Source organism: Pseudomonas sp. JE3303 (genome assembly GCF_056312565.1).
Window position 1 is genome coordinate 619,552 of record NZ_JBWGIF010000001.1, and the last position, 55,870, is coordinate 675,421.

The following is a 55,870-nucleotide window of genomic DNA, read 5'->3' on the forward strand; positions in this document are numbered from 1 at the left end:
ACAGCCGCGATGAGATCGGCGACATGGCTGCTGCGGTCAACCGCTTTGTCGACAAGCTGCAGCCTATCGTCCGGGAAGCGGGCGAGGTGGCACAGCGCACCGGAGTCGAGATCGACAGCATGGCCAGGCGCAGTGCCGGTGCCGACGCTGCTGCCGCGCTGCAGCGTGATGAAGTGGCGGCGAGCCTGCGAGATTTGTCGACGATGGCCGATGAAGCCCAGGCTGAAAGCCACGCCATGCAGGCTGCCCTGCAGCAAGTCGTCGACATCCGCCTGGCCACCGACGAGAACAGCCGTACCTCCACGCAGCTGACTGGACTGATAGAGAACCTCGCCGGGCAAGTGCAGTCCGGTTCGCAGGTGATCGAGCGCCTGGCAGTGCAGAGCGAGCAGATCGAGGTGGTGTTGACGGTAATTCACGGGATTGCCGAGCAGACCAACCTGCTGGCGCTCAATGCTGCCATCGAGGCTGCACGGGCGGGCGAGACCGGGCGCGGGTTTGCCGTTGTAGCCGATGAGGTTCGGGCGCTGGCCAGCAAGACCCAGAGCTCGACTGGCGATATCAAGGCGCATATCGGTGCGCTGCAGCAAGGTGCCAGGGAGGCGGTCGCCGCGATCAGCGAGGCGGGGCGCAAGGCCAGCGAAGGGTTGCTGGTACTGCGCGACAATGCCCGGGTTCAGCAATCGGTGCAGGCGTCGGTGGAACAAGTACATGCCGCGATCGGCGAAGCCACGCGCGCGGCCGGACAGCAGGCCAGCGGCGCGCAGGCGGTGCGGGGGAGGGTAGAGAATATCCATGCCCAGGCCGAGCGAGCGGCCGAGGTGGTGATGCAGACCACGGCCAGCAGCAAGGTGCTGGATGAGCTGGCTGGGCAGTTGAAGGCGAGCCTGGGGCAGTTCAGGGCGTGATGGGTGTTAAAGAGGGCCTCTTTTGCTGGCAGGTCGGAGCGCCGAACCGCAGCGAAGAGGCCCGTGCAAACTAGGCCCTGTTCAAGTACATCCGCGTCGTCAGCAGATACACCGGCAATCCCGAAACCACGATCAACAGCGCTGCATAAGGCGCTGCCGCCGCGAATTCCACGTTGGCGGTATGCGCCCACACCTCCGTCGCCAGCGTCGTCATCCCCGTAGGGCTGAGCAGCAAGGTGGCCGTCAGCTCCTTCATGGCATCCAGGAACACCAGCGCGAACGCCGCTGCCAGGGCCGGGAAGATGATCGGCAGGGTTACCCGGCAGAACGCCCTGAACGAGCTGGCGCCGAGGGTACGCGCTGCTTCTTCCAGCGTCGGCGACGCCTTGTTCAGCGCGGTGCGCACTGGCGCCTGGGCCAGCGGCAGGAACAGCAGGGCATACGCCAGCAGCAGCAACCCTGTGGTCTGGTAGAGCGCCGGCACGTAGTGCAAGGCGAAGTACACCAGCGTCAGCGCGATCACCAGGCCTGGCAGTGCATGCAGCAGATACGGCAGGCGTTCGGCCCAGATCGCCAGGCGGCCTTTGTAGCGCACCACCAGGAAGCTGATCGGCAGTGCCAGCAGCAGGGCAAATGCTGCCCCGCCGAGCGACATCGACAGCGACGACAGCAATGCCCTGCTGATGTCGGCCACCGGGAACGCGGCCGAAGAGCCCACGCTCAGCCAGTAGCCAAGCATGGCCAGTGGAATACCGCTGCCGAGGAAGGCAAGTCCCAGGCAGAACAGTTGCGCGAAAGGCATCCAGCCGCGCAGGCGCACCGGTGCGGCCCGTCGGGCGACGCCCTGGCCTATACGCACATGGCGAGCCTTGCCGCGCACGCGCAGCTCCAGCCACAACAGCACCAGGCACATCGCCAGGAGTACGGCCGAGAGCATCGCCGCGTTGGCGTTGCTGAACTCAAGCTCGAACTGCTGGTAGATCGCCGTGGTGAATGTCTGCAGGCCGAGGATCGACAGCGCGCCGAACTCCACCAGCATGTGCAGGGCAATCAGCAGGGCGCCCCCCAGCATCGCTGGCCACAGTAGCGGCAGAGTGATCTTGATGAAGACACCCCAGCGGCTGCAGCCAAGGGTGCGAGCCGATTCTTCGAGCGAGGTGTCAAGGTTGCGCAGGGTCGCCGCCACTGGCAGGAACACCAGCGGGTATTTCGACAGCGCCATCACCAGAATAGCCCCGCCAAGGCCCTCGAACTTGGGGCTCAGCGATACCCATGTAAAGCTGCTGACAAATGACGGTACCGCAAACGGCAGGCACAGGATCACCCCCCAGTAGCGTCGACCGCGCAAATCGCTGCGCTCAAGCAGCCATGCCAGCGCCAGGCCCACGACCAGGCACGCGACCGTGACCCCGGCCATCAGCATCAGGGTGTTGCGCATCAGCCCCCAGACGAAGGGGCGCCAGAGCAGGTGCAAGGCTTCGTGCCAGCCGGCCTCCCAGGTCTTGAGGCCGACATACAGCAGCGGCAGCAAGCTCATGGCTACCAGGAACAGCACCGGCAGCACCACCCAGATCGAGGGGCGCTTGCGACGGGGCGCGAAGCGTAGCAGTGCAGGCTCAGGCAGGGCGGCACTCATCAGAGCAGGCCGACTTCGCGTTCAAGCTCCAGGGCTTCTTCGGCATTGCCAAGGTCGGACGGGGTGATCTGCGGCGGACGCAGTTCCTCGAACGGCTTGAGGCCCTGGTCAGAGACCATGCCTTTATGCAGAGGATATTCGGCGGTGGTCTGGGTGATCACGCGCTGGCCTTCTTCGCTGGCCATCCAATTGAGCAGTGCCTGGGCTTCCTTCGGGTGCTTGCTGGCCTTGACGGCGGCGGCGCCCGAGATGGTCACCAGGCCACCGGCGTCGCCGTCGGCCAGGTAGTACAGCTTGGAATCCAGCTGGCCGCGCTCACGCTTGAGGGCATACCAGTAGTAGTTGTTCACCAGGACTGCGGCAACTTCACCGTTTTCCACGGCCTTCAGCGCGACCATGTTGTTGGTGTAGGTCTTGCCGAAGGCTTTCAGGCCGGTCAGCCATTCTTCCGCGGCGTCTCGCCCGTGCATCTTCAGAATGGCCACGGCCTGTTCCTGGAACGCACCGCTGGTCGGAACGAAGCCGACGCGCCCGTCCCACTCAGGATTGGCGAAGTCCATTACCGATTGCGGCAAGTCCTTCTCGTCGATCTGCTTGGGGTTGAACACCACCACGCGAGTCCGCGCGGTCACGCCCATCCAGCTGCCGTTGGCGGCAACGTATTCCTTGGGCAGCATCTGCAGCGTAGCGTCGTCGATCTTCGCCAGCAGGCCCAGTTCGCCCAGGTTGTTCAGTGGCGGGGATTCTTCGGTGTAGATGACGTCCGCCGGCGAGCGATCGCCTTCCTCGATGATCTGGCTGGCCAGCTGGTTGCTGCTGCCCTTGCGAATGTTGATATGAATGCCGGTCTTGGCCTCGTATGCCTTGGCGATCGCCTCGCCAATTTCCTTGTGCTGGCCGTTGTACAGCGTCAGGGATACAGCGTCGGCAGCCATGGCGGCTGGCGCGCCAAGCACCAGGCCGAGTACGGCAGCGGCCAGGGTGCGCATCAGCGGTTTCGGGCGGATCGTCATGCGGGTACTTCCTCGCTTACGGCTACATATTTGGAAACAATGATAAACGATATTGTTTCTCAAGTGCGCGTATGGCGAAAGATTCATGACTTGCAGGGCGGCTGGGCGAGGTCTGAAGGGGAGGGGTAAATCGCTGGCAAGAAAAAACCCGCTAGCGAGCTAGCGGGTTTTCTTGAATATGGTGCCCAGAAGAAGACTCGAACTTCCACGACCGTAAGGTCACCAGCACCTGAAGCTGGCGTGTCTACCAATTTCACCATCTGGGCAAGTTGAAGCAGTAAAGCAGTAAAGCATGAAGCGTTGTAGCGTGTCTCGTAAATTCCAGATAGGCTCTATCTGAAACTTGAAATTGGTGCCCAGGAGAAGACTCGAACTTCCACGACCGTAAGGTCACCAGCACCTGAAGCTGGCGTGTCTACCAATTTCACCACCTGGGCTTTCGCTGAATGCTAACTCGATGGTTCACATCGGTACGCTTTTCAACTATAACGACGGTGTCCGTCGTCGTGGTGCGCACTATACGGATGGCTCTGGAGGCTGTAAAGCCCCGGGCAAAAAAAAATATCCAAAATCTCAAGTTGTTGATTGCGCAGGCGTTCAAGCGTGCTGCAGACCCTTTGGCGGGGCTGTCCAACTCTGACATTTCCGGTTTCAATACGCCTATGCCAAACTATCCCTTATATAGACCAAGGTGAACCCCTACTGATGGCCGATTGGCAATCCCTCGATCCCGAGGCCGCACGTGAAGCGGAAAAATACGATAACCCTATCCCCAGCCGTGAGCTGATCCTGCAACAACTCGCCGACCGCGGTGAGCCGGCTGCGAGAGAGCAGTTGGTGGCGGAGTTCGGCCTGACCACCGAAGACCAGATCGAAGCCTTGCGCCGCCGTCTGCGCGCCATGGAGCGTGATGGCCAGCTGATCTATACCCGGCGTGGCACTTATGCCCCGGTAGACAAGCTGGACCTGATCCTCGGCCGCGTCTCCGGTCACCGCGACGGTTTCGGCTTCCTGATCCCCGATGACCGCAGCGACGACCTGTTCCTGAGCCCGGCGCAGATGCGCCTGGTGTTCGATGGCGACCGTGCGCTGGCCCGCGTGGGCGGCGTCGACCGTCGTGGCCGACGTGAGGGTGTGATCGTCGAGGTCATTTCCCGCGGGCACGAAAGCGTGGTCGGCCGCTACTACGAAGAGGGCGGTATCGGCTTCGTGACCCCTGACAACCCGAAGATCCAGCAGGAAGTGCTGGTGACCGCCGGACGTAACGGCGGGGCCAAGGTCGGTCAGTTCGTCGAGGTGAAGATCACCCACTGGCCCACCCCGCGCTTCCAGCCCCAGGGCGACGTGGTCGAAGTGATCGGCAACTACATGGCGCCGGGCATGGAAATCGACGTTGCGCTGCGCAGCTACGATATCCCGCATGTCTGGCCCGAGGCGGTGATCAAGGAGGCGCGCAAGTTCCGCTCCGAAGTCGAAGACAAGGACAAGGAAAAGCGCGTCGACCTGCGTCACCTGCCATTCGTCACCATCGATGGTGAAGACGCCCGTGACTTCGATGACGCGGTCTACTGCGAACCGCTCGGCAAGCTGCGCATGTTCTCTGGCGGCTGGCGCCTGTACGTGGCGATTGCCGACGTCTCCAGCTACGTGCGCCTGGGCTCGGCCCTTGACGTCGAGGCGCAGGTGCGTGGCAACTCGGTCTACTTCCCCGAGCGGGTCATACCGATGCTGCCCGAGGAGCTGTCCAACGGGCTGTGCTCGTTGAATCCGCACGTCGATCGCCTGGCCATGGTCTGCGAGATGACCATGAACAAGTCCGGCCAGATGGTCGACTACCAGTTCTACGAAGCGGTGATCCACTCCCATGCGCGCCTGACCTACAACAAGGTCAGCAGCATGCTCGAGCATTCGCGCACGCGTGAAGGCCGGGCACTGCGCATCCAGTACGAAGAAGTACTGCCACATCTCAAGAGCCTGTACTCGATCTACAAGGTCCTGCTGGCTGCCCGTCACAGCCGTGGCGCGATCGACTTCGAGACCCAGGAAACCCGGATCATCTTCGGTTCCGAGCGCAAGATCGCGGAAATCCGTCCGACCGTGCGCAACGATGCCCACAAGCTGATCGAGGAATGCATGCTGGCGGCCAACGTCGCTACTGCCGAGTTCCTGAAGAAGCACGAGATCCCGGCCCTCTACCGGGTGCACGATGGCCCGCCGCCGGAGCGTCTGGAAAAACTGCGCGCCTTCCTGGGCGAGCTAGGCCTGTCGCTGCACAAGGGCAAGGAGCCTTCGCCGAAGGACTACCAGGCCCTGCTGTCGCAGATCTCCGACCGTCCGGACTTCCACCTGATCCAGACCGTCATGCTGCGCTCGCTGAGCCAGGCGGTGTACAGCGTCGAGAACAACGGCCACTTTGGCCTGAACTACGAGGCCTACACCCACTTCACCTCGCCGATCCGCCGCTACCCGGACCTGCTGGTCCATCGCGCCATCCGCAGCGTGATCCGTTCTCGCCAGGAAACCCCGCACGTCAAGCGTGCCGGTGCGATGACCATCCCCAAGGCACGCATCTACCCGTACGACGAGAACACGCTCGAGCAGATGGGCGAGCAGTGCTCCATGAGCGAGCGGCGCGCCGACGAGGCCACCCGCGACGTGGTCAACTGGCTCAAGTGCGAGTACATGAAGGACCGCGTGGGCGAGACCTTCCCAGGTGTGATCACTGCGGTGACCGGTTTCGGCCTGTTCGTCGAACTGACCGACATCTACGTCGAAGGCCTGGTGCACGTCAGTGCGTTGCCGGGCGACTACTACCACTTCGACCCGATCCACCACCGCCTGGCTGGCGAGCGCAGCGGCCGCAGTTTCCGCCTCGGCGACACGGTCGAGGTCAAGGTGATGCGCGTCAACCTCGACGAGCGCAAGATCGACTTCGAGGTGGCCGAAAGCACCCTCAATGCCCCGATCGGCCGCAAGCGCCGCGCCGCAGGTGATGCTCCTTTGCCCAAGCAAGACTCGGACACTTCCCGGTCCGCCAGCCCATCCAAGTCTCCGTCCAGAAGTGATTCCAGGACCGAGTCGAAGGCAGAGCTCTCGGCACCGGCGCCGGCCGCCAAGGCTGAGCCGTCCCGCCGCAGCAAGAAGGGCGAGGCTTCCGAGGCCTACTTCCCTTCTCAGGCGGTGGAGCGTAACGCCGAGGTTCGCAAGAGCCGTGAGATGAAGAAAGCGTTGATGAGCGATGCGCGCACTGGCGCTGCCAGCGGCAAGTCGGAAAAATCCGGCGCCAAATCGTCCGCAGGCAAGCCGACCAAGCACCGCAAGGGGCCGCCTAAATCGGGGGCCAGTACCGCACGTAAAGGCAAGAGCAAGTCATGAGTCAGCTGGAAAAGATCTACGGTGTGCACGCGGTGCAGGCGCTGCTGCACCACCATCCCAAGCGGGTCAAGCAGATCTGGCTATCCGAAGGGCGTAGCGAACCGCGCGTCCAGGCGCTGGTCGAGCTGGCAACGCAGCATCGCATCCCGGTCGGCCAGGCCGAGCGCCGCGAACTCGATGCCTGGGTCGAAGGCGTTCACCAGGGCGTGGTCGCCGAGGTCAGCCCCAGCCAGGTCTGGAACGAAGCGATGCTCGACGAACTGATCGAGCGCAGCGAGCGTCCGCCCCTGATCCTGGTGCTCGACGGTGTCACCGACCCGCACAACCTCGGTGCCTGCCTGCGCACCGCCGATGCGGCCGGTGCCACCGCAATGGTGATTCCCAAGGACAAATCCGCAAGCCTCACGCCTGTGGTGCGCAAGGTTGCCTGCGGCGCGGCCGAGGTCATGCCCCTGGTGGCCGTGACCAACCTGGCGCGTACGCTGGAGAAACTGCAGCAGAAAGGGCTGTGGGTGGTGGGAACCGCTGGTGAAGCCGAGCAGCAGATCTACCAGCAGGACATGACCGGGCCGACCGTGCTGGTCATGGGCGCCGAGGGCAAGGGCATGCGTCGCCTGACCCGCGAGCACTGCGACTTCCTGGTCAAGTTGCCGATGGGCGGCAGCGTGAGCAGCCTGAACGTCTCGGTGGCCACCGGGGTATGCCTGTTCGAGGTCGTGCGCCAGCGCCAGGGCAAGACCAAGGCCTGAGTTTCCTGCCGAAAAGGGGAGGGCGGGCTGGCGATTCTATATTGTTCAAATATTCGCCAATCGCCTTGCTTGTCCGTCCCGCCTTCTCTACAATTGCGCCCCTTGCCGTACCGGGCAGGCGCGCATGTGCCTCTTCCCGCGGCAAGACATACAGTGTCATTCACTCCTTGTCTGACCAGATTCTGGCAGGCTACTAACCCGTAAGGAGCATTCATGCGTCATTACGAAATCATCTTTCTGGTCCACCCGGACCAGAGCGAGCAAGTCGGCGGCATGGTTGAGCGTTACACCAAGCTGATCGAAGAAGACGGCGGCAAAATCCACCGTCTGGAAGATTGGGGCCGTCGTCAACTGGCCTATGCAATCAACAATGTTCACAAGGCTCACTACGTGATGCTGAACGTTGAATGCACCGGCAAGGCTCTGTCCGAGCTGGAAGACAACTTCCGCTACAACGATGCCGTGATCCGTAACCTGGTCATCCGTCGCGACGAAGCCGTTACCGGCCAGTCCGAGATGCTCAAGGCTGAAGAAAACCGCAGTGAGCGCCGTGAGCGTCGCGACCGTCCTGAGCATTCTGAAAGCGCCGATGGCGACGACAGCAATGACAGCGACAACAGCGATAACGCTGACGAGTAATCCACGGACCTTTTAAGGAGCCTATTACATGGCACGTTTCTTCCGTCGTCGTAAATTCTGCCGCTTCACTGCTGAAGACGTGAAAGAGATCGACTACAAAGATCTCAACACCCTGAAAGCTTACGTATCCGAAACCGGCAAGATCGTTCCAAGCCGTATCACCGGTACCAAAGCTCGTTATCAGCGTCAGCTGGCTACCGCTATCAAGCGCGCCCGCTTCCTGGCCCTGCTGCCCTACACCGACAGCCACGGCCGCTGAGACCGGGTCGTCGACAAGCAGCAAGGGATAAAGCATGCGAGCGTTAGCTGATTTCATCATGCGCGGTCGCGTGCAGGCCACTGTGGTAGTGGTCGGTTGTGCGGCATTGCCGCTGTTGTTCTGGTTGAGTGCCGCCGCTGGGTGCCTTGTGTTCCTGCGGCGCGGATTCAAGGATGCTTCATCGGTCCTCGGCTGGGCGTTATTGCCCGCTTTGGCCTGGTGGTTCTTCGGCGAGCCGCGCACCCTCATGGTGCTGCTGGGTACGCTGGGGCTGGCTGCGCTGTTGCGCGCCGGGCATTCCTGGAACCGGGTGCTGTTGTTCAGCATCGCCTTGGGCCTGGTCTATGGCGTTGTCCTGGGTTCGGTGTTCCGCGAGCCGATCGAATATCTGGCGCGAGAGCTTGAAAAAGCCCTGCCGCGGATACTCGACGGTCTCTACCAGCAGTTGTCGGTAGAGGAGCGGGCTCGACTCGGAGGCCTGATCGTACCGGTGCTCAACGGCCTGATAGCGGCCCTGCTGCAAGCTGTCAGTGTGCTGGCCCTGATGTTGGGCCGCTACTGGCAGGCCGCGTTGTACAACCCCGGAGGTTTCGGCCGCGAGTTTCAGGCGGTGCGGATTCCAAAGGTGCCGGCGCTGGTGCTGCTGGCGTGCATGCTGGTCGGGCCGAACTTCGGTCCTGGCATGGCGATGCTTACGCCGTTGTGCAGTGTGCCGCTCTTGTTCGCAGGTATCGCCCTGCTGCACGGGCTGGTAGCGCAGAAACGACTGGGCCGGTTCTGGCTGGTCGGGTTGTATGTGACGCTGGTGCTGTTCATGCAGCTGACTTATCCGTTGCTGGTGGTCCTGGCCATTGTCGACAGCCTGATTGATTTTCGCGGTCGCAAGTCCCCTGAGAAGGGTGACGACAGCGGTTCTGCGAACGGTGAAGGTTAAAAGTTAAGAGGTTTATACCAAATGGAACTGATCCTGCTGGAAAAAGTCGCCAACCTGGGCAACCTGGGCGACAAAGTGAATGTTAAGGCCGGTTACGGCCGTAACTTCCTGCTGCCATTCGGCAAAGCCACCGCTGCTACCGCTGCCAACCTGGCTGCGTTCGAAGAGCGTCGTGCTGAGCTGGAAAAACTGGCTGCAGACAAGAAAACTTCGGCTGAAAGCCGTGCTGCCCAACTGGCTGAGCTGGAAGTGACCATCACTGCCACCGCCGGTGACGAAGGCAAGCTGTTCGGTTCGATCGGCACCCACGACATCGCTGACGCCCTGACCGCCTCCGGCGTTGAAGTGGCCAAAGCTGAAGTTCGTCTGCCGAACGGCACCATCCGTAACGTTGGCGAATACGACGTTGCCGTGCACCTGCACAGCGACGTAGAAGCCACCGTTCGCGTGGTCGTCGTAGCAGCCTAAGCTGTACCAATCGACTGGCCCCTTTGGCGCCAGTTGGTTAACATCGGGCACGGTCCTGCTTTGCAGGTCGTGCCCTTTGTCTTTTTCATCACCCAGAATTTCGCGTGGCCATGAACGAGATATCCACCCCCGAGCAGTTTGACCTGCAAACCGCAGCCCTGAAGGTGCCGCCCCATTCCATCGAAGCCGAACAGGCTGTTCTCGGTGGTCTGATGCTGGACAACAATTCGTGGGAGCGCGTGCTGGACCAGGTCTCGGACGGTGATTTCTATCGGCATGACCACCGCCTGATCTTCCGCGCCATCCACAAGCTGGTGGACCTGAACACGCCGTTCGACGTGGTCACGCTGCACGAGCAGCTGGAAAAGGAAGGTGTTTCGTCGCAGATCGGGGGGCTCGGCTACCTTGGGGAGCTGGCCAAGAACACCCCGTCGGTGGCTAACATCAAGGCCTACGCGCAGATCGTCCGCGAACGCGCGACCTTGCGGCAGCTGATCAGCATCAGCAGCGACATCGCCGACAGTGCCTTCAACCCGCAGGGCCGCAACGCCGAGGACCTTCTCGACGAAGCCGAACGGCAGATCTTCCAGATCGCCGAGGCGCGGCCGAAGACCGGCGGCCCGGTGGGGGTCAACGACCTGCTGGCCAAGGCCATTGACCGTATCGACACGCTGTTCAACTCCGACAGTGACATCACCGGTATCTCCACCGGCTATACCGACCTGGACGAGAAGACCAGCGGCCTGCAGCCGTCGGACCTGATCATCGTCGCTGGCCGACCGTCGATGGGCAAGACCACGTTCGCCATGAACCTGGTGGAAAACGCCGTGCTGCGCAGTGACAAGGCCGTGCTGGTGTACTCGCTCGAGATGCCAGGCGAATCGCTGATCATGCGTATGCTGTCCTCGCTTGGCCGCATCGACCAGACCAAGGTCCGTTCCGGCCAGCTCGACGATGACGACTGGCCGCGGCTGACCTCTGCGGTCAACCTGCTCAACGACCGCAAGCTGTTCATCGACGACACCGCCGGTATCAGCCCGTCCGAGATGCGCGCGCGGACTCGCCGCCTGGTGCGCGAGCACGGCGAACTGGCCATGATCATGATCGACTACCTGCAGTTGATGCAGATCCCGGGTTCCAGCGGCGAAAACCGGACCAACGAGATTTCCGAGATCTCCCGGTCCCTCAAGGCCCTGGCCAAGGAATTCAACTGCCCGGTCATTGCCCTGTCCCAGCTCAACCGCTCCCTGGAGCAGCGTCCCAACAAGCGCCCCGTCAACTCCGACCTGCGGGAATCCGGAGCGATCGAGCAGGACGCCGACGTGATCATGTTCGTCTACCGCGACGAGGTGTATCACCCGGAGACCGAGCACAAGGGCGTGGCCGAGATCATCATCGGCAAGCAGCGTAACGGCCCCATCGGCTTCGTGCGGTTGGCGTTCATCGGCAAGTACACCCGCTTCGAGAACCTCGCGCCGGGTAGTTACAACTTCGATGACGACGAATAACCGCCGCGCCGTATCGTCTCTATAAGCGGCCACATGAATCCGACCGGCATGGTCGGATTTGATCAAAATTTGTGCTATATTCCGCGCCCGCGATTTCCCTGCACACCAAGAACCGGTCACTGACATGCAAGCAGCCAAACCACTTTTCGACTATCCCAAGTACTGGGCCGAATGCTTCGGACCAGCGCCGTTCCTGCCGATGAGCAGGGCCGAGATGGATCAGCTGGGCTGGGATTCCTGCGACATCATCATCGTGACCGGTGACGCCTACGTCGACCATCCGTCGTTCGGCATGGCGATCATCGGCCGTCTGCTGGAAGCCCAGGGCTTCCGCGTGGGTATCATTGCCCAGCCGGACTGGCAGTCGAAGGACGACTTCATGAAGCTCGGCGAGCCGAACCTGTTCTTCGGGGTCGCGGCGGGCAACATGGACTCGATGATCAACCGCTATACCGCAGACAAGAAGGTCCGTTCGGACGATGCCTATACCCCAGGCGGGCTGGCGGGCAGCCGGCCGGACCGGGCGAGCCTGGTCTACAGCCAGCGCTGCAAGGAAGCCTACAAGCATGTGCCGATCGTCCTCGGTGGCATCGAGGCTTCGCTGCGCCGCATCGCCCACTACGACTACTGGCAGGACAAGGTCCGTCATTCGATCCTGATCGATGCCTGCGCCGACATCCTGCTCTACGGCAACGCCGAGCGCGCGATCGTCGAGGTGGCCCAGCGCCTATCCTTCGGCGAGTCGATCGAAAGCATTACCGACGTGCGCGGTACCGCGTTCGTTCGCCGTGATACGCCGCAGGGCTGGTACGAGATCGATTCGACGCGTATTGATCGTCCGGGCAAGGTCGACAAGATCATCAACCCGTACGTCAACACCCAGGACACTCAGGCGTGTGCCATCGAACAGGCCAAGGGCGACGTCGAGGACCCGAACGAAGCCAAGGTCGTGCAGATCCTCGAAAGCCCGCGCATGACCCGCGACAAGTCGGTCATCCGCCTGCCATCGTTCGAGAAAGTGCGTAACGATCCAGTGCTCTACGCCCACGCGAACCGTGTGCTGCACCTGGAGACCAACCCAGGCAATGCCCGCGCAATGGTGCAGAAGCATGGCGAGGCGGACGTGTGGTTCAACCCGCCGCCCATTCCCATGACCACCGAGGAAATGGACTACGTGTTCGGCATGCCGTACGCACGCGTCCCGCACCCGGCCTACGGCAAGGAACGTATCCCGGCGTACGAGATGATCCGTTTCTCGGTGAACATCATGCGTGGCTGCTTTGGCGGCTGCACCTTCTGCTCGATCACCGAGCACGAAGGCCGGATCATCCAGAACCGCTCCGAGGAGTCGATCATCCGCGAGATCGAGGAGATCCGTGACAAGGTGCCGGGCTTTACCGGGGTGATTTCCGACCTGGGTGGTCCGACCGCCAACATGTACCGGATCGCCTGCAAGACCACCGAGATCGAAACCCATTGCCGCAAGCCGTCCTGCGTGTTCCCGGGCATCTGCCCGAACCTGAACACCGACCATTCGGCGCTGATTCAGCTGTATCGCAGCGCGCGTGCCTTGCCGGGCGTGAAAAAGATCCTGATTGCCTCGGGCCTGCGTTATGACCTGGCGATCGAGTCGCCGGAGTACGTGAAGGAACTGGTCACCCACCACGTGGGGGGCTATTTGAAGATCGCCCCGGAGCACACCGAGGAAGGCCCGCTGAATCAGATGATGAAGCCGGGCATCGGTAGCTATGACCGCTTCAAGCGCATGTTCGAGAAGTACTCGAAGGAGGCGGGCAAGGAGCAGTACCTGATCCCGTACTTCATCGCCGCGCACCCGGGCACCACCGACGAAGACATGATGAACCTCGCGCTGTGGCTCAAGGGCAACGGTTTCCGTGCCGACCAGGTGCAGGCGTTCTACCCGTCGCCGATGGCCTCGGCCACCGCCATGTACCACTCGGGCAAGAACCCGCTGCGCAAGGTCACCTACAAGAGCGACTCGGTGACCATCGTCAAGAGCGACGAGCAGCGCCGCCTGCACAAGGCCTTCTTGCGGTATCACGATCCGAAGGGCTGGCCGATGTTGCGCGAGGCCCTGGAGCGCATGGGCCGTGCCGACCTGATCGGTCCTGGCAAGAACCAGCTGATCCCGCTGCACCAGCCTGAAGGCGACACCTACCACAGTGCCCGCCGCAAGAACTCGACGCCGGCTGGCAGTCACAAGGTGGCCAAGGAACAGAAGATCCTGACCCAGCATACCGGCCTGCCGCCACGCGCCAGCGATGGCAGCAAGCCGTGGGACAAGCGCGAGCAGGCCAAGGCCGCCGCGTTTGCGCGCAACAAGCAGGCGGAGAAGGACCGTAAGGAAGCGGCGAAGGGTGGTAACGGCAAAGGCAAGGGCAAGACCCGCCAGCCGGTTCTTCCGCGCTAACGCTGCGCCCCCTCGTGCCCGGCTGCCGGAAAGATGCTCCCACTAGGCTGCAAGGGTCGCTGAAGGTTCAGCGATCGGGTGTGGAAACCCGGGTTTTGTGGAAGTAGGCAAACTGCTGATATGGCAGCTGTGCGCGGGCGGCTTAACTGCCTGCCGGGTTCCTACTTCCGCCTGGTTTTCCACCCTGCGTACAGCTGCCACCCTTTGTGTGGAAACGAACCGGGTTTCAGGTTTCGCGGCCCGGTTGCGGCCGTGGAACCTGTCTACGGATTCACTCCGGCCGGGCAAACTGGCAGGTAGCCCCCGCGGCGCCACACGCATACGCAGCCAGCAAACTGTTCATGAAATTTCCCAGGTACATGGCATTTGCTCCTAAATGATCGGTTGTCCCATCGTCTATTAATGAAGCATGATGTGCACTTGCGTTTTATGTATACAATCCATAGAACAATTTAACTGCCGAGTCCTGGTCGCCGCGTTGATGCATGTCAGGACGGGAGCAAGGGACTCAGGCAGCATGCGAACTGATAAAACCCTGCCAAGGAGAATCACGATGTTTGCCAAAGTTGTAGCGGTATCCCTGCTGACCCTCGCCAGCGCCTCTGTCTTTGCTGCCGAGTGCTCGGTTACGGTCGATTCAACCGACCAGATGTCCTACACCAGCAAGGAATTCACGGTCGACAAGAGCTGCAAGGAATTCACCGTCAAGCTGACTCACTCCGGCAACCTGCCGAAGAACGTGATGGGTCATAACCTGGTCATCAGCAAGACCGCCGACATGCAGGCCATCGCCACCGAAGGCATGACCCAGGGACTGGACAAGGACTACCTGAAGGCCGATGACGCACGCATCATCGCCCACACCAAGATGATTGGTGCGCCGGAGAAAGAAGATACGGTGACCCTGGACCTGTCCAAGCTGGAAGCAGGCGGTGACTACAGCTTCTTCTGCACCTTCCCCGGCCATGTCTCGATGATGAAGGGCAAGGTCGCCGTCAAGTAACGACCGGCTGTTGCACCACGCTGTGGGAGCGGATCAAACCGCTCCCACAGCTCGTTTCATGGCGCGAACGGCAACTCTCGCTTGTGCTGCGTCTTGCGGTAGGTGGCGACGATGATGTCGAACACTTCCTGGCTCACCGGTTCGCCATGCAGGAATGCGTCGATCTCCTGGTACGTCACGCCATGTGACGCTTCGTCCGGCTTGCCCGGCTCGAGGTCTTCCAGGTCGGCCGTCGGCACTTTCTCCACCAATGACTCTGGCGCGCCAAAGCTGCGGGCGATGTCGCGTACCTGGCGTTTGACCAGGCCGCTCAAGGGTGCCAGGTCGCATGCACCGTCACCGAACTTGGTGAAGAAACCCATGACGGCCTCTGCGGCGTGGTCGGTGCCGATCACCAGCCCCTGGCGAGCGCCGGCGATGGTGTACTGGGCGATCATGCGCATGCGCGCCTTGACGTTGCCGACCACGAAGTCGACCATCGCTGGCGCGCCGTTGCGCAGGTCTTCGACGTTTTCCTTCAGGCCAAGCACTGCGGGCGCGATGTCGACCGTCTGCACTTCGTCAGCCTTGATGACCTCGAGGCAGGCCTGGGCATCGTGCTCGTCGTGCTGCACCTTGTAGGGCAGGCGCACGGCAATGAAGCGGTAGTCCTGGTCGCCGGTCTCGGCACGCAGCTCGGTCACCGCGCGCTGGGCGAGCAGGGCGCCGGTCAATGAATCCACCCCTCCGCTGATCCCCAGCACCAAGGTCTTGAGCCGGGCATTGGCCAGGCAATCCTTGATGAAAGCGACGCGCCGGGCCACTTCGGCCTCGAGCGCGGCGGCATCGGCAAACGGCGGCTGCACCTTGAGCTGCTGAGCAATCTCTCGCTGGACGGCTTGCATCGGTTACTCCTTGCTGGGGACTTTGAATACATGTCGCAGATAGGCGACAAAGTTGGGATCGCGGCACTGGGTCTTGGCGGCTTCGTCGGAGATCTTGGCAACCGGTGAGCCGTTGCAGTCGGTCATCTTGAGTACGATGTTCATCGGCGCCACGCCCGGTATGTCACACGTGAGGTTGGTGCCTATCCCGAAGCTGACGTTGATGCGACCGCGAAGGGCGCGGAAAATTTCCAGCGAGCGGGTCAGGTTGAGGCCGTCTGAAAACACCAGGGTCTTGGTCATCGGGTCGATGCCCAGCCTGCGGTAATGGGCGATGGCCTTTTCGGCCCAGGCTACCGGCTCGCCCGAGTCGTGGCGCAGGCCGTCGAAGAGCTTGGCGAAATACAGGTCAAAATCGCCCAGGAAGGCATCCATGGTGATGCAATCGGTGAGGGCGATGCCCAGCAGGCCGCGGTATTCACGCACCCAGCAGTCGAGTGCGGCGCTCTGGCTGTCGATCAGGCGCGGCCCGAGTTGCTGATGGGCCATGATCCACTCGTGGGCCATGGTGCCCAGCGGCTTGAGATCGAACTTGCGGGCCAGGTTGACGTTGCTGGTGCCTACGAAGCGCGCCGGGAAATCATCACGCAACACGCGCACTACCTCTTCCTGAACCCCGCTTGAAAAGCGTCGACGAGTACCAAAGTCGGCCACTTGAAGCTCGGCCAGTTCCTCATCGCTGGCATGCGCGCGCAGCCAGTCGAACTTGCGGTAGAGCTGGTCACGCGCATCGGCCAGGCGAGCCTGTGGATAACGCTGGCGGTTGCGTACCTCGCTGATGATGGCCAGCAACGGTACCTCGAACAGAATCACATGTAGCCAGGGGCCACGCAGGCGCAGGCACAGCTGGTCGTACTCGATGCTCAGGTGCAGGTAGCGCAGGTTGAAGCGGAACAAGCCCAGAAAGCGCAGGAAATCAGGCTTGATGAAACTGATCCGTTGAAGAAAGCCCAGTTGCTGATCGTCCAGGCTCAATTCGCACAGCTGCTCTATCTGGGTGCGGATTTCCGGCAGATAAGGGCGCAAGTCCTCGCCATTGCGGCATTTGAACTCCCATTCCACATCCACGTTGGGGTAGTTGTGCAGTACCGCCTGCATCATCGTCAGCTTGTAGAAGTCGGTGTCGAGCAGGTTGTGCACGATGCGCTCGGCGAATGCGCTCTCGCTCATTGAAGGGCTCCAGTCCGGCGGCGTGCTCCGAAGCGGATGGCGCACGCGCAATGCCGGCCATTGTGCCAGCCTTTTCCCGGGGATGAGAAAAATCGGTAGGGGACTACATGGAGCGGCGGTTTTCCGTGCGCCAGCTAGCCTTGGAAAGGTGCCCCCTGTAGCAGTTGCGCACCAGCGATGTGCACTTCGGTGACGTCGGCTGTTACAAGTTGGTTGCACGTTACCGCTAGCCAGGGTTGCAATGATGGCACCTTTCGGTTGCTCCTTTGTTGGACATGCAGTAGCGCCTGCCTTGTGGCAGAGGGTTGCACGCTCCGGAAAGATGCGACCGCCGGTCAGCCATCGGCGGCGACCTGATGTGATTTCCCGGAAGACAAAACTGATGGCACGGCCCTTGCTCTGGGCAGTTGCTGAAAGTTGTAGTGCCAACCAAAAAAAACACTAGGAGCACCACCTCATGTCGCAGACGTTTTACAAGAAGGGTTTCCTGGCTCTCGCCGTGGCTTCGGCGCTGGGTGTTTCTTCGTTTGTTCAGGCCGACATCAAGATCGGTGTAGCGGGCCCGATGACCGGTGCCAACGCGGCGTTTGGCGAGCAGTACATGAAAGGTGCGCAGGCAGCGGCCGACGAGATCAATGCCAAGGGCGGCGTCAATGGCGAGAAGATCATGCTGGTCAAGGCCGACGATGCGTGCGAGCCCAAGCAGGCCGTGGCGGTCGCCAACCGCCTGGTGGACCAGGACAAGGTGGCTGGTGTCGTAGGGCACTTCTGCTCCTCCTCGACCATTCCAGCCTCCGAGGTGTATGCCGACGCAGGCGTGATCGCCATCACCCCCGGCTCGACCAACCCGCAGGTCACCGAACGCGGGCTCGATGCCATGTTCCGCATGTGCGGCCGTGATGACCAGCAGGGCATCGTTGCCGGCGACTACATCGTCGACGTGCTCAAGGGCAAGAAGGTTGTCGTGCTGCACGACAAGGACACCTATGGCCAGGGCCTGGCCGATGCGACCAAGGCGCAGCTGACCAAGCGCGGTGTCACACCCGTGCTGTACGAGGGTCTGACCCGTGGCGAAAAAGACTTCAGCGCCGTGGTCACCAAGATCCGCGCCGCAGGCGCCGATATCGTCTACTTCGGTGGCCTGCACCCCGAAGCAGGTCCGCTGGTACGTCAGCTGCGCGAGCAGGGTCTCAAAGACGTAGCCTTCATGTCCGACGACGGTATCGTCACCGACGAACTGGTGACCACCGCAGGCGGCGCGCAGTACACCAACGGTGTGTACATGACCTTCGGCGCCGACCCTCGCCTGTTGCCCGACAGCAAGGCTGTGGTGGATGCGTTCCGCAAGGGCGGCACCGAGCCCGAGGGCTACACCCTGTACGCCTATGCCTCTGTCCAGGCGCTGGCGGCGGCCTTCAACGGCGCCAAGAGCAACAAGGGCGAAGATGCGGCCAAGTGGCTCAAGGCCAACCCGGTGAAGACGGTGATGGGCGAGAAGAAGTGGGACGCCAAGGGTGACCTGACTGTCTCCGACTACGTGGTCTACCAGTGGGATGCCAACGGCAAGTACCACCAACTGGAAAAACAAAAATAACAACGGTGGACGGCCCGGGTAGCCACCTGGGCCGCTGCCCCTGCGGTACCTGTCTTATTCCGTAGATCTGCACGGTTCCGCGCTGCGAGGGCCGCTTCGTCCAGGGCTTTGCGAAGTCGGCGCACGTGCAATCTCAATCAGGTGAGATTGCGTTATGGATGGTATTTTCCTGCAGCAACTGATCAATGGGCTGACCCTCGGGTCTGTCTATGGTCTGATCGCCATCGGCTACACAATGGTCTATGGCATCATCGGCATGATCAACTTCGCGCACGGCGAGGTGTACATGATCTCCGCGTACCTCGCGGCGATCAGCCTGGCATTGCTGGCCTACTTCGGCGTCGAGTCCTTCCCGCTGCTGATGCTCGGCACGCTGTTGTTCACCATCGTCGTCACCGGCGTCTATGGTTTCACCATCGAACGCATCGCCTACAAGCCACTGCGCAACTCTACCCGGCTGGCACCGCTGATCAGTGCCATCGGTATTTCCCTGATCCTGCAGAACTACGCGCAGATCAGCCAGGGCGCCCGCCAGCAAGGCGTGCCGACCCTGCTCGAAGGCGCCTGGCGCATGGAGGTCGGCACCGGCTTCGTGCAACTGACCTATACCAAGATCTTCATCCTCATCGCCGCGTTCGTCGGCATGGGCCTGCTCACCTACGTGATCAAGTTCACCAAGCTCGGCCGCATGTGCCGCGCCACCCAGCAAGACCGCAAGATGGCGTCGATCCTGGGCATCAACACCGACCGGGTGATTTCCTACGTGTTCGTGATCGGTGCGGTAATGGCCGCGCTGGCGGGCGTATTGATCACCATGAACTACGGCACCTTCGACTTCTACGCCGGCTTCATCATCGGCATCAAGGCTTTCACGGCCGCAGTGCTAGGCGGCATCGGCTCGCTGCCGGGGGCCATGCTCGGTGGGATCATCCTGGGCATTTCCGAGTCGCTGTTCTCCGGGATGATCAACTCTGACTACAAGGACGTGTTCAGCTTCTCGCTGCTGGTACTGATCCTGATCTTCCGGCCCCAAGGCTTGCTGGGCCGTCCTCTCGTGGCGAAGGTGTGAACATGTCAGCTGCCAAAACTTCTGGTTTCGATATCAAACGCAGCCTGGTGGAAACCATTGTCGCGGGCTTCCTGGCATTGATCGTCTTTGGCCCGGTGGTGGGCGTGGTGCTCGACGGCTACAGCTTCATCGCCGAGCCGCGGCGAGTGGTCATGCTGGTTGGCGGGGTGATGATCGGGCGTTTCGTGCTCAGCCTGTTCCTGCAGACCGGCACCGGCCAGCGCATGCTCCAGGGCTTCGACAGTGGCGGCTCGGGCGTGCATGTGCTGGCGCCGGACTACAAGTCGCGTCTGCGCTGGATCATCCCGGCGCTGATCGTGATCGCCATCGTCTTCCCGATCTTCGCCAACAAGTACCTGCTCACCGTGGTCATCCTCGGCCTGATCTATGTGCTGCTGGGCCTGGGCCTGAACATCGTGGTCGGCCTGGCAGGCTTGCTCGACCTGGGCTACGTGGCGTTCTACGCCATCGGTGCCTACGGCCTGGCATTGGGATACCAGTATCTCGGCCTGGGCTTCTGGAGCGTGCTGCCCCTGGCCGCGATTGCCGCAGCGCTGGCCGGCTGCATCCTGGGCTTTCCGGTGTTGCGCATGCATGGCGACTACCTGGCGATCGTCACCCTGGGCTTTGGCGAGATCATCCGGCTGATACTCAACAACTGGTTGTCGTTCACCGGTGGCCCGAACGGCATGCCAGCGCCGTCGCCGACCTTCCTTGGGCTGGAATTCGGCCGCCGGGCCAAGGATGGCGGGGTGCCATTTCATGAGTTCTTCGGCATCGATTACAACCCCAACCTGAAATTCCTGTTCATCTACATCGTGCTGTTCCTGGTGGTGCTGGCCGTGCTGTACATCAAGCACCGGCTGACCCGCATGCCCGTGGGCAGGGCATGGGAAGCCCTGCGCGAGGACGAGATCGCATGCCGTTCGATGGGCCTGAACCATGTGCTGGTCAAGCTCTCGGCGTTTACCCTCGGTGCTTCCACCGCAGGGCTCGCCGGGGTGTTTTTCGCCACCTACCAAGGCTTCGTGAACCCGTCGTCGTTCACCTTCTTCGAATCGGCGCTGATTTTGGCCATCGTGGTACTTGGCGGCATGGGCTCGACCGTGGGCGTGGTGATCGCTGCCTTCGTGCTGACCGTGGCCCCGGAGCTGCTGCGCAGCTTCTCCGAATACCGGGTGCTGCTGTTTGGCGTGCTGATGGTGCTGATGATGATCTGGCGGCCGCGCGGGCTGATCCGTATCAGCCGCAGCGGTGTAGTCCCGCGTAAAGGAGTGGCGCCATGAGCGACGATATCATTCTGTCGGTCGACAACCTGATGATGCATTTTGGTGGTATCAAGGCGCTCAGTGATGTCAGCCTCAAGGTCAGGCGCAACGACATCTTCGCCCTGATCGGCCCCAACGGTGCCGGCAAGACCACGGTATTCAACTGCCTGACCGGCTTCTACAAGGCCAGCGGCGGGCGCATCGAGCTGAACATGCGTGGGCAGAAGACCGACGTCATCCAGCTGCTGGGCGAGCGCTTCCAGGCGACGGATTTCGTGTCTCCCAAGACCCTCGGCAGCCGCTTGTACTACAAGATGTTCGGCGGCACTCACCTGGTGAACCGGGCCGGGCTGGCGCGTACTTTCCAGAACATCCGCCTGTTCCGGGAAATGTCGGTGGTCGAGAACCTGCTGGTGGCGCAGCACATGTGGGTCAACCGCAACCTGCTTGCCGGCGTGCTCAACACCAAGGCCTATCGCAAGGCCGAGAGCGATGCGCTGGACCACGCGTTCTACTGGCTCGAGGTAGTCGACCTGGTCGACTGTGCCAACCGCCTGGCGGGCGAGATGTCCTACGGCCAGCAACGGCGTCTGGAGATAGCCCGGGCCATGTGCACGCGTCCGCAGATCATTTGCCTCGACGAGCCGGCGGCCGGCCTCAACCCGCACGAGACCGAAGCCCTGAGCCGGATGATCCGAGTGTTGCGAGACGAGCACGATATGACGGTGGTGCTGATCGAGCACGACATGGGCATGGTCATGAGCATCTCCGACCACATTGTGGTGCTCGACCACGGCAACGTGATCGCCGAAGGCGCGCCGCAGGATATCCGCAACAACCCGACGGTGATCGCCGCCTACCTGGGTGCCGACGAAGAGGAACTGGTATGAGCGCACCCATTCTCGAGCTCCGCGAGCTGGACGTTTTCTACGGGCCGATCCAGGCCCTGAAAAAGGTATCGATGCACATCAACGAGGGCGAGACGGTCAGCCTTATCGGCTCCAACGGGGCTGGCAAGTCGACCCTGCTGATGTCGATCTTCGGCCAGCCGCGCGCGGCTGGCGGGCAGATTGTCTACCGGGGCACTGACATCACCCGCAAGTCATCGCACTACATCGCCTCGAACGGCATCGCCCAGTCCCCGGAAGGACGCAGGGTATTTCCTGACATGACGGTGGAAGAGAACCTGATGATGGGCACCATCCCCATCGGCGACAAGTTTGCCAGCGAGGACATGCAGCGCATGTACGAGCTGTTTCCCCGGCTCAAGGAGCGCCGTAACCAGCGCGCCATGACCATGTCGGGAGGCGAGCAGCAGATGCTGGCCATCGCCCGCGCCTTGATGAGCCGCCCCAAGTTGCTGCTGTTGGACGAACCCTCGCTGGGGTTGGCGCCGATCGTGGTCAAGCAGATCTTCGCCACGTTGCGGGAGCTGGCGCAGACGGGCATGACCATCTTCCTGGTGGAGCAGAATGCCAACCATGCGCTCAAGCTGTCGGACCGGGCGTATGTAATGGTCAACGGGCAGATCCGCATGACCGGGACGGGACAGGAGCTGCTGGTGAACGAAGAGGTACGCAACGCGTATCTGGGCGGGCATTGAGGCTCTACTCGATGGAAGGGAGGGTGGATTCCAGAATGTGGACAACTTGTCGCACCCTTCTGCGGTACTGCTGCAAAAGGCCTGAATAAGTCCTTGTTTCCACAACTGTGAAGTTGTCCACGGATCGTGTGTGGCTGGCTGTGGAAAACGTGGTGGCATGTGTCTGCAGGCCACGGTAAGCAAGGCTTGTAGCGGATTGGTTTTTTTTTGATCAACAGCACTCGGGAGATGGGTTCTTTCCTCATATCAGGCTGTCGCCGGGCCTCGCAGAGTGCCACGTAACGCTTGTGGATAAATCTGTGGGAAAGCCTTGGACAGACGGCTGCACGCGGCATGAATGAAAGCCTTGCGCCATCACCTGGGCGCTCTTGGCTGTCCACCCCCCCGACTTGCCCCCAATCCGTGGGGAAAGCCCTGTGGATAACATGCGCATACCCTGCGGCAGGCCCTCTGGCACGGGCCTCTTGCTGCCTTGTACGTTTTTTGATCAGCGGTTGCGAGTGCTTGCTGGCGCCGCCGTCGGCGGGCATGCTGCAAGGCCTGCCGACGGCAACACCACTGCGAAGGAGATAAGCATGACTTCCACTGTATTCATCACGGGCGCGACTTCCGGTTTTGGCGAGGCATGCGCGCGGCGCTTTGCCGAAGCAGGCTGGTCGCTGGTGCTTACCGGTCGCCGCCAGGAACGCCTGGATGCCCTGTGCGCCGAGCTTTCTGCAATTACCAAGGTGCACGGCCTGGTGGTGGACGTGCGGGACCGCAAGGCCATGGAACAGGCCATCGCCTCGTTGCCGCCCGAATTCGCGAAGCTGCGCGGCCTGATCAACAACGCGGGCCTGGCACTGGGCGCCGACCCTGCGCAGAAATGCGACCTGGACGACTGGGAAACCATGGTCGACACCAACATCAAGGGCCTGATGTTCAGCACCCGTCTGTTGCTGCCACGGCTGATTGCCCATGGGCGCGGGGCGACCATCCTCAATGTGGGTTCGGTGGCAGGCAACTACCCGTATCCGGGCAGCCATGTGTACGGCGGAACCAAGGCGTTTGTCGGGCAATTCTCGCTAAGCCTGCGTTGCGACCTGCAGGGCACTGGCGTACGGGTCAGCAACATCGAGCCGGGCCTGTGCGAAAGCGAGTTCTCGCTGGTGCGCTTCGGCGGTGACCAGTCGCGCTACGACGCCACCTACGCGGGCGCCGAAGCGATCCAGCCGCAGGACATTGCCGAGACGGTCTTCTGGATTCTCAACCAACCGGCGCACATCAACATCAACAGCCTGGAGCTGATGCCGGTGAGCCAGTCGTGGGCTGGGTTCGCCATCGACCGCTCCGTCAAGGAGTGATCCTCAGGCCAGGCGCTGCAAGCCTTCGAGGCAGGTTGCCAGGTGATAGGGCGTGGTCGACGGCATGTCATGCCGGCTGACCGCGCCGCTGGCGTCCCGGCACTCGTGCCAACCGCCGGGATGTAGAAAGCGATCTTCAAGCGCGGCCAGTTGCACCAGCAGGCTGGCCTCGCTACCCGGGCGCAATGCCAGGGCGCGCAGGTACTCGGCCTGTGCCCAGATACGCTGGGTGGCGTCGAGAACCTGACCCTCCAGCGCAAGCATCGCCAGCACCGCCGTGTCCTTCACACCGAGCGTTTCGGCGTGGGTGAAGGCGCGGCTGATCGAAGCGTGCAGCGGACTACCGCGCAACAGTTGCGAGGTCTCCAGCAGGTAGAACCACTCGAATTGATGGCCGGGCTCGAACCAGTTATCCACAGCCCCGAGAGGCTTTTCCAGCATCACGCCGAGCTGCGGGTCGATGAAATGTGCCTGCAGGGCGCCGCACAGTTGCTCCACGCTCGCCTGCACCGCAGCGTCGTCGCGCACCGCCAGCACCTGCAGGAAGGCCTCGGCAAGGTGCATCTGCGGGTTTTGCAGCGGACCGCTGCCCAGGTCCGACCAGTCCTCGCCCAGGCTCGCCTCGAACAGGCCATCGTCGCGTCCGAAGCGCTCGGTCACGACGCTGAGCGCCGCATCGAGGGTGGACTCGACCAGCGGCTCGTGGACCTTGCCCCAGTAATGGGCGCAGGCAAAGACGATGAAGGCGTGGGTGTACAGGTCCTTGCGCCGGTCCAGCGGCTGGCCCTGGGCGTCGATGCTGTAGAACCAGCCGCCGTGCTCGGCGTCGTGAAAATGCCGGCGCAGGGAGCGGAACAGCGCTGCAGCCCATTCTGCAGCGCCAGGCTGCTCGATGCGGCTGCTGAACAGGTAGAGCTGGCGCGCACAGGCCATGGCCCGGTAGCGCTGCACCGGCAATGGCTGCTGCTGGTCGTCGAGCGCCTCGAAAGGCAGTGCCAGGTCCGCGTTCCAGCCTGGGCCTTGCCACAGCGGCACGATGCGCTCGGCAAGGTGCCGGCTGAATCGGTCGAGGCGGGTGTGCAGTTCAGGCAGGGAAGGGCGGGGGTCAGACATGGAAGCGCTCGTCGCTATCGGGCAATGCGCGCAATGGTAGCAGGAATGTGCCGCCTTAACTTCCGGCGCCCGGCCTAGGCGGGGTGGCGCAACCCCTGCCAGTGCCGCGCCCCGACGAAGATGAAGCGCAGTTGCTGAGTGATCTTCTCTTGCGGGCTGATCATCTGCGGGTCGCCTGGTGGCGGGCTGTCGATGAGCTCGGGCAGGGTGGCGAACACAGTCTTGACCACCAGGTCCGCCATTACCGTCAGTGCGTCGGTGTCCAGGTGTTTCCAGCGCGTCATGCGCGACAGGTCGGTGGCAAGGTCGCTGCTGATGTCCTGGCGCAGCCGGCCGATTGCCTGGCGCACGGCCTGGGATCCGCCATATTGTTCGCGGGCCAGGAACAGGAATTGCGCGCGGTGGGCAGCGACCACGTCGAGAAAGATCCGCACGGAAGCATCGGTGATCCCGCCCAGCTCGAATTCGTTCTGCCGTACCAGGCGGATGGTCTGGCGGAACGTCGCATCGATCTCACCGACCAAGGCCAGGCCCAGCGCATCCATGTCGGTGAAGTGGCGATAGAAGCCCGTGGGCACTATGCCCGCTGTCCTTGCGACTTCTCGCAAGCTGATGCCACCAAAGCCCCGGCCACTCTCCATCAGCTGGCAGGCAGCATCGAGCAAGGCCTGGCGGGTCTGTAGCTTCTGTTCGGCACGCGGCAACATGGGTCAGGTATCGATGGCGGTACGGGCCAGCACTCTAGATAAAAAAACGGAGCCCGGTCAATGGACCGGGCTCGGGAGGGGGTTCGCTAAGACAGGGTGGCGTGCGGTTTTCAGGCATGGAGATCAGCTCGCACGGCTGTTTTCGATGAGGCGGTCCGAGCCACCCTCGGCCAGGCGTTCGCTGCGCTCGATCAGGCGGTCCGAGCCACCCTCGGCCAGGCGTTCGCTGCGCTCGATCAGGCGGTCGGAGCCACCTTCGGCGACACGGTCGTTACGCTCGATCAGGCGGTCGGAGCCACCCTCGGCGACGCGGTCGTTACGTTCGATCAGGCGGTCGGAGCCACCTTCGGCGACGCGGTCGTTACGTTCGATCAGGCGGTCCGAACCCCCTTCGGCGACGGTTTTCAGCGGTTGGGAGATTTCGGTCGAGCCGGAACGGGATTCGGCGGTCAGGTGCAGGTCGGCAGCTGGCAGGGCAAAGGCATTGGCGGCCAGGATGGACAGGGACAGGCTCAGCAGCAATTGGCGTTTCATGATCAGTGCTCCTCGGGGGACGCTGGAAAGTGGGTACGAGGGCAATGCTACGCCTGGTGGCTGCGCAGGGAAGTTCATAGCGGTAATGGTAACCATCGACGTTATTGATACTGGTCCTAGGGCTGTCTAGGCCAGTGCTTTGCAGGCAGTGAGCGCGCAGAAAGCGAAGAAAAGCCCCGTTATCGTGCGGCCCGATTAAACCCAGCGGCCTTTCATCAGTCCGACATACTGTGTGCCATGCAGTCATCAGGAGAATTACGCAATGACGCGCCCCGCCAGAATCATTTCCTGGATTTTCGCCACCCTGCTCGTGCTGGTCGCCGTGCTGGTGGTGGTCATCGCCACGTTCGACTGGAACCGCGTGAAGCCGATCCTCAACGAGAAGGTCTCCGAGGCCTTGAATCGGCCCTTCGCCATCAATGGCAACCTTGACGTGAAATGGCAACGTGAGCCCGAAGAGGGCGGCTGGCGCGCCTGGGTGCCATGGCCCAGGTTCATCGCCGATGATCTGACGCTGGGCAACCCTGACTGGCTCAAGGAACCGCAGATGGTCGGCCTTGAGCACGTCGAGTTCCGCCTGTCGCCCCTGCCGCTGATCTTCCAGCAGATCGTCATCCCGCGCATCGACCTCACCAAGCCCACGGCCAGCCTCACTCGCCTGGCCGATGGCCGCGCCAACTGGAATTTCGACTTCGGGCCCAAGGACGAAAACGCCGAGCCTTCCAAATGGGTACTGGACATCGGCGCCATCGGCTTCGACCAAGGCAATGTCAGCTTTGACGACCAGACCCTGAAAAGCAGCGTCAAGGTGCAGATCGATCCGCTCGGCAAGCCAATTCCGTTCAGCGATATCGTCGGCAAGGCCAGCGCTGAAAAAGCCGGTGGTGCCCAGGACTATGCCTTCGGCCTGAAATTCGAGGGCCGCTACAAAGGCCAGCCGCTGTCGGGTAACGGCAAGATCGGTGGCCTGCTGGCGCTGCAGGATGCCTCCCAGCCGTTCCCCCTGCAGGCCGACGTGCGCATCGCCGACACTCATGTGGTGCTCGCTGGCACGCTGACTGACCCACGCAACCTGGGCGCCCTCGATTTGCGTCTGCGCCTGTCGGGTGCGAGCCTTGGCAATCTGTATCCGCTCACTGGCGTGACCCTGCCTGATTCTCCGGCCTATTCCACCGATGGACACCTGCTCGCCAACCTGCACGACCCGAAAGGCGCGACCTTCCGCTACGAAGGCTTCAACGGCAAGATCGGCGACAGTGATATCCATGGCGACCTGGCTTTCGTGTCCAGCCAGCCCCGACCCAAGCTGACTGGCAAGCTGGTGTCCAACCAGTTGCTGTTCAAGGACCTGGCCCCGCTGATTGGCGCAGACTCCAACGCCGAGCAGAAGGCCCGCGGCGGCGCTAGCAAGCAGCCCACCGACAAGGTGCTGCCGGTCGAGGAGTTCCGCGCCGAGCGCTGGCGCGCCATGGACGCCGACGTCACCTTCAGCGGCAAGCGCATCGTCCACAGCGAGGAGTTGCCCTTCAACGACCTGTCTGCCCATGTGCTGCTCGAGGATGGCCTGTTGCGGCTGGCACCGCTGCGCTTCGGCGTGGCGGGTGGCAAGCTTGACGCCCGCATTCGTCTCGACGGCCGCAGCGTGCCATTGCAAGGACGCGCGGAGCTGACCGCCCGTGGTTTCAAGCTCAAGCAGCTGTTCCCGACGTTCGCGCCGATGCAGACCAGCTTTGGCGAACTGAATGGCGACGCCGACCTTACAGGCCGCGGCAACTCGGTCGCGGCGTTGCTCGCCACCTCCAGCGGCGACCTGCGCCTGTTGATCAACGACGGTGCGATCAGTGGCAGCCTCATGGAGATTGCCGGGCTCAACGTGGGCAACTATGTGGTCGACAAACTGTTCGGTGATGAAGAAGTGAAGATCAATTGCGCGGCGGCCGACGTCGGCATCAAGGATGGACTGGCTACCACTCGACTGTTCCTGTTCGACACCGAGAACGCCATCATCTACGTCGATGGCACCGCCAACTTCGCCACCGAGAAGCTGGACTTGAAGATCGCCCCTGAGTCCAAGGGTCTGCGGCTGTTCTCCTTGCGCTCGCCGCTCTACGTCCGCGGATCCTTCGCCAAGCCGAGTGCAGGCGTACAGGCCGTGCCCCTGGCGCTGCGCGGGGCCGGGATGATTGCGCTGGGGGTCACCGTAGGCCCTGCGGCCGGCCTGCTGGCGCTGATCGCCCCGAGTGGTGGAGAGCCCAACCAGTGCACGCCGCTGCTCCAGCGGATGAAGGCGGGCAAGGCACCGCGGGAGGTCAAGAACTGAGGGGGCGCTTGGGGCCTTGTGGCGCCCATGAGATCGAGCGCCGCCCGCGCGGCGCCGCTCGATCTCATGGGCGCCACAAGGCCTCAGCATCACCACAAAGCACCCGCCCATGAAAAAGGCCAGCAATGCTGGCCTTTTTCATGGCAAGCCGTCAGGTCATCACAGCCCTTGCAGCAAATCCGCCATATCGTCGGCGTGCTCTTCTTCCTGCGCCAGGATGTCCTCGAAAATGCGTCGAGTCGTGGGATCCTGCTCGCCGATATAGCGAATGATCTCGCGGTAGCTGTCGATCGCGATCCGTTCGGCCACCAGGTCTTCCAGCACCATCTCCTTGAGCGTGGCACCGGCGACATACTGGGCATGTGAGTTGCGGCTCAGGTTGTCGGGGTTGAAATCAGGCTCGCCACCCAGCTGGACGATGCGCTCGGCCAAACGGTCCGCATGCTCCATCTCCTGATTGGCGTGCTCGAGAAACTCATCGGCGGCGACGCTGGCCTTGATACCGCTGGCCATGAAGTAGTGGCGCTTGTAGCGCAGGGTGCAGACCAGCTCGGTGGCCAGCGATTCATTCAGCAGACGCAGGATCTCCTGACGGTCGGCGGTATAGCCTTCGGTCACGGCGCCTTGTTCGACGTGCTGGCGCGCACGGGCGCGCAGGGTCTGTACGTCGGTCAGTTCAGCGTTGCTCATGTTCTGTCTCCAGTCGGGATAATCACGGTGATTCGAGAGAATCAGGCGCCGGGGGCGGCTTGCCTGTCCTCTTCGCGTTGTTTGCAGGTCTTGAACCCTTTGGCATCGACATGGCCCGTAGCGTCGAAACGCACGTAGTAAGGTTGCTGCTTGCCGTCGCGGTTGAGGATGTAGTCGTTGCAGGTGCCCCCGTTCGGCAAATCGATGACGAAGGACGGGCTGCCGCCGATGGCGATGACTTTCTGCATCGTCATGCCATGCTCGACCTGCTTGACCAGGGGCTGGTCACGGTAGGTGACATAGTCCACCGGGTTTTCCGGGCGGCTGCCGCAGGCTGCCAGGGTGGCGCTGGCCAGAAGGATTGCCAGGGTCTGCTTGTACATGGTCCCGCTCCTTGCTCAGGGTTCGTTCAGGTTGGAACCGCGCGGCGCGTCAGGAGTTCGATTGCGGGCTGGCATTCCAGCCCGTAATGTTGGCGACTGGCCACTGGGTGGGAGGAGCAGCGATGCACGAGGATCTGGCCACGCGTTATCCACTGGTGCTGGTGCCGGGCATGCTCGGCTTCGTGCGTCTGGTGCTGTACCCCTACTGGTTCGGCATCGTCCCTGCCCTGCGCCAAGGCGGGGCGCAGGTGTTCCCGGTGCAGGTCTCGCCTCTGCACGGCGAGGCGGTGCGTGGTGAGCAGCTGCTGGCAATCATCGAAGACATCTGCCAGCGCACCGGTGCCCCCCGGGTCAACCTGCTAGGTCACAGCCAGGGCGCCCTGACAGCACGTTACGCGGCGGCCAAACGCCCGGACCGGGTCGCATCGGTTACCTCGATCGCCGGCCCGAACCACGGCTCGGAGCTGGCCGATTACCTGGAACGCAAGGCGCCAGGGGATTCGTCCCAGGGTCGCGTGCTCAAGGCGCTGCTGCATGGCCTGGGCATCCTGATGGGTTGGCTGGAAACCGGCTGGCGCCGCGAGCGTCTGCCCATCGATGTGCATGCCTCGCACCAGGCCCTGACGAGTGCGGGGGCTGCGCTGTTCAACCAGGCTTATCCACAGGGCCTGCCCACGGTATGGGGTGGGGAAGGGCCGGCCGAGGTCGATGGGGTTCGATACTACTCATGGTCCGGGACCTTGCAGCCGGGGCTCACTGACCAGGGCCGAAACCGCTACGATGGCAGCAATCGCTTCTGCCGACTGTTTGCCCGGAGTTTCGTCAAGGAGCCTGGGCAGTGTGACGGCATGGTGGGGCGCTTCAGTTCGCATCTGGGCCAGGTGATTGGTGACGATTACCCGCTGGATCACCTGGATATCGTCAACCAGTCGCTCGGGGCGGTAGGCAAGGGTGCCGAACCAGTGCGGCTGTTCACCGAGCATGCGGCCCGGCTCAAGGCCGCAGGGCTGTAAGGCCCGCAGCAGAGATACCTCGCCCTCTATGCCTGCGCGGCGAAGGCTGGCAGACTGCGCGTTTTCCCGCAGTTGCCTGCCGAGGTTGTATGACCTTCACTGCCCGCCAGATCACCCTGGCCAGCTGGATCATTGTCTTTACCGGCCTGTTGCTGGCCCTGCCGCTGAAATTGCTCCCAAGCCTGCTCGCCGGACTGCTGGTGTTCGAGCTGGTCAACATGCTCACGCCGCGTCTGCAGCCCCTGATTGCCGGGCAGCGCGCGCGCTGGCTGGCGGTGGCGCTGCTGGGCACGCTGGTGGTCAGCAGCCTGACCTTGCTGTTTGCCGGTGCCTTCAGCTTCCTGTTGCACGAGGCGGAAAACCCCGGCGCCTCGCTGGACCGCTTCATGATCCTGGTCGACCAGGCCCGCGGCCAGCTGCCGCCGTTCATCGATGCCTACCTGCCGGCCAGCGCCGCCGAGTTCAAGGTCGCCATCGGCGACTGGCTCAAGACGCACCTGGGCGAGCTGCAACTGGTGGGCAAGGGCGCGGCGCACATGTTCGTCACCTTGCTGATCGGCATGATCCTCGGGGCCATCGTCGCCTTGCAGCGAATCCCGGACCTGACCCGGCGAAAACCCCTGGCCGCGGCGCTGTTCGACCGTCTCAACCTGCTGGTGAAGGCGTTTCGCAACATCGTCTTCGCGCAGATCAAGATATCGATGCTCAACACGTTCTTCACCGGCATCTTCCTGGCCGTGATCTTCCCGCTGTTCGACGTCCACCTGCCGCTGACCAAGACGCTGATCGTCCTGACCTTCCTGCTTGGCCTGCTGCCGGTGATCGGCAACCTGATCTCCAACACACTGATCACTATCGTCGGGCTGTCACTGTCGATCTGGGTGGCCGTCGCCGCGCTGGGTTACCTGATCGTGATCCACAAGGTCGAGTACTTTCTCAACGCACGCATCGTGGGTGGGCAGATCAGCGCCAAGTCATGGGAGTTGCTGCTGGCGATGCTGGTGTTCGAGGCCGCGTTCGGCCTGCCAGGGGTGGTGGCAGGACCGATCTACTACGCGTACCTGAAGAGTGAGCTGCGGCGGGTGGAGCTCGTCTAGCTGCTAGCAGGTGCCGTAGCGCTTGCGCGCTTCGATCGCCAGCCCGCTGCCGATGCTGCCGAAGATGTTGCCTTCGACATGGCGGGCGTTGGGCAGCATGGCCGCGACGCTCTGGCGCAGGGCCGGGATGCCGCTGGAACCGCCGGTGAAGAACACTGTGTCGACCTGGGCGACGCTCACGTCGGCCTTGGCCAGCAGTTCGGTGACGCTGCCGCGCACGCGTTCCAGCAGGCTGCCGATGGCGTCCTCGAACAGGCCGCGGGTCAGCTCGATGCTGAGCGCAGGCTCGATACGGCCAAGGTCGACCTGGCGGCTTTCGGCGTCGGTGAGCTCGATCTTGCTCGCTTCCACTTCCATCGCCAGCCAGTGCCCGGCGCGCTGGTCGATCAGCTTGAACAGGCGGTCGATGCCCAGGGTGTCTTCGATGTCATAGCGCATGTTGCCCAGCGACAGCTGGGATTTCTGCGAGTAGACCGAGTTGATCGTGTGCCAGGTGGCCAGGTTCAGGTGATAGCTGGTCGGCATCAATGCCTGGCTCTTCATGCGGCTGCCGTAGCCGAACAACGGCATGACGCCTTGCAGGCTGAGCTGCTTGTCGAAGTCGGTGCCGCCGATGTGCACGCCGCCGGTGGCGAGAATGTCGCTGTGACGATCGTCGAGCAGGTGACGCTCGGGCGCCAGGCGCACCAGGGAGAAGTCCGAGGTACCCCCGCCGATGTCGACGATCAGCACCAGCTCTTCCCGGTCGATGCCCGACTCATAGTCGAAGGCCGCGGCAATGGGCTCGTACTGGAACGAGACATCCTTGAAGCCGATCTTGCGGGCGACTTCGGCCAGGGTGTCCTCGGCTTCCTGGTCGGCGGCGGCGTCATCATCGACGAAGAACACCGGGCGGCCCAGTACCACTTGGTCGAAGCTGCGGCCGGCGTTGGCCTCGGCGCGGTTCTTCAGCTCGCTGATGAACATCCCCAGCAGGTCCTTGAACGGCAGGGCGGTACCCAGCACGCTGGTGTCGTGCTTGATCAGCTTGGAGCCCAGCAGGCTCTTGAGCGAGCGCATCAGGCGGCCTTCGTAGCCTTCCAGGTATTCATGCAGGGCCATGCGGCCGTAAGCCGGCCGGCGCTCTTCGATATTGAAGAAGACTACCGAGGGCAAGGTGATCTTGCCGTCTTCCAGGGCGATCAGCGATTCGACTCCTGGGCGGTGCCAGCCGACTGTGGAGTTGGAGGTGCCGAAGTCGATGCCGCAGGCGCGGGCCGGGGATACGTCTGACATTACGAAAAGCTTCCGGAGGCAAAACGGCCGCGCATTTTATGCCAGTGGCCAGCAGAAGCAAGACCGATTGTCTGCGTATGCCGAAGCCAACGACACCTTGAAAGGCTATGCTTGTTACCTATCTTCTGATGCAGTGAACATTTTGACGGTGATGGCGTAGATGGACTTCAAAGACTATTACAAGATACTGGGCGTTGAACCGACGGCGGACGACAAGGCGATCAAGGCCGCGTACCGCAAGCTGGCGCGCAAGTATCACCCTGACGTCAGCAAGGAACGTGACGCCGAGGACAAGTTCAAGGAGGCCAACGAGGCCTATGAGGCCTTGAGCAACCCCGAAAAACGCGCCGAGTACGACCAGATTCGCAAGTATGGCCAGCACGGCCGGCCGTTCCAGGGCCCGCCCGGCTGGGAAAGCCGCGGCACCGGTGGTAGTGGCTACGAGAATGGCGACTTCTCAGACTTTTTCAGTTCGATCTTCGGTGCCCGCGGCGGCAGCCCCTTTGGTCGTGGTCAGCAACGCAGCACGGGCAGACGAGGGCAGGACGTGGAGATGGAACTGGCGATCTTCCTAGAGGAGACGTTGAGCACCGAATCGAAGAAGATCAGCTTCCAGGTTCCGCAGTACAACGCCCAGGGCCAGCGCACCGGGCACACCACCAAGACCCTGAACGTGAAGATCCCGGCCGGGGTCAGCGACGGCGAGCGCATTCGCCTCAAGGGCCAGGGGGCGCCGGGTGTCGGGGGTGAAGCCAATGGCGATCTTTTCCTGACCATCCGCATGGCACCGCATCCGCTGTTCGATGTCGAGGGCCACGACCTGATCATCACGGTGCCCCTGGCGCCTTGGGAAGCGGCCTTGGGCACCAAGGTGGCGGTTCCGACCCTCACCGGCAAGATCAACCTGACCATCCGCCCAGACAGCCAGAGCGGCCAGCGCCTTCGGGTCAAGGGCATGGGTCTTGCCAACAAGCAGGGCCAGCGTGGCGACCTGTATGCCCAGCTCAAGGTGGTGATGCCCAGCCAGTCCGACGCCGCCACGCGTGAACTGTGGAGCAAACTGTCGGAGCAAGCGGCTTTCAATCCGAGGACTCAATGGAGTAGTTGACCATGAGCAGCACCCTGATCGTTCAGCTGGACATGCGCACCCTTTGCCGGGAAGTCGATCTTACGGCGGACTGCGTGATCGAGATCGTCGAACACGGCATCGTCGAACCCTCGGGGCGAACGCCGGAGGACTGGTTGTTCGACGACCAGGCCCCGGTGCTGCTCAAGCGCGCGGCCAAGCTCCACCACGAGCTTGAGCTGGAATGGGAAGGGGTGGCGCTTGCGCTGGAGCTGCTGGACGAGGTGCAGCATCTGCGCAGCGAAAACGAGATGCTCAGGCAGCGGCTGGGCAGGTTCACGCAGATGTAGCACCACCCTGGCGCGGTGGATCGGTCTGATCCAGCAACAGCTGCATGAACGTCAGGTCCAGCCACTGCCCGAACTTGATCCCGACCTGCGGCATCTGCCCGGTCACCACGAACCCGTGCCGCTCATGCAGGCGGATCGATGCGGCGTTGCCGCTCTCGATGGCGGCAACCATCACATGCTTGCCGCATGCCCTGGCCCGCTCGATCAGGGCGGCCATCAGCATCGGCCCCAGCCCCTTCCCGCGCTGGCCGTCGCGGATATACACCGAATGCTCGACGCTGAACCGGAAGCCTTCGAAAGGCCGCCAGTCGCCGAACGAGGCATAGCCGAGCACGCCGCTGTCGTCCACCGCCACGAGGATCGGATAGCCCTGCTGCTGGCGCGCCTCGAACCAGGCCTGGCGGTTGGCCAGGTCGACCGGTTGTTCGTTCCAGATCGCCGTGGTGTTGAGCACGGCGTCGTTGTAGATGTCGAGGATGCCCGGCAGATCCTGGGGCAGGGCATCGCGGATCGAATGACTCATGACAGCTTCTCGCAAGGGGAATGGCTGCAGGTTAAATGGTTACCAGCCCGCGCACACCTTCGGCCTGCATGTTTTCACCCCGCCCGCGCTGGACGATCTCGCCCCGCGACATCACCAGGTACTGGTCTGCCAGCTCTTCTGCAAAGTCATAGAACTGCTCGACCAGCAGGATCGCCATGTCGCCACGGGCCGCCAGCTTGCGGATGACCGCACCGATTTCCTTGATGACCGACGGCTGAATGCCTTCGGTGGGCTCGTCGAGGACCAACAGCCGTGGGCGGCTGGCCAGGGCCCGGCCGATGGCCAGCTGTTGCTGCTGACCGCCCGACAGGTCGCCGCCACGTCGATGCTTCATCTGCGCCAGGACCGGAAACAGCTCGTAGATGAACGCGGGTACTTCACGGGCCTCGCGGGCGCTGAACCGCGACAGGCCCATGAGCAGGTTTTCCTCCACGGTCAGGCGCGCGAAAATCTCGCGGCCCTGGGGCACGTAGGCGATGCCGGCGTGCACCCGTTGCTGCGGCTTGAGCGCGGTGATCGCCTTGCCTTCCCAGTGCACGCTGCCCTCGCGCGCAGGCAGCAGGCCCATCAGGCAGCGCAGCAGGGTGGTCTTGCCCACGCCGTTGCGCCCGAGCAGGCAGGTGACTTCGCCGATCTTGGCCTCGAACGACAGGCCGCGCAGGATGTGGCTGCCGCCGTAGTATTGGTGCAGGGTGTCGATTTTCAGCATGGGAATTCCTTGAAGTCGTGGTGCATGCGGTCCTACGGGGCCACTAGCGGCCCAGGTACACTTCGATCACCCGCTCATCTTCCTGGACCTGCGCAAGCGAGCCTTCGGCCAGTACGCTGCCCTGGTGCAGCACGGTCACGTGGTCGGCAATGCTGCCGACAAAGCCCATGTCGTGTTCGACCACCATCAGCGAATGCTTGCCAGCCAGGCCCTTGAACAGTTCTGCGGTGAATTCGGTCTCGGCGTCGGTCATGCCCGCTACCGGTTCGTCGAGCAGCAGCAGCTGCGGGTCCTGCATCAGCAGCATGCCGATCTCCAGGAACTGTTTCTGCCCGTGCGAGAGCAGGCCGGCCGGGCGTTGCGCCAGGGGCTGCAGCCGCAGGGTCTGCATGACCTCGTCGATGCGCTGGCGCTGCTCGTCATCGAGCCGCGCGAGCAGGCTGGCCCACACCGACTTTTCGGTCTTCTGCGCCAGCTCCAGGTTCTCGAACACCGTCAGCGCCTCGAACACCGTGGGCTTCTGAAACTTGCGGCCGATGCCGGCCTGGGCGATCTGCACCTCGCTCATGCGGGTCAGGTCCAGGGTCTCGCCAAACCAGGCGCTGCCGCTGTCCGGGCGGGTCTTGCCGGTGATGACGTCCATCAGGGTGGTCTTGCCGGCGCCATTGGGGCCAATGATGCAGCGCAGCTCGCCGACGCCGATGTACAGGTTCAGGCCGTTGATGGCCTTGAAACCGTCGAAGCTTACGTTGATGTCTTCCAGTGTCAGCACGGTGCCGTGGCGAACGTTCAGGCCAGGCTTGCGCTGCTGGCCAAGGCCGATGGCGTCGCGACCGGCGCCCTCGAGGTCGGTGGGGTAGTACAGCGGCTTGAGCATGAACTCCGGGTGCACGGGCGCGATGGGCAGGCTTCTCATGCTTGGTTCCTTTTCTTAAGCAGGCCGATCACGCCCTTGGGCAGGTACAGGGTGGCGACGATGAACAGCGCGCCCAGGAAGAACAGCCAGAACTCGGGAAACGCCACGGTGAACCAGCTCTTCATGCCATTGACCAGACCGGCGCCGAGCAGCGGGCCGATCAAGGTGCCACGGCCGCCAAGTGCCACCCAGACGGCCGCTTCGATCGAGTTGGTCGGCGACATCTCGCTCGGGTTGATGATGCCCACCTGCGGCACGTACAGCGCACCTGCCAGGCCACACAGCACGGCGCTCAGCACCCACACCAGCAACTTGAAGCCGCGTGGGTCGTAGCCGCAGAACATCAGGCGGTTTTCGGCATCACGCAGCGCGGTCAGCACCCGGCCAAACTTGCTGCGGGCCAGGCACCAGCCCAGGTACAGGCTCACCAGCAGCAGCGCCACGGTCAGCAGGAACAGCACCGCCCGCGTGCCTTGCGAGGCGATGTCAAAGCCCAGGATGGTGCGGAAACTGGTGAAACCATTGTTACCGCCAAATCCCGTTTCGTTGCGGAAGAACAGCAGCATGCCGGCGAAGGTCAGCGCTTGGGTCATGATCGAGAAGTACACGCCCTTGATCCGCGAGCGAAACGCGAACCAGCCGAACACCAGTGCCAGCAGTCCCGGCGCGAGCACCGCCAGGCACAGGGCCCAGGCAAAATGCTGGGTACCCGCCCAGTACCAGGGCAGCTCAGTCCAGGACAGGAACGTCATGAACGCCGGCAGGCTGTCGCCCGAGGCCTGGCGCATCAGGTACATGCCCATGGCGTAGCCACCCAGGGCAAAAAACAGCCCATGCCCAAGCGACAGCAGCCCGGCATAGCCCCAGACCAGGTCCAGGGCCAGGGCGACGATGGCGTAGCAGAGAATCTTGCCGACCAGTGTCAGGGTATAGGCCGACACCTGTAGATAGTGGTCGGCCGGCAGCAGCGACAACAGCGGCAGGGCCAGCAGCGCGAGGATGACGGCGGCGCCGATCGCCAGCGTGAGGCGCGGGCCGACTTTCTGGGTGGCGGTGACAAGCAGAGGCTGGTTCATCAGTCGATTACCCGTCCCTTGAGGGCGAACAGGCCTTGCGGACGCTTCTGGATGAACAGGATGATCAGCGCAAGGATGAGGATCTTGCCGAGCACCGCACCGATCTGCGGCTCCAGCAGCTTGTTGGCGATGCCCAGGCCGAACGAGGCCCAGAGGGTGCCGGCCAGTTGTCCCACGCCGCCAAGCACCACCACCAGGAACGAATCGATGATGTAGCTCTGGCCCAGGTCCGGGCCGACGTTGCCGACCTGGCTCAGCGCCACGCCGCCGAGCCCGGCAATGCCGGAACCCAGGCCGAAGGCGAGCATGTCGACGCGTCCGGTGCTGACGCCGCAGCAGGCAGCCATGTTGCGGTTCTGGGTTACGGCGCGCACGTTCAGGCCCAACCGTGTGCGGTTGAGCAGCAGCCAGGTGAGCAGTACCACCGCCAGGGCAAAGCCGATGATGACCATGCGGTTGTAGGGCAATACGAGGTTGGGCAGTACCTGCAGGCCACCCGACAACCACCCCGGGTTGCTCACTTCGACGTTCTGCGCGCCGAACAGCAGGCGGATCGCCTGAATCAGGATCAGGCTGATGCCCCAGGTGGCCAGCAAGGTTTCCAGCGGACGGCCATACAGGTGGCGGATGACAGTGCGCTCGAGCAGCATGCCGACCCCGGCGCTGACGGCGAAGGCCACCGGCAGAGCGATCAGCGGATAGAACTCGATCGCGTCGGGCGCCAGGCGCTGCACCATTACCTGGACCATGTAGGTGCTGTAGGCGCCAAGCATCAGCATTTCGCCATGCGCCATGTTGATCACCCCCAGCAAGCCGAAGGTGATGGCCAGGCCGAGCGCGGCCAACAGCAGGATAGAGCCCAGCGACAGGCCGCTGAAGGCCTGGCCGAGCAGCTCGCCGATCAGCAGTTTGTGCTCGACCTGGGCAAGGCTGGTCTGCGCAGCGGTGCGCACGGCTGCCTCGGTCTCGGCGCCGGGCTCGAGCAGGGCCTGCAGGCGTGTGCGGGCCTGGGGATCGCCGGTTTCACCGAGCAGGCGAACCGCGGCCAATCGCACGGACGGCTCGCTGGCGGCCAGTTGGAGATTGGCCAAGGCCAGGCCGAGCGCGGCGCGAACGGCGCCATCGGCTTCGATTGCGAAGCGCCGGTCGAGGAACGCAACTTGTGCCGGTTGTGCGCTTCGTTGCAATTGCTGGGCAGCCGACAGGCGCACGCGAGTGTCATCGCTGAGCATCTGGTGACTGGCCAGGGCGTTGTCGATCAAGCCGCGCAGGCGGTTGTTCAGGCGCACCTTGCGGTTGTCGTCAGCGGCAATACGGCCTTGCTTGAGCTCGCTCAGCAGGGTGAGGCGCGCAGGGTCCGGTTGCGCCGCCCAGTCCTGGAGCAGGCGGGCCTGGTCGTTGGGCTTGGCGGTGAGGAAGAATTCGCCCTCGCTGGCGTGGGAGGCCAGGGGGAGAAGGAGCAGCAGGAGGAGGGTGTAGAAGGCTTTGGGCATGGGAGGTCTCTGCCGGGGGGTGGATTTTTGTCGTTTGTGGTGGCCTCTTCGCGGGCCACCACAAATAGCCCCTTGCTCAGTTACCCTTCACCGCATAATCCGGCCGCTTGTCATTGCCTGGAATGAACGGACTCCACGGCTGCGCCCGCAGCGGCTGTTCGGTTTCCCAGACCACGCTGAACTGCCCGTCGTCCTGGATCTCGCCGATCATCACCGGCTTGTGCAGGTGGTGGTTGGTCTTGTCCATGGTCAGGGTATAGCCCGACGGCGCCTTGAAGCTCTGCCCGGCCAGGGCCTCGCGAACCTTGTCGACATCGGTCGACTTGGCCTTTTCCGCAGCCTGGGCCCACATGTTGATCCCGACGTAGGTCGCCTCCATCGGGTCGTTGGTCACGGCCTTGTCGGCGCCTGGCAGGTTCCTGGCCTTGGCGTAGGCCTTCCAGTCGGCGACGAATTTCTGGTTGACCGGGTTATCCACCGACTCGAAGTAGTTCCACGCCGCCAGGTGTCCGACCAAGGGCTTGGTATCGATGCCGCGCAGCTCTTCCTCACCCACCGAGAAGGCCACCACCGGCACGTCGGTGGCTTTGAGGCCCTGGTTGGCCAGTTCCTTGTAGAAAGGCACGTTGGAGTCGCCATTGACCGTCGAAATGACCGCGGTCTTGCCGCCTGCGGAGAACTTCTTGATGTTGGCGACGATGGTCTGGTAATCGCTGTGGCCGAACGGCGTGTACACCTCTTCGATGTCCTTGTCCGCCACGCCCTTGCTGTGCAGGAAGGCGCGCAGGATCTTGTTGGTGGTGCGCGGGTAGACGTAGTCGGTGCCCAGCAGGAAGTAGCGCTTGGCGGCGCCGCCGTCTTCGCTCATCAGGTATTCCACCGCCGGGATGGCTTGCTGGTTGGGCGCGGCGCCGGTGTAGAACACGTTCGGCGAAAGCTCCTCACCCTCGTACTGGACCGGGTAGAACAGCAGCCCGTTGAGCTCCTCGAACACGGGCAGCACAGACTTTCGCGAGACCGAAGTCCAGCAGCCGAACACCACCGCGACCTTGTCCTGGGTGAGCAACTGGCGGCTTTTTTCGGCGAACAGCGGCCAGTTCGAAGCAGGGTCGACCACCACAGGTTCCAGCATCTTGCCGTTGACCCCGCCCTTGGCGTTGATCTGCTCGATGGTCATCAGCGCCATGTCCTTGAGCGAGGTCTCGGAAATGGCCATGGTGCCCGACAGCGAATGCAGGATGCCGACCTTGATGGTCTCGGCGGCCTGGAGGGTCCAGCTCATCCCCATGGCGGCCAGGCCTGCGCTTAAGGTGAAGGCCTTGATCAGACTGCGACGCTTCATGTGCTCTCTCCGTTATTGTTCGGCTGTTGGCGACTCGGGGAGAGGCATTGCAAGGGGTGTGCCGACGGAGGAGTGCCTCGATAGCGGGCGCTCCGGCGGCGCGCGGGCGTACTCGATGCACCGAACTGTGGAGGCAGCCTGGGGCAACGCCCTATCGTGGAGCACGGCTGGTACACCTGCGAGTTATGCGATGTTCGTCGTGCTGTCACTGTCCGGCGCTTCGATTCTTGAACGCAGGAGTAAGTGACGATGAAACGTGGACAGGCTGTAAGCAGGATGCTGTGCGCAAGTGCGCTGGCATTCATTGGGGGGTGCGCCGCTGCGGCGACAGGTCAAGAGGTGCCCGTACAAATACCTGGGGACGGCAACCTGCCTATGACTACCTGCAAGCCGACACCACGCCCGGCGAAGCCTTCTCCAGTTCCACACCAGGGACGGCCACCCATGCTGGCCATGATATCGACGCCTTGGTCGCTTTCTCCACCAAAGCGCTGGATGTGCTGCGCAGTGACCCGGTCGCCTTCGCCATGGCAGCGGGCTGGTACAACGGGACCCTTGAGCTGAAGGCGCTTGACCCAAGCGTGCCAGGCTGGTCCCTGCCTATCCTGGTGTGCTTGTCTGTGCGGCGCTGACCTCAGCGGGAGCAGGGGCCAGGATGTACCTGGCCCCTGTCACGTTCAACGCTGTATCGACGCGGTCCGCAGGGCTCGCCTGGGCCGCAGGTACCGGTAGCTCACGGCCAGCAGCACGAACCACACCGGGGTGACGATCAACGCCTTGCGCGTGTCGTCCTCCAGGCTCAGCAGCACCAGGATGAAGGCGAAGAACGCCAGGCACACGCAGCACATCAGCCGCCCGCCGGGCATCTTGTAGCTTGAGGCTTCGTGCAGGGCGGCGCGCTGCATGCGGTACTTGAGATACGACAGCAGGATCATCGACCAGACGAACATGAACAGGATCGCCGACACGGTCGTCACCAGGGTGAAGGCTTCGACCAGGTTGGGAATCACGTAGATCATCGCAGCGCCGAGCAGCAGGCAAGTGCAGGAGAAGTACAGACCGTTGGCCGGCACGCGGCGGCTGGACAGCTTCTCGAAAGCCTTCGGTGCATCACCTTCCTGGGCCAGGCCGTAGAGCATCCGGCTGGTGGAGAACACGCCGCTGTTGGCTGATGAGGCCGCCGACGTCAGCACCACGAAGTTGATCAGGCTGGCAGCGGCGGGAAGGCCGGCTAGCACGAACAGCTCGACGAACGGGCTCTTGCCCGGAACCACGTCCCGCCACGGCGTCACGGCCATGATCGCGACCAGCGCCAGTACATAGAACATGATGATGCGGATCGGGATCGAGTTGATAGCCCGCGGCAAGGTGCGCTCGGGGTCCTTGGCTTCGGCGGCGGTGGTGCCCACCAGCTCGATGCCGACAAAAGCGAATACGGCGATCTGGAATCCGGCGAAGAAGCCCATCAGGCCATGAGGGAACATGCCCTCGTCGTTCCATAGATTGGCCAGGCTCGCGGTGCGTCCGGCCGGCGACTCGAAGCCGCTGAACACCATGTACAAGCCAGTGGCGACCAGGCCGAGGATCGCAACGATCTTGATCAACGCGAACCAGAACTCGATCTCGCCGAACATCTTCACGGTGATCAGGTTCAGCGACAGCAACACTCCGACGCAGGCGAGCGCGGGTATCCACTGCGGCAGGTCAGGAAACCAGAACTGCGTGTAGGCGGCGATCGCGATGACGTCCGCGATGCCGGTGATCACCCAGCAGAACCAGTAGGTCCAGCCGGTGAAATATCCCGCCCAGGGGCCGAGCAGGTCGGCGGAGAAATCGATGAACGACTTGTAGTTCAGGTTCGACAGCAGCAGTTCGCCCATGGCGCGCATGACGAAGAAGAGCATGAAGCCGATGATCATGTACACGAAGATGATCGACGGGCCCGCCAGGCTGATGGTCTTGCCCGAGCCCATGAACAGTCCGGTGCCGATGGCGCCACCGATGGCGATCAGCTGGATATGACGGTTGGTCAGGTTGCGTTGCAGGTGATTCTCGTCTTTTGACGTGGATGAGGTCCGGGTCATGGGCTGCATTCCATTGAGGGTCAGTCTTCTTGAAAGCCGGCTAGGCTATCACGCGCCCCGGGATCGGGGGCGTGACACGACGTCTCAATTGGAAACAACCCTGCGGCGTTGCCCTCAGGCTCGCGCCAGTACCCGTCGGCGGACCACCAGGCTGTCGACCACCCACATCACCAGCATTGACGCCCCTACCAGCGGAAACGCCAGCCCCAGCAGCAGCATCACCCCGGTGGCTGTCTTCCAGCGCGGCAGATCATGGCGCAGCGCCGGTACGCCAAGGCCGCCAACCGGGCGGCGCTTCCACCAGATCACGATACCGCTGACCGAGCTCAGCAGGATCATCAGGCACACGGTGAGAATGATGATCTGGTTGAACGGCCCGAACATCTTGCCTTCATGGAGCATGACCCCAAGCTCGGTGGCACGGGCGACGGGGCTGTAGTGCTGCCAGCGCACATCGGCCAGCACCTTGCCGGTGTACTGGTCGACATGCAGGGTGGCGTCGTTGCGCGGGTCATCGGCAAATACCGCGACTGTGAATACGCCCTCGGCGGTGGTCGGCAGGGTGATGCTGTAGCCGGGCTCGACCTTGCGTGCGTTGGCCAGGTCTTCGATCTGTTGCAGGCTGACTTGCGGCGCGGCCGGAGCGCTGGACATCATGTGGTGCCCGGCATGTTCGGCATGCGCGCCAGACTGTGGCATCGGAGTGTTTTCCATCGCCCAGGGCACGGTCTGGCGGTGGGCGCTGTTGAGTTCGCGGGCCTGCTGGTCGGACTGCGGCACGTCATTCCACATGGCTGCGGGAAAGCGGTTCCACAGGTCGGCGTACTGCTTGCCCCAGAAACCGGTCCAGGTCATGCCACTGAGCAGCATCAACAGCAGCAGCGCCGCGCCCCAGAAGCCGGTGACCGCATGCAGGTCGCGCCACATCAGGCGGCCGCGGGCACTCATTCGGGGCCACAGCACCCCAGCGCTCTTGCGCCCGCGCGGCCACCAGAGATAGATCCCCGAAACCACCAGGACAATGCCCCAGCCCGCAGCCAGCTCTACCAGGCGGTCGCCCAGGGTGCCAACCATCAGCTCGCCATGCAGCGCGCGGGCCACGGCTTGCAGGTTGTACTTGCTGTCCTGCTCGCCCAGTACCTTGCCACTGTAGGGGTCAACGAACACATTGAGCTCGTGCCCGCCGTCATGCACCACGAACTGCGCGCTGCGCTCGGCATCCAGCGGTGGCAGGTACTGGCCGACATGGCCTTTGGGATAGGCCTGGTGCACCTGTGCCAGCAAGCTGTCGGCGCCTTGGCGGTGGTGACCGGCTTCGACCACCATCAGGTCGCGGTACATCAACGGGTCGAGCTGTGGCTTGAACAGGTAGACGATCCCGGTCACGGCCAGGATGATCATGAACGGTGCGACGAACAGCCCGGCATAGAAGTGCCAGCGCCAGGCCAGGTTGTAGAAGGAAATCGATGGTTTGCTCATGGAGCACTCCCGTGTAGCAAAAGGGTTGGCCCAGCCGGGACGCGGCCATCGGCCGCGTCCCGGGGACGGATCAGAAACTCAGGTCGACCTTGGTCCAGAGCGTGCGCCCAGGCTCGTTCACCGCCTGCGGATCGCTGGCCGGATAGCCGAAGCCTGCGTTGCCTGCCAGGTTCAGGTGCTCGGCATAGGCCTTGTCGAACAGGTTGTCGACGCCAGCGCTCAGCTTGACGTGCTTGTTCACCCTGTAGGCCCCGTTCAACGAGAACACGCCGAAACCTGCGCTTTTCTCATAGTCCTTGCCCACCACGTTGCCGTAGTCCTGAGCGATGCGGTTCTGCGCCGCCACCACTCGCCACAATGCTCCAGCACTCCAGTCCTCGCGGCTGTAGGTCAGGCCCAGCCGGCTGTCCAGGGGAGGCATTTGAGGTAGCGCTTTGCCATTACTGCTGTTCTTGCCCCAAGCGTAGGCCAGGGTTGCGTCGGCTTTCCAGTTTTCCGACAGGTCATAGGCCGTGCCCATCTCGCCGCCCATGATGCGTGCATCGATGTTCTGTGCCCTGGACGTGGACATGCCCATCATGGCGCTGCGGTAGTCGAACAGGATGTAGTCGCGAACCTGCCCGACGTATCCCGAGATCCAGGCGCTCAGACGCTCACCCTGGTACTGGATGCCGACATCGAGCTGGGTGGTCTTTTCGGGCTTGATGCTGTCGAACGCATTGACCGAGCCGGCCGGGCCCGATTTGGGCGAGAACAGCTCCCAGTAGTCAGGAAAGCGCTGGGCGTGACCCAGGCCGATGTATGCCGTGGCAGGCAACGTGTCCAGGTCGTGCTCGTAGCGTACAAAGCCGCTGGGCAGCGTATCGGCGCGGGTCTCGCCATCCGTCACGCTGGCTGCGCGAAAGTCCTTGGCCGAGGCGCGGTCCAGGCGGGCGCCGGTGACCAGGCGGTCGCGGTCGGTGCTGTACCAGGTCAGCTCGCCGAATACGCCGTAGTTGTGAAAGTCGGCGTCCTTGGTCCAGGCCTGGCCCTTGTGTGCATCGACCCCCATGCCGCCGCGCAGGCGGTGTTCGTTGGTCTGCGCATCGATGCCGCTGACCAGTTGCACGTCAGCCCAGCGCCAGGTGCCCTTGATGCGTGCGCCGAGGGTGCGGCGGTCGACGTTGCTGACCATCGGCATGCCCATCATCCCGCTGCCCGAGGGGGAGCGCAGGCTGTAGTTGTCCATCACGTGATCGGCGTAGTTGTAGTAGACCTGAGCCTCGACCGTGTCCAACACCTCGCCCAGGCTCGACTTCTCGAAACGCAGGCCGAGACTTTCGCGCTTGAACTGCGAGCCGTCCATGCCGCGCCCGGCATAGCGGGCCTCGCCATCACCCTTGCCAGCGGTGAGTTCGAGCAGGGTATCGGCGTCCGGGGTCCAGCCAAGGGTGGCGTCCCCGTTCCACTTCTCCCAGCGCGACGGGACGCTATCACCGTTGCCATCGTGGTAGTCGTCGGACCGTGACTGGTTGCCGACGAAGCGGGCATAGCCCTGGCTGTTGCCGGCCGCGGCATCGAGGACCTTGTCGAAGCGTCCGTTGGAGCCTGCCAGCAAGCTGGCGTTGATCCGACTGCCTAGCTCGCCGAATTGCTCGGGCTCACGCTCGAAGAGGATGGTCCCGGCCGATCCACCTGGGCCCCAGATTACGCTCTGCGGGCCCTTGATCACGGTCAGGCGGTCGTAGGTCTCCGGCGAGATGTACGAGGTAGGCGCGTCCATGCGGTTGGGGCAGGCCCCAAGCATTGCTCCGCCGTTGGTGAGGATGTTCAGGCGCGAGCCGAACATCCCGCGTAGCACCGGGTCGCCATTGGTGCCACCGGAGCGGATGGCCGAGAAGCCGGGGATGGTCTTGAGGTAATCGGCGCCGTCGCTGGCCGGCACCGGCTGGCGTGGGTCCTTGGGGTCGGTGACGATGGTCAGTGGCGAACTGGGGGCCACGGCGGTAATCACCGTCGGGCTCAGTTCGGCCGGTTCATGGGCGTGGCCTTGGTGCGCAGCGTCGTCCGCCAGGGCCAGGGGCGCCAGCAGAGAGCCACAGAGCCCGGCAAGAGTGCCGCGCAGGGGTAGACGAAACACGGGTGTGCAACCAGACATAGTGATTCCAGTCGATCAGTCATGAAGGTGCGCAGGGCCTTTGGTCCTGGGCATGCAAGGGTTTCAGACGTGGATCGGGACAGGAGGGGCGCGGCTGCGCGCCCCCGGGAACACCGCCTGGCGGGCATGGCCCTGGCGAGTCTGGCGCGGTAGGAGACTGGCTTGCGGCAGCGCGCCCAGACTGAGCGGGCTGAGGGCCTGAGGCAGGCCCGGGCAGTTGAAGAGCAGGCTGCAATAGCCACATTTTTCCCAGAGCACATGCAGTTGGCCATCGTTGCCGTGGCCGTGATGGCCTGTATCGGCCTGGTGATGACCGGCAGCCATGGGCATGTCCATGGGCATGCCGGCGTGATGGTTCATCGGCATCGACTGGGAAACCAGCGGGCCGATGAAGATCATCCACATGGCAAACAGGCTCAGCCAGCCACCACCGATGCGCCTGCGGTCAGGACGGGTGGGCCAGGGGAGGCGCTTGCGCAAGGTGCTCATGAGGAGCGCGGCTCAGGAGATCAGTGCGCGTGAGACTGGTCCTGATTGCCAGCCGGGGGCTGCTTCTGTACGGAAACGTCGACGGTAATGTCGCCGGCCCTCTCGAAATGCAAGGTCAGCGGGAAGCGCTTGCCATCGTTGAGCAGACTGCGGTCCTTGGGCTGCATCAGCATCACATGATAGGCACTGGGGGCGAAGGTCAGGTCCTGTCCTGCTGGCACGGTCACGCTCGGGACCTGCTGCATTTTCATCAGGCCCGCCGCGGTCTTGATGTGCTCGTGCAATTGCGCATCGTCGCTGATCGGGCTGTCGACGCCAAGCAGGCGGTCGTCCTGCTGGCCATTGTTGTGCACCACGAAGTAAGCGGCGACGTTGGGCGCGTTCGGTGGTAGTTCCAGTGACCAGGGGTGGGCGATGTGCAGGTCGCCCCGGGTGTATTCATGGGCATTGGCAAAGGCGCCAGGCAGCAGCAAGGCAGCCAGGAGCAAGGTGTGCTTGAGCATGGGGTTTCTCCGGTTCTGTTCAGGTTCGCAACGGCAGGCGCGGTGAACTCAGCTCAGCGGAGAGGCACGGGGATTGATCGTCGGCCACTGCTGGCGCGGCGTGGGCTGGTAGGCAACCAGCGGTGTAGCAGCGCCGCGTGACAACGGCTGCGGATGGGTCAATGGCGGTACATGCCCAGGCAGCGCCAGCACGGGCGCGGCGCCCGAACAGCACCAGCAATGTTGCATGTTGGAATGGTCATCGCCTTGCTGGCCGAGGTCCAGCTTGCCCAAGGCCACGATCTCAGCCTTGGCCTTGCCAGAAACACTCGAGCAGAAAGCACCCCACAACAGTTGCTCGTCCGGGCCCTTGGGGGCGGCGGAGGACAACGGCATGGCCAGCAGGTTGAACAGCACTGCAAGGCAGGCGATCAAGGCTAGGGCGGGCCGATGTGGGGTCATGGAGAGATCCGGTCAGGAATCAGTGCGGTATTGTAACGCGCAGTATAGGGAAAAATGGCCAGGGTGCGGTGAAGTGCCGCAGCGGCTGTTTCTTCTCCTCTAACGGGTCGAGCTCAACCAGTCTTCCACCCGTAGTCCGGGACGTGCCGCGAAGCCTTCGATGACGGACAGATTTCGCTCGGGAGCCGCAGATTTTTCCGCGCTGTCATACCTGCAGTGCTGCCATCAACTCATCGGCAGTAAAAAACTCCCGGTCCACTGCCGCCAGCGCCGGTCGCTTCAGCACCAGCACCGGAACCCCGCGCTCGCGCGCCACTTCAAGCTTGGGCTCGGTCGCGGCGCTGCCGCTGTTCTTGCTCACCAGCACATCGATCTGCCGACGCTCGAACAGCGCACGCTCATCGTCCAGCCGAAACGGCCCGCGCGCCCCGATCACTTCGCAGCGGTCGTTACCGGGACAGGCCTCCAGTGCGCGCAGGGTCCAGAACTGATCCGGCGGGATCTCGTCCAGATGCTGCAGGGGTTCACGCCCGAGGGTGAACAGCGGGCGCCTGAACGGCCGCAGGGCCTCGGTCAGGCCGTGCCAGTCCTCGATCTCCCGCCAGTCATCCCCGGGCTGCGCTTGCCAGGCGGCACGGCGCAGGGCCCAGCAGGGAATCCCGGCCGAGACTGCCGCCTGGGCCGCATTGCCGCTGATCTGTGCGGCGTAGGGGTGGGTGGCGTCGATCAGCAGCGTGATGCCGGTCTCGCGCAGAAACCCGGCCAGCCCTTCGGCGCCGCCATAGCCACCCACCCTCACCTGGCAGGCCAGGTCCTGGGGCACGCGGCCGATCCCGGCCAAGCTGTAGATATGTTCTGGCCCAAGCCTCCGGGCGATGGACAGGGCTTCGGTCACGCCGCCCAGCAGCAGGATCCGCTGGCTCATCGCACGCCCGCCCGGCCAACGATGCCGCCTTGGCGGTCGATGGCGAACACCTCGACCTGAACCTGGGCCGGTACCACGCTGCGGGCGAACGCCAAGGCGTGCTGGCACACGGCATCACCCAGGGCGACACCTTGGGCATGCGCCATGGCCAGCGCCTGCTGGCTGGTGTTGGCACTGAGGATGGCGGCCTGCAAGGCAGCGTCGGCGCCTGTGTCGGCGGCCCAGGCAGCCAGCTGGGGCAGGTCGATGCTGGAATGGCGGCTGTGCAGGTCCATGTGCCCGGCGGCCAGCTTGCTGATCTTGCCGAAGCCGCCACACAGGCTGAGCCTTGCCACGGGTACCTTGCGCAGGTGCTTGAGCACCGCGCCAACGAAGTCGCCCATTTCTATCAGGGCGATTTCCGGCAAGGCGTAGACCCGGCGCATCGTGTCTTCGCTGGCATTGCCGGTGCAAGCGGCGATATGGCTGTAGCCATTGGTGTGGGCGACGTCGATGCCTTGATGGATCGAGGCGATGTAGGCCGAACAGGAGAATGGCCGGACGATCCCGCTGGTGCCCAGGATCGACAGCCCGCCAAGGATTCCCAGCCGGGGGTTCATGGTCTTGAGCGCCAGCTGCTCGCCGTCGCGTACGTTGACCGTGACCTCGAAGCCGCCCGCGTAACCCGCCTCGATGGCCAACTGCTGCAAGTGATCGCCGATCATCCGGCGGGGCACCGGATTGATCGCAGGTTCCCCCACGCCCAGCACCAGGCCGGGGCGCGTCACGGTACCCACGCCCTGGCCGGCGATAAAGCGCACACCAGGCTGGGCCACCAGGCGCACCTGGGTGAACAGCAGGGCGCCGTGGGTCACGTCCGGGTCGTCGCCGGCATCCTTGAGGGTGCCGGCCTCGGCACATACGCCGTTGCGCCGGCAGAACTCCAGGCGCATCTGTACCTGCTTGCCCTTGGGCAAGGTGATTTCAACCGCATCGATCTGTTCGCCTGTGAGCAACAGGCGCGCCGCGGCAAGGCTGGTAGCGGTGGCGCAACTGCCAGTCGTCAGGCCGCTGCGCAGGGGCGCGGGCTGCTCGCGGGTCTCCTCACGCATCGGGCTTGATCGCCTCGAGCAGGGTAATCGGAAGCGCCTGGCGCCAGGCGTCGAAAGCCCCCAAGGGCTGGGCCTGGGCGATGTGGATGCGGGTCAGTTCGCCGCCGTGGCGCTCGCGCCAGTTCACCAGGGCCAGCTCGCTCTGCAGGGTGACGGCGTTGGCCACCAGCCGCCCGCCAGGCCGCAGATGCTCCCAGCACAGCTCGAGCACGCCCTCGCGGGTCACGCCGCCGCCGATGAAGACCGCATCGGGGCGCTCCAGGCCTTGCAGTGCGCCAGGTGCGCGACCCCGCACCAGTTGCAGGCCGGGCACGCCCAGGGCGTCGCGGTTGTGCTCGATGAACTGCTGCCGGCCTTCGTCGGCTTCAATGGCAAGGGCCCGGCAGCTGGGGTGGGCGCGCATCCACTCGATGCCAATCGAGCCGCAGCCAGCGCCCACATCCCACAGCAGCTCTCCTGGACGTGGCGCCAGGCGCGCCAGCGTGATGGCGCGCACGTCGCGTTTGGTCAGCTGGCCGTCATGGCGAAAACTGCTGTCGGGCAGCCCGGCCAACGACGACAGTCGCGGGGCGTCGGGCGCGGCGATGCATTCGATGGCGACCAGGTTCAGCGCCGCGATCTCTTGGGCTTCCCAATGCTCGGCCGTGCCTTCGATACGGCGCTCGGCCGGGCCACCAAGATGCTCGAAGACCTGCAAGCGGCTCGGGCCGAAACCCCGTTCGCGCAGCAGCCCCGCAATGGCGGAGGGACTCTCGCCGTCGTTGCTCAACACCAGCAGGCGCACGCCGCTGTAGAGGTGCCGGTTGAGGGCCGCCAGAGGCCGTGCCACCACTGATACCGTTACCACCTCCTGCAACGGCCAGCCCAGGCGGGCCGCGGCCAATGCGCAGGAGGAGGGCATCGGCAGGACCTGCATGTCCGCGGCCGGCACTTGACGCGCGAGACTCGCGCCGACGCCGTAGTACATCGGGTCGCCGCTGGCCAGCACGCACACCGGCTCCCCCCGCAGGGCCAGGACCGGGGCAAGGGAGAACGGACTGGACCAGGTCAGGCGCTCGCCGCCGATGCAGCGCGGCAGCAATTCCAGCTGGCGCGGGCTGCCGAAAATCCGCCCGGCGCCCAGCAACGCGCGCCGGGCGTTCTTGCCCAGGCCGCTGAATCCGTCTTCACCAATACCCACTACTGTCAGCCAGGGCGACATCCCACTTCCTCATCCACGAACGCCGTTCGACAGCAGACTTTTCATGCCATCGGACAAAGCAGGCATAATACCGCGCCTTCTACCCTGAAGGGCTCTTTCACGATTGCCGGATACCCCCTTGAAGCAGGACCATACCCCTGATATTTCGCCTCGTCCCTCGGCTTGCCCGGGGTTGTGGCGCATCGTCGCCGCGCGCGATGGCGGGATCTGCCGGATCAAGCTGCCAGGTGGGCTGCTGCTGGCCGACCAGGCCGACGCCGTGGCTACCGCCGCCGAGCGTTTCGCCAGCGGTGCGATCGAAGCGACCAATCGCGGCAACCTTCAGATCCGGGGCATTGGTGGCGAGCATCCGGCGCTGGTGCAGTGGTTGCTCGCGGCCGGTCTCGGCCCGCGCGAGGCCGCCGGCGACGATGTGCGCAACCTGATGCTCAGCCCCTTGGCCGGACTGGACCGCGCCATGCTGTTCGACGCACGGCCCTTGGCTGGGCAGATACTGCAGATGCTCGAAAGTACACCGCGCATGCATCAGCTGTCCGCCAAGTTTGCCGTGCAGCTGGACGCCGGCGAATCCCTGGCAATGCTCGAACATCCCCATGACCTGTGGCTGTCGGCCCTGAACCTGGACCAGCAGGTATGGCTGGCCATGGGACTCGCCGGTTGCCCGGCCAATGGCCACGTGCTGGGCGCAGTGCCGCTGGACCAGGGATTACCCCTGGTACGGGCGGTGCTTGAACGCTTTCTCGACCTGGCCACGCCCGAGCAGTCGCGCATGCGCCAACTGCTTGCTCACTGCAGCGCCAAGCACTTCATCGATGGCCTGGGACTGGACCTTCGCCGCGATGCCGCCGTGCTCGACTGGCGACGTCCGCAAGCGAGCTCGCCGTACCTGGGCCTGCTGGCACAGCGCCGGGACGAACATCTCGCGCTGGGCGCGGCCCCGCCCCTCGGGCGCCTGACCCCGGCCATGCTGCGCGGCGCAGCGGGACTGGCACGCGAACAGGGCGACGGTACCTTGCGCCTGACCCCTTGGCAGAGCCTGGTGATACCCAACGTCGCCAAGGCCGGCCTGTCGCAGGCGCAGCATGACCTGTCAGAGCTAGGCCTGCTCCACAGCCCCGGCCAGCCCCTGACCAGGCTGATCGCCTGCACTGGCTCCAGCGGCTGTGCCAAGGCCCTGGCGGACACCAAGACCGATGCCCTGGTCCTGGCCAGCCTGTTACACCAGGGCGGCCCCGGCAGCGTCCACCTCAGTGGCTGCCAAAGATCCTGCGCCGTGGCCCATGTCGCCCCGGCCACCCTTCTGGCCCGAGCCCCGGGCCGCTATGACCTGTATCTGCGTGACGCTCGGGAGCCCGGCTTCGGTGCCCTGCGAGCGCGCGATCTCACCTTGCAACAAGCAGGCGCACTGCTCGACCTGCCTACGGAGCACCTTGATGATTGACTACATCCGCGATGGTCAGGAGATCTATCGCAATTCCTTCCGGATCATTCGCGAGGAGGCACGCCTCGACCGCATTCCCGCCGATCTCGAAAAGCTCGCCGTACGGGTAATCCATGCCTGCGGCATGGTCGATGCCATCGATGGCCTGCAGTTTTCCCCTGGTGCTGGCACCGCCGGGCGTGAGGCCCTGGCCAAGGGGGCACCGATCCTCTGCGATGCGCACATGGTCGCCGAAGGCGTGACCCGCGCGCGCCTGCCAGCCAACAACCCGGTGATCTGCACCCTGCGTGACCCGAGCGTTCCTGGCATGGCCAGCGAGGCGGGCAATACCCGTTCCGCAGTCGCCCTTGAACTGTGGCGGCCGCACCTGGAAGGCAGCGTGGTGGTGATCGGCAACGCGCCGACCGCGCTGTTCTACCTGCTGGAGATGATCGATGCCGGTGCGCCGAAGCCTGCCCTGATCCTCGGCTTCCCGGTCGGCTTCGTCGGTGCTGCCGAGTCCAAGGCGATGCTCGCCGCTGACAGCCGCGGCGTGCCGTTCGTGATCATGCAAGGCCGCCTGGGCGGCAGCGCCATGGCTGCGGCCGCCGTCAACGCCCTGGCCACGGAGGTGGAGTGATGCAGGTCCGTGGACGTCTGCTTGGCCTGGGCGTAGGCCCCGGCGACCCCGAGTTGATCACCCTGAAGGCCCTGCGCCTGCTGCGCGAGGCCCCCGTGGTGGCCTACTTCGTTGCCAAGGGCAAGCGCGGCAATGCCTTCGGCATCATCGAAACGCACCTGCAGGCGGCGCAGACCTTGCTGCCGCTGGTATATCCGGTGACCACCGAGGTGCTGCCGGCCCCCCTGTCGTATGAACAGGTGATCAGTGACTTCTACGATGAAGCCAGCCTGCAGGTCGCCGCGCACCTGGATGCCGGACGCGACGTGGCGGTGATCTGCGAGGGCGATCCATTTTTCTACGGGTCCTACATGTACCTGCATGACCGGCTGGCCGAGCGCTACGAAGCCGAAGTGATCCCTGGCGTTTGCTCCATGCTCGGCGGCGCGTCGGTGCTTGGTGCGCCGCTGGTGTACCGCAACCAGAGCCTGTCGGTGCTCTCCGGTGTGCTGGGCCATGATGAACTCAAGCGCCGGCTGGCCGACGCCGATGCCGCGGTGATCATGAAGCTTGGGCGCAATTTCACCAAGGTGCGCCAGGTGCTGGTCGAGCTGGGCCTGGACCAGCGCGCGCTGTACGTCGAGCGCGCGACCATGGCCAATCAGAAGATCGTCAAGCTGGATGAGGTCGACCCGCAGTCCTCGCCGTACTTCTCGCTGATCATCGTACCGGGCGAAAGGTGGCAGGGATGAGTGCGCGCAAGGCACCGGCCATCGTCATCCTCGGCCCCGGCGCCCTGGCCACGGCGCGCAAGGTCCGGGAGCTGTATCCGCAGGCCGTGATTCACGGCCTGGCCGGCCGCGTCGAGGACGTCGACAGTCTCTACCATGACTTCGGACAGACCCTGCGGGCGCTTTACCAGCAGGACACCCCGATCATCGCCTTGTGCGCTGCGGGTATTGTCATCCGCAGCCTGGCCAGCCTGCTCGGCGAAAAGGATGTCGAACCGCCGGTACTGGCCGTGGCCGAGGACGGCAGCGCCGTTGTGCCGCTGCTCGGCGGCCTGGGCGGGGTCAATGTCATGGCCCGCGAGATTGGCGTCGCGCTGGACGTGGCGCCCGCCATTACCACCAGTGGGGAGCTGCGCTTTGGCACCTGCCTGCTTGACCCCCCGCCGGGGTACGCGCTGGCAGACCTGGAACAGGGCAAGCGCTTTGTCTCGGACCTCCTGGCCGGTGAAACGGTGCGCGTCGAGGGGGCAGCGCCCTGGCTTGCTCAGGTGCAACTGCCCAGCAGCGATTCCGCCCAGCGGGTCATTCATGTGGGCTGCATGGCGCGCCCGACCAGCCGCGATGAACTGTTGATCCATCCGCGCGCCGTGCTGGTGGCTGTCGATGCACAGGTGCCAGACCTCGCCGAGGCGGTGCGCCTGGCCCTGCGCGATGCCAACATCGCCGAGCAGTCGCTGGCCTGCCTGCTGGCCAGCGAAACGGACATGGCCCAGCCTGCGCTGCTTGCAGCGTCGCGTGCGCTGGGCGTGGCCCTGAGATTCGCGCCAGCGGCCGACGACCCGCAGACGCTGGCGTTGGCGACGCTGGGCAAGGCCCGGATCGTGCCGCTCGAGCGGCCCGGGTTGGCGATCGCTGTCGCCCCCGAGCCTATCGATCCCGAACGCCTGGGGCGTGCCCGTGGCCGGCTGGCGGTCATCGGCCTCGGCCCTGGCGCAGCCGAACTGATGGTGCCGGCCGTCAAGGCCGAACTGGCGCGCGCCAACGACGTGCTCGGCTACGAGACCTACGTGCGCATGGCCGGTCCGTTCCGTGATGACCAGATCCTCCATTGCACCGACAACCGCGAAGAGATGCAGCGCGCGCGCCACGCCTTCGAGCTGGCGGCGCAAGGACGCTCGGTGGTGGTGGTGTCATCCGGTGACCCGGGTGTCTTCGCCATGGCCGCCGCCGTGCTCGAGGCCTTGCACGGGTCGGATGATCCCGCCTGGCATCGGGTCGACCTCGAAATCCTGCCGGGGGTTTCCGCGTCGCTCGCCACAGCGGCCCAGGCCGGCGCGCCGCTGGGCCACGACTTTTGCGTGATGTCGCTGTCCGACAACCTCAAGCCCTGGACCACCATCGAACAACGCCTGGACCTTGCCTGCCAGGCAGACCTGGTGCTGGCCTTCTATAACCCCATTTCGCGCTCTCGCCCCTGGCAGCTGGGCCGTGCCCTGGAGATCGTGCGGCAGCACCGTGATGGACAGACGCCTGTAGTCCTTGGCCGGGATATTGGTAGGCCAGGGCAGACATTGAAAGTAGTCACCCTGGCCGAGCTGGTGCCTGACATGGTCGACATGCGCACCATGGTGCTGGTGGGCTCGTCCACCACCTGCACCTTTGCCCGCGAAACTGGCGGGTTGTGGGTGTACACCCCGCGGTGGTATCCGGCGGCCCCCTGAACCTGGCAGGGAAGCCCTTCGGGCCGGTCTTCGCGAAGTCTCTCGCTTAGTGTGAATGCTCCTGGAATGCAGGGGCATTCCCTACTGGAGTATTCAAGATGACTGACGATAAATCCCTCCTGAGCAAGAATTCCGCCGTCCTGGTGGAAGATTCCCTGATGGCGTTTGGTGCCGGCATGGCGCAACAGAGCCGTGTCGACGTGAAAAACGCCTTCCACTTTGCCTCGCTGGTCGCAGGCAAGCTGCATGAGCCAGAGAAGGAAAGCGAGAACTGGTACGGCCAGTTTCTCAAGGTCATGCAGGACTGCGGCTGGGTGACGGCGCGGCGCAACTTCGAGCGTGAGACTTCATCGGCCACCAGCGTCTCGATAGGCTCGGTGGCGCTGAGAATACTGAGCGCTACGGGTACCGCGGCCCTCGGTGTGGCCGCAGGCGAGGCGTTCGGATCGCTGGCCCAGGTGGCACTGGAAAAGCTGGGCCTGAGCCCTGGCCTGAAAGATGTGTTCAT

The 55,870-nt window shown here is 63.6% G+C and carries 52 protein-coding genes, 2 tRNA genes and 1 pseudogene (2 of these 55 running past the window's edge); 28 read left to right on the forward strand and 27 right to left on the reverse strand.

The features are described from left to right. Positions 1-2, forward strand: a pseudogene (locus tag AC0ZZU_RS02915) (methyl-accepting chemotaxis protein); its annotated part reaches 211 nt to the left of the window's first position; the annotation flags it as partial. 201 nt (positions 3-203) lie between these two features. Continuing rightward, positions 204-908 carry a methyl-accepting chemotaxis protein gene (locus AC0ZZU_RS02920; RefSeq protein WP_476339123.1) on the forward strand — a complete coding sequence of 235 codons (705 nt, stop codon included), beginning with the start codon at positions 204-206 and terminating at the stop codon, positions 906-908. A gap of 70 nt (positions 909-978) precedes the next feature. On the opposite strand, the gene AC0ZZU_RS02925 is transcribed toward AC0ZZU_RS02920, so the two are convergent. The 4 genes from AC0ZZU_RS02925 to AC0ZZU_RS02940 all read right to left on the reverse strand — a co-directional run bounded on the left by AC0ZZU_RS02925 (position 979) and on the right by AC0ZZU_RS02940 (position 3,994). Then, positions 979-2,544 (reverse strand): ABC transporter permease, encoded by a 1,566-nt coding sequence (locus tag AC0ZZU_RS02925; RefSeq protein ID WP_476338920.1) that lies wholly within the window; start codon positions 2,542-2,544, stop codon positions 979-981. Continuing rightward, on the reverse strand, positions 2,544-3,557 hold the full coding sequence (locus tag AC0ZZU_RS02930; RefSeq protein ID WP_476338922.1) for an extracellular solute-binding protein: 1,014 nt from the start codon (positions 3,555-3,557) through the stop codon (positions 2,544-2,546). The genes AC0ZZU_RS02925 and AC0ZZU_RS02930 overlap by 1 nt, the downstream gene beginning before the upstream one ends. Positions 3,558-3,736: 179 nt before the next feature. After that, positions 3,737-3,823: transfer RNA gene (locus AC0ZZU_RS02935), tRNA-Leu, on the reverse strand. Between the two features lie 84 nt (positions 3,824-3,907). Next, positions 3,908-3,994, reverse strand: a tRNA-Leu gene (locus tag AC0ZZU_RS02940). A gap of 268 nt (positions 3,995-4,262) precedes the next feature. On the opposite strand from AC0ZZU_RS02940, the gene rnr reads away from it, so the two are divergent. From rnr to azu, 9 genes are all read left to right on the forward strand, one after another. Continuing rightward, entirely contained in the window at positions 4,263-6,932 is a 2,670-nt protein-coding gene (gene rnr, locus AC0ZZU_RS02945; protein WP_476338924.1) for a ribonuclease R, read from the forward strand. Beyond that, positions 6,929-7,681, forward strand: a complete 753-nt coding sequence (gene rlmB / locus AC0ZZU_RS02950; protein ID WP_476338926.1) for a 23S rRNA (guanosine(2251)-2'-O)-methyltransferase RlmB — start codon at positions 6,929-6,931, stop codon at positions 7,679-7,681. The genes rnr and rlmB overlap by 4 nt, the downstream gene beginning before the upstream one ends. A 213-nt stretch (positions 7,682-7,894) precedes the next feature. Further along, positions 7,895-8,320: a 30S ribosomal protein S6 gene (gene rpsF, locus AC0ZZU_RS02955; RefSeq protein WP_158461049.1), complete on the forward strand. Its 426-nt coding sequence runs from the start codon at positions 7,895-7,897 to the stop codon at positions 8,318-8,320. Positions 8,321-8,348: 28 nt separating this feature from the next. Further along, the gene (rpsR, locus tag AC0ZZU_RS02960) at positions 8,349-8,579 is read left to right on the forward strand and encodes a 30S ribosomal protein S18 (RefSeq protein WP_009403887.1); all 231 of its coding nucleotides are present in this window, start codon (positions 8,349-8,351) and stop codon (positions 8,577-8,579) included. A 34-nt stretch (positions 8,580-8,613) separates the two neighbouring features. After that, a complete protein-coding gene (locus tag AC0ZZU_RS02965; RefSeq protein ID WP_476338928.1) occupies positions 8,614-9,513 on the forward strand; it encodes a hypothetical protein in 900 nt (299 codons plus the stop codon). Positions 9,514-9,534: 21 nt separating this feature from the next. Continuing rightward, positions 9,535-9,981 carry a 50S ribosomal protein L9 gene (gene rplI / locus AC0ZZU_RS02970; RefSeq protein ID WP_158461051.1) on the forward strand — a complete coding sequence of 149 codons (447 nt, stop codon included), beginning with the start codon at positions 9,535-9,537 and terminating at the stop codon, positions 9,979-9,981. A 110-nt stretch (positions 9,982-10,091) separates the two neighbouring features. Continuing rightward, entirely contained in the window at positions 10,092-11,489 is a 1,398-nt protein-coding gene (gene dnaB / locus AC0ZZU_RS02975; protein WP_476338930.1) for a replicative DNA helicase, read from the forward strand. A gap of 124 nt (positions 11,490-11,613) precedes the next feature. Continuing rightward, positions 11,614-13,920, forward strand: coding sequence for a YgiQ family radical SAM protein (locus AC0ZZU_RS02980; RefSeq protein WP_476338932.1), 2,307 nt, complete (start codon positions 11,614-11,616; stop codon positions 13,918-13,920). 553 nt (positions 13,921-14,473) lie between these two features. Further along, positions 14,474-14,923, forward strand: a complete 450-nt coding sequence (azu, locus tag AC0ZZU_RS02985; protein WP_476338934.1) for an azurin — start codon at positions 14,474-14,476, stop codon at positions 14,921-14,923. Positions 14,924-14,979: 56 nt separating this feature from the next. Here azu and nadE read toward each other — a convergent pair whose 3' ends face one another. Together nadE and pncB are read right to left on the reverse strand one after the other, a co-directional pair. After that, positions 14,980-15,807 (reverse strand): ammonia-dependent NAD(+) synthetase, encoded by an 828-nt coding sequence (gene nadE, locus AC0ZZU_RS02990; protein WP_476338936.1) that lies wholly within the window; start codon positions 15,805-15,807, stop codon positions 14,980-14,982. A gap of 3 nt (positions 15,808-15,810) precedes the next feature. Continuing rightward, a complete protein-coding gene (pncB, locus tag AC0ZZU_RS02995; protein ID WP_476338938.1) occupies positions 15,811-17,016 on the reverse strand; it encodes a nicotinate phosphoribosyltransferase in 1,206 nt (401 codons plus the stop codon). A 457-nt stretch (positions 17,017-17,473) separates the two neighbouring features. Here pncB and AC0ZZU_RS03000 point away from each other — a divergent pair, with 457 nt between their 5' ends. From AC0ZZU_RS03000 to AC0ZZU_RS03025, 6 genes are all read left to right on the forward strand, one after another. Continuing rightward, on the forward strand, positions 17,474-18,610 hold the full coding sequence (locus tag AC0ZZU_RS03000; RefSeq protein WP_476338940.1) for a branched-chain amino acid ABC transporter substrate-binding protein: 1,137 nt from the start codon (positions 17,474-17,476) through the stop codon (positions 18,608-18,610). Between the two features lie 154 nt (positions 18,611-18,764). Further along, the gene (locus AC0ZZU_RS03005) at positions 18,765-19,679 is read left to right on the forward strand and encodes an ABC transporter permease subunit (RefSeq protein ID WP_476338942.1); all 915 of its coding nucleotides are present in this window, start codon (positions 18,765-18,767) and stop codon (positions 19,677-19,679) included. Between the two features lie 2 nt (positions 19,680-19,681). Continuing rightward, positions 19,682-20,965 (forward strand): high-affinity branched-chain amino acid ABC transporter permease LivM, encoded by a 1,284-nt coding sequence (gene livM / locus AC0ZZU_RS03010; RefSeq protein WP_476338944.1) that lies wholly within the window; start codon positions 19,682-19,684, stop codon positions 20,963-20,965. Beyond that, positions 20,962-21,837 carry an ABC transporter ATP-binding protein gene (locus AC0ZZU_RS03015; protein WP_476338946.1) on the forward strand — a complete coding sequence of 292 codons (876 nt, stop codon included), beginning with the start codon at positions 20,962-20,964 and terminating at the stop codon, positions 21,835-21,837. The genes livM and AC0ZZU_RS03015 overlap by 4 nt, the downstream gene beginning before the upstream one ends. Continuing rightward, positions 21,834-22,550: an ABC transporter ATP-binding protein gene (locus AC0ZZU_RS03020; RefSeq protein ID WP_476338948.1), complete on the forward strand. Its 717-nt coding sequence runs from the start codon at positions 21,834-21,836 to the stop codon at positions 22,548-22,550. The genes AC0ZZU_RS03015 and AC0ZZU_RS03020 overlap by 4 nt, the downstream gene beginning before the upstream one ends. Positions 22,551-23,125: 575 nt before the next feature. Then, the gene (locus AC0ZZU_RS03025) at positions 23,126-23,893 is read left to right on the forward strand and encodes an SDR family oxidoreductase (RefSeq protein ID WP_476338950.1); all 768 of its coding nucleotides are present in this window, start codon (positions 23,126-23,128) and stop codon (positions 23,891-23,893) included. A gap of 3 nt (positions 23,894-23,896) precedes the next feature. On the opposite strand, the gene AC0ZZU_RS03030 is transcribed toward AC0ZZU_RS03025, so the two are convergent. From AC0ZZU_RS03030 to AC0ZZU_RS03040, 3 genes are all read right to left on the reverse strand, one after another. Further along, a complete protein-coding gene (locus AC0ZZU_RS03030; RefSeq protein ID WP_476338952.1) occupies positions 23,897-25,006 on the reverse strand; it encodes an AGE family epimerase/isomerase in 1,110 nt (369 codons plus the stop codon). 74 nt (positions 25,007-25,080) lie between these two features. After that, positions 25,081-25,713, reverse strand: a complete 633-nt coding sequence (locus tag AC0ZZU_RS03035; protein ID WP_476338954.1) for a TetR family transcriptional regulator — start codon at positions 25,711-25,713, stop codon at positions 25,081-25,083. A 123-nt stretch (positions 25,714-25,836) separates the two neighbouring features. Further along, a complete protein-coding gene (locus AC0ZZU_RS03040) occupies positions 25,837-26,247 on the reverse strand; it encodes a phage infection protein (RefSeq protein WP_476338956.1) in 411 nt (136 codons plus the stop codon). Positions 26,248-26,509: 262 nt separating this feature from the next. Between AC0ZZU_RS03040 and AC0ZZU_RS03045 the strand changes: the two genes are divergently transcribed. Further along, complete coding sequence (locus AC0ZZU_RS03045; RefSeq protein WP_476338958.1) at positions 26,510-28,567, forward strand: AsmA family protein; 2,058 nt, start codon at positions 26,510-26,512, stop codon at positions 28,565-28,567. A 159-nt stretch (positions 28,568-28,726) separates the two neighbouring features. Here AC0ZZU_RS03045 and AC0ZZU_RS03050 read toward each other — a convergent pair whose 3' ends face one another. Next, the gene (locus AC0ZZU_RS03050) at positions 28,727-29,257 is read right to left on the reverse strand and encodes a ferritin-like domain-containing protein (RefSeq protein ID WP_158461069.1); all 531 of its coding nucleotides are present in this window, start codon (positions 29,255-29,257) and stop codon (positions 28,727-28,729) included. Between the two features lie 41 nt (positions 29,258-29,298). Continuing rightward, the gene (gene osmE, locus AC0ZZU_RS03055) at positions 29,299-29,640 is read right to left on the reverse strand and encodes an osmotically-inducible lipoprotein OsmE (protein ID WP_158461070.1); all 342 of its coding nucleotides are present in this window, start codon (positions 29,638-29,640) and stop codon (positions 29,299-29,301) included. 122 nt (positions 29,641-29,762) lie between these two features. Between osmE and AC0ZZU_RS03060 the strand changes: the two genes are divergently transcribed. Further along, positions 29,763-30,653, forward strand: coding sequence for a lipase family alpha/beta hydrolase (locus AC0ZZU_RS03060; protein WP_476338961.1), 891 nt, complete (start codon positions 29,763-29,765; stop codon positions 30,651-30,653). Positions 30,654-30,742: 89 nt separating this feature from the next. Next, a complete protein-coding gene (locus tag AC0ZZU_RS03065) occupies positions 30,743-31,750 on the forward strand; it encodes an AI-2E family transporter (protein WP_476338963.1) in 1,008 nt (335 codons plus the stop codon). 3 nt (positions 31,751-31,753) lie between these two features. Here the strand turns inward: AC0ZZU_RS03065 and AC0ZZU_RS03070 are convergent, their stop codons facing one another. Beyond that, the gene (locus AC0ZZU_RS03070) at positions 31,754-33,025 is read right to left on the reverse strand and encodes an Hsp70 family protein (RefSeq protein ID WP_476338965.1); all 1,272 of its coding nucleotides are present in this window, start codon (positions 33,023-33,025) and stop codon (positions 31,754-31,756) included. Between the two features lie 160 nt (positions 33,026-33,185). Here AC0ZZU_RS03070 and cbpA point away from each other — a divergent pair, with 160 nt between their 5' ends. Both cbpA and AC0ZZU_RS03080 read left to right on the forward strand, forming a co-directional pair. Continuing rightward, positions 33,186-34,133 (forward strand): curved DNA-binding protein, encoded by a 948-nt coding sequence (cbpA, locus tag AC0ZZU_RS03075; protein WP_476338967.1) that lies wholly within the window; start codon positions 33,186-33,188, stop codon positions 34,131-34,133. Positions 34,134-34,135: 2 nt separating this feature from the next. Next, entirely contained in the window at positions 34,136-34,441 is a 306-nt protein-coding gene (locus tag AC0ZZU_RS03080; protein WP_476338969.1) for a chaperone modulator CbpM, read from the forward strand. Here AC0ZZU_RS03080 and AC0ZZU_RS03085 read toward each other — a convergent pair. The 6 genes from AC0ZZU_RS03085 to urtA form a co-directional block, all read right to left on the reverse strand. Beyond that, entirely contained in the window at positions 34,428-34,964 is a 537-nt protein-coding gene (locus AC0ZZU_RS03085; protein ID WP_476338971.1) for an N-acetyltransferase family protein, read from the reverse strand. The genes AC0ZZU_RS03080 and AC0ZZU_RS03085 overlap by 14 nt on opposite strands. Positions 34,965-34,995: 31 nt before the next feature. Beyond that, positions 34,996-35,694 carry an urea ABC transporter ATP-binding subunit UrtE gene (gene urtE, locus AC0ZZU_RS03090; RefSeq protein ID WP_476338973.1) on the reverse strand — a complete coding sequence of 233 codons (699 nt, stop codon included), beginning with the start codon at positions 35,692-35,694 and terminating at the stop codon, positions 34,996-34,998. 43 nt (positions 35,695-35,737) lie between these two features. Continuing rightward, positions 35,738-36,610, reverse strand: coding sequence for an urea ABC transporter ATP-binding protein UrtD (urtD, locus tag AC0ZZU_RS03095; RefSeq protein WP_476338975.1), 873 nt, complete (start codon positions 36,608-36,610; stop codon positions 35,738-35,740). Next, the gene (gene urtC / locus AC0ZZU_RS03100) at positions 36,607-37,686 is read right to left on the reverse strand and encodes an urea ABC transporter permease subunit UrtC (RefSeq protein ID WP_476338977.1); all 1,080 of its coding nucleotides are present in this window, start codon (positions 37,684-37,686) and stop codon (positions 36,607-36,609) included. Before urtC ends, urtD begins: the two co-directional genes overlap by 4 nt. Further along, positions 37,686-39,179 (reverse strand): urea ABC transporter permease subunit UrtB, encoded by a 1,494-nt coding sequence (gene urtB / locus AC0ZZU_RS03105; RefSeq protein WP_476338979.1) that lies wholly within the window; start codon positions 39,177-39,179, stop codon positions 37,686-37,688. Before urtB ends, urtC begins: the two co-directional genes overlap by 1 nt. A 76-nt stretch (positions 39,180-39,255) precedes the next feature. Continuing rightward, positions 39,256-40,521, reverse strand: a complete 1,266-nt coding sequence (gene urtA, locus AC0ZZU_RS03110; protein WP_158461081.1) for an urea ABC transporter substrate-binding protein — start codon at positions 40,519-40,521, stop codon at positions 39,256-39,258. Between the two features lie 281 nt (positions 40,522-40,802). On the opposite strand from urtA, the gene AC0ZZU_RS03115 reads away from it, so the two are divergent. Then, positions 40,803-41,153, forward strand: coding sequence for a hypothetical protein (locus AC0ZZU_RS03115; RefSeq protein WP_476338982.1), 351 nt, complete (start codon positions 40,803-40,805; stop codon positions 41,151-41,153). Positions 41,154-41,198: 45 nt separating this feature from the next. Here AC0ZZU_RS03115 and cycA read toward each other — a convergent pair whose 3' ends face one another. The 9 genes from cycA to cbiE all read right to left on the reverse strand — a co-directional run bounded on the left by cycA (position 41,199) and on the right by cbiE (position 50,871). Then, the gene (gene cycA, locus AC0ZZU_RS03120; protein ID WP_476338984.1) at positions 41,199-42,605 is read right to left on the reverse strand and encodes a D-serine/D-alanine/glycine transporter; all 1,407 of its coding nucleotides are present in this window, start codon (positions 42,603-42,605) and stop codon (positions 41,199-41,201) included. Between the two features lie 114 nt (positions 42,606-42,719). Beyond that, on the reverse strand, positions 42,720-44,084 hold the full coding sequence (locus tag AC0ZZU_RS03125) for a PepSY-associated TM helix domain-containing protein (protein ID WP_476338986.1): 1,365 nt from the start codon (positions 44,082-44,084) through the stop codon (positions 42,720-42,722). A gap of 70 nt (positions 44,085-44,154) precedes the next feature. Further along, the gene (locus AC0ZZU_RS03130; protein ID WP_476338988.1) at positions 44,155-46,221 is read right to left on the reverse strand and encodes a TonB-dependent copper receptor; all 2,067 of its coding nucleotides are present in this window, start codon (positions 46,219-46,221) and stop codon (positions 44,155-44,157) included. Between the two features lie 63 nt (positions 46,222-46,284). After that, the gene (locus AC0ZZU_RS03135) at positions 46,285-46,710 is read right to left on the reverse strand and encodes a DUF2946 domain-containing protein (protein WP_476338990.1); all 426 of its coding nucleotides are present in this window, start codon (positions 46,708-46,710) and stop codon (positions 46,285-46,287) included. 20 nt (positions 46,711-46,730) lie between these two features. After that, entirely contained in the window at positions 46,731-47,213 is a 483-nt protein-coding gene (locus tag AC0ZZU_RS03140) for a copper chaperone PCu(A)C (protein ID WP_476338992.1), read from the reverse strand. A gap of 48 nt (positions 47,214-47,261) precedes the next feature. Further along, positions 47,262-47,654: a DUF2946 domain-containing protein gene (locus AC0ZZU_RS03145; protein WP_476338994.1), complete on the reverse strand. Its 393-nt coding sequence runs from the start codon at positions 47,652-47,654 to the stop codon at positions 47,262-47,264. A 205-nt stretch (positions 47,655-47,859) separates the two neighbouring features. Beyond that, entirely contained in the window at positions 47,860-48,579 is a 720-nt protein-coding gene (locus tag AC0ZZU_RS03150) for a cobalt-precorrin-6A reductase (RefSeq protein ID WP_476338996.1), read from the reverse strand. Further along, positions 48,576-49,670 (reverse strand): cobalt-precorrin-5B (C(1))-methyltransferase, encoded by a 1,095-nt coding sequence (locus tag AC0ZZU_RS03155; protein WP_476338998.1) that lies wholly within the window; start codon positions 49,668-49,670, stop codon positions 48,576-48,578. The genes AC0ZZU_RS03150 and AC0ZZU_RS03155 overlap by 4 nt, the downstream gene beginning before the upstream one ends. Next, complete coding sequence (gene cbiE, locus AC0ZZU_RS03160; protein WP_476339000.1) at positions 49,663-50,871, reverse strand: precorrin-6y C5,15-methyltransferase (decarboxylating) subunit CbiE; 1,209 nt, start codon at positions 50,869-50,871, stop codon at positions 49,663-49,665. The genes AC0ZZU_RS03155 and cbiE overlap by 8 nt, the downstream gene beginning before the upstream one ends. 103 nt (positions 50,872-50,974) lie before the next feature. On the opposite strand from cbiE, the gene cobG reads away from it, so the two are divergent. The 5 genes from cobG to AC0ZZU_RS03185 form a co-directional block, all read left to right on the forward strand. Next, on the forward strand, positions 50,975-52,312 hold the full coding sequence (gene cobG, locus AC0ZZU_RS03165) for a precorrin-3B synthase (RefSeq protein ID WP_476339002.1): 1,338 nt from the start codon (positions 50,975-50,977) through the stop codon (positions 52,310-52,312). Beyond that, positions 52,305-52,931, forward strand: coding sequence for a precorrin-8X methylmutase (locus AC0ZZU_RS03170; RefSeq protein WP_324122684.1), 627 nt, complete (start codon positions 52,305-52,307; stop codon positions 52,929-52,931). The genes cobG and AC0ZZU_RS03170 overlap by 8 nt, the downstream gene beginning before the upstream one ends. Further along, entirely contained in the window at positions 52,931-53,662 is a 732-nt protein-coding gene (locus tag AC0ZZU_RS03175; protein ID WP_476339004.1) for a precorrin-2 C(20)-methyltransferase, read from the forward strand. The genes AC0ZZU_RS03170 and AC0ZZU_RS03175 overlap by 1 nt, the downstream gene beginning before the upstream one ends. Next, positions 53,659-55,362, forward strand: coding sequence for a precorrin-3B C(17)-methyltransferase (cobJ, locus tag AC0ZZU_RS03180; protein ID WP_476339006.1), 1,704 nt, complete (start codon positions 53,659-53,661; stop codon positions 55,360-55,362). The genes AC0ZZU_RS03175 and cobJ overlap by 4 nt, the downstream gene beginning before the upstream one ends. Positions 55,363-55,460: 98 nt before the next feature. Continuing rightward, positions 55,461-55,870, forward strand: partial view of a hypothetical protein gene (locus tag AC0ZZU_RS03185; RefSeq protein ID WP_476339008.1) — the 5' portion only. It continues 280 nt past the right edge of the window; the window shows 410 of its 690 coding nt (coding positions 1-410); its start codon is at positions 55,461-55,463; its stop codon lies off the right edge, out of view.

Bases quoted from the DNA above. Each gene is read 5' to 3' on its own strand.
- AC0ZZU_RS03140 (WP_476338992.1), bottom strand. From the start codon at position 47,213: ATGCTCAAGCACACCTTGCTCCTGGCTGCCTTGCTGCTGCCTGGCGCC.
- AC0ZZU_RS03050 (WP_158461069.1), bottom strand. From the start codon at position 29,257: ATGAGCAACGCTGAACTGACCGACGTACAGACCCTGCGCGCCCGTGCG.
- osmE (WP_158461070.1), bottom strand. From the start codon at position 29,640: ATGTACAAGCAGACCCTGGCAATCCTTCTGGCCAGCGCCACCCTGGCA.
- nadE (WP_476338936.1), bottom strand. From the start codon at position 15,807: ATGCAAGCCGTCCAGCGAGAGATTGCTCAGCAGCTCAAGGTGCAGCCG.
- azu (WP_476338934.1), top strand. From the start codon at position 14,474: ATGTTTGCCAAAGTTGTAGCGGTATCCCTGCTGACCCTCGCCAGCGCC.
- AC0ZZU_RS03000 (WP_476338940.1), top strand. From the start codon at position 17,474: ATGTCGCAGACGTTTTACAAGAAGGGTTTCCTGGCTCTCGCCGTGGCT.
- urtA (WP_158461081.1), bottom strand. From the start codon at position 40,521: ATGAAGCGTCGCAGTCTGATCAAGGCCTTCACCTTAAGCGCAGGCCTG.
- livM (WP_476338944.1), top strand. From the start codon at position 19,682: ATGTCAGCTGCCAAAACTTCTGGTTTCGATATCAAACGCAGCCTGGTG.
- cbpA (WP_476338967.1), top strand. From the start codon at position 33,186: ATGGACTTCAAAGACTATTACAAGATACTGGGCGTTGAACCGACGGCG.
- AC0ZZU_RS02930 (WP_476338922.1), bottom strand. From the start codon at position 3,557: ATGACGATCCGCCCGAAACCGCTGATGCGCACCCTGGCCGCTGCCGTA.
- AC0ZZU_RS03155 (WP_476338998.1), bottom strand. From the start codon at position 49,670: ATGCGTGAGGAGACCCGCGAGCAGCCCGCGCCCCTGCGCAGCGGCCTG.
- AC0ZZU_RS03035 (WP_476338954.1), bottom strand. From the start codon at position 25,713: ATGTTGCCGCGTGCCGAACAGAAGCTACAGACCCGCCAGGCCTTGCTC.
- AC0ZZU_RS03085 (WP_476338971.1), bottom strand. From the start codon at position 34,964: ATGAGTCATTCGATCCGCGATGCCCTGCCCCAGGATCTGCCGGGCATC.
- AC0ZZU_RS03040 (WP_476338956.1), bottom strand. From the start codon at position 26,247: ATGAAACGCCAATTGCTGCTGAGCCTGTCCCTGTCCATCCTGGCCGCC.
- AC0ZZU_RS03130 (WP_476338988.1), bottom strand. From the start codon at position 46,221: ATGTCTGGTTGCACACCCGTGTTTCGTCTACCCCTGCGCGGCACTCTT.
- AC0ZZU_RS02920 (WP_476339123.1), top strand. From the start codon at position 204: ATGGCCGATGAAGCCCAGGCTGAAAGCCACGCCATGCAGGCTGCCCTG.
- pncB (WP_476338938.1), bottom strand. From the start codon at position 17,016: ATGAGCGAGAGCGCATTCGCCGAGCGCATCGTGCACAACCTGCTCGAC.
- cbiE (WP_476339000.1), bottom strand. From the start codon at position 50,871: ATGTCGCCCTGGCTGACAGTAGTGGGTATTGGTGAAGACGGATTCAGC.
- rpsF (WP_158461049.1), top strand. From the start codon at position 7,895: ATGCGTCATTACGAAATCATCTTTCTGGTCCACCCGGACCAGAGCGAG.
- rlmB (WP_476338926.1), top strand. From the start codon at position 6,929: ATGAGTCAGCTGGAAAAGATCTACGGTGTGCACGCGGTGCAGGCGCTG.
- rpsR (WP_009403887.1), top strand. From the start codon at position 8,349: ATGGCACGTTTCTTCCGTCGTCGTAAATTCTGCCGCTTCACTGCTGAA.
- dnaB (WP_476338930.1), top strand. From the start codon at position 10,092: ATGAACGAGATATCCACCCCCGAGCAGTTTGACCTGCAAACCGCAGCC.
- AC0ZZU_RS03170 (WP_324122684.1), top strand. From the start codon at position 52,305: ATGATTGACTACATCCGCGATGGTCAGGAGATCTATCGCAATTCCTTC.
- AC0ZZU_RS03015 (WP_476338946.1), top strand. From the start codon at position 20,962: ATGAGCGACGATATCATTCTGTCGGTCGACAACCTGATGATGCATTTT.
- urtD (WP_476338975.1), bottom strand. From the start codon at position 36,610: ATGAGAAGCCTGCCCATCGCGCCCGTGCACCCGGAGTTCATGCTCAAG.
- cycA (WP_476338984.1), bottom strand. From the start codon at position 42,605: ATGACCCGGACCTCATCCACGTCAAAAGACGAGAATCACCTGCAACGC.
- urtC (WP_476338977.1), bottom strand. From the start codon at position 37,686: ATGAACCAGCCTCTGCTTGTCACCGCCACCCAGAAAGTCGGCCCGCGC.
- AC0ZZU_RS03080 (WP_476338969.1), top strand. From the start codon at position 34,136: ATGAGCAGCACCCTGATCGTTCAGCTGGACATGCGCACCCTTTGCCGG.
- urtE (WP_476338973.1), bottom strand. From the start codon at position 35,694: ATGCTGAAAATCGACACCCTGCACCAATACTACGGCGGCAGCCACATC.
- AC0ZZU_RS03020 (WP_476338948.1), top strand. From the start codon at position 21,834: ATGAGCGCACCCATTCTCGAGCTCCGCGAGCTGGACGTTTTCTACGGG.
- AC0ZZU_RS02925 (WP_476338920.1), bottom strand. From the start codon at position 2,544: ATGAGTGCCGCCCTGCCTGAGCCTGCACTGCTACGCTTCGCGCCCCGT.
- urtB (WP_476338979.1), bottom strand. From the start codon at position 39,179: ATGCCCAAAGCCTTCTACACCCTCCTCCTGCTGCTCCTTCTCCCCCTG.
- AC0ZZU_RS03060 (WP_476338961.1), top strand. From the start codon at position 29,763: ATGCACGAGGATCTGGCCACGCGTTATCCACTGGTGCTGGTGCCGGGC.
- AC0ZZU_RS03065 (WP_476338963.1), top strand. From the start codon at position 30,743: ATGACCTTCACTGCCCGCCAGATCACCCTGGCCAGCTGGATCATTGTC.
- rnr (WP_476338924.1), top strand. From the start codon at position 4,263: ATGGCCGATTGGCAATCCCTCGATCCCGAGGCCGCACGTGAAGCGGAA.
- AC0ZZU_RS03025 (WP_476338950.1), top strand. From the start codon at position 23,126: ATGACTTCCACTGTATTCATCACGGGCGCGACTTCCGGTTTTGGCGAG.
- AC0ZZU_RS03125 (WP_476338986.1), bottom strand. From the start codon at position 44,084: ATGAGCAAACCATCGATTTCCTTCTACAACCTGGCCTGGCGCTGGCAC.
- rplI (WP_158461051.1), top strand. From the start codon at position 9,535: ATGGAACTGATCCTGCTGGAAAAAGTCGCCAACCTGGGCAACCTGGGC.
- AC0ZZU_RS03175 (WP_476339004.1), top strand. From the start codon at position 52,931: ATGCAGGTCCGTGGACGTCTGCTTGGCCTGGGCGTAGGCCCCGGCGAC.
- AC0ZZU_RS02965 (WP_476338928.1), top strand. From the start codon at position 8,614: ATGCGAGCGTTAGCTGATTTCATCATGCGCGGTCGCGTGCAGGCCACT.
- AC0ZZU_RS03005 (WP_476338942.1), top strand. From the start codon at position 18,765: ATGGATGGTATTTTCCTGCAGCAACTGATCAATGGGCTGACCCTCGGG.
- AC0ZZU_RS03145 (WP_476338994.1), bottom strand. From the start codon at position 47,654: ATGACCCCACATCGGCCCGCCCTAGCCTTGATCGCCTGCCTTGCAGTG.
- AC0ZZU_RS03150 (WP_476338996.1), bottom strand. From the start codon at position 48,579: ATGAGCCAGCGGATCCTGCTGCTGGGCGGCGTGACCGAAGCCCTGTCC.
- AC0ZZU_RS03135 (WP_476338990.1), bottom strand. From the start codon at position 46,710: ATGAGCACCTTGCGCAAGCGCCTCCCCTGGCCCACCCGTCCTGACCGC.
- AC0ZZU_RS03030 (WP_476338952.1), bottom strand. From the start codon at position 25,006: ATGTCTGACCCCCGCCCTTCCCTGCCTGAACTGCACACCCGCCTCGAC.
- AC0ZZU_RS02980 (WP_476338932.1), top strand. From the start codon at position 11,614: ATGCAAGCAGCCAAACCACTTTTCGACTATCCCAAGTACTGGGCCGAA.
- AC0ZZU_RS03045 (WP_476338958.1), top strand. From the start codon at position 26,510: ATGACGCGCCCCGCCAGAATCATTTCCTGGATTTTCGCCACCCTGCTC.
- cobJ (WP_476339006.1), top strand. From the start codon at position 53,659: ATGAGTGCGCGCAAGGCACCGGCCATCGTCATCCTCGGCCCCGGCGCC.
- AC0ZZU_RS03070 (WP_476338965.1), bottom strand. From the start codon at position 33,025: ATGTCAGACGTATCCCCGGCCCGCGCCTGCGGCATCGACTTCGGCACC.